A 56,488-nucleotide genomic window follows, 5' to 3' on the forward strand; every position below is an offset into this window, starting at 1 on the left:
CGGCACCGGCGGAACCACGCCCCCGGGCGGCAACCAGTTCCTGCATGGCGTGGCCAGCGGCGACCCCCTGGCCGATGCGGTGCTGCTCTGGACGCGGATCAGCCCCGCCGGCAATGCCGCGGTCAGCGTCGATTACGTCGTGGCCACCGACCCGGCCCTGGCCAATGTGGTCAAGCGCGGCAACGCCAGCACCGATGCCAGCCGCGACTACACCGTCAAGGTCGATGTCGGCGGGCTGCAGCCGGGCACCAGCTATTACTACCGGTTTTCCGCGCCCGGCGGCCAGTCGCCGGTCGGCCGCACCAGGACCCTGCCGGCCGGCGATACCGGCAACCTGCGCATTGCCGTGACCAGTTGCGCCAGCCTGGCCCACGGCTTTTTCAATGCCTACCGTCGCGTCGCCGAGCGCGCCGACCTGGACCTGGTGGTGCACCTGGGCGACTACATCTATGAATACGGCAACGGCCAGTACGGCAGCCTGCGATCCTACGAGCCTGCCACCGAAGCCATCACGCTGGCGGATTACCGGGCCAGGCATGCCCAGTACAAGCGCGACGCCGACCTGCAGGAAGTGCATCGCCAGCATCCGATGGTGGCGATCTGGGACGACCACGAGGTGGCCAACGACGCCTGGGCCGGCGGCGCGCAAAACCATACCGAAGGCGTGGAAGGCAGCTGGAGCGCGCGCGTGGTCGCCGCGCTGCAGGCCTACTATGAATGGATGCCGGTGCGGGTGGTCGACCCGGCCAACCTGCGGAAGAACAACCGCAGCTTCGCGCTGGGCAAGCTGGCCGACCTGATCATGCTGGAAGAGCGCTTCAACGCCCGCTCCCAGCAGGCGCAGCCGACCGGCGACATCAACATCAGCGCCATCCTTGGCGCGGGTCCCTTCAGCCAGACCGGCGCCTTCGCCGATCCGGCGCGCCAGATGCTGGGTACGGAAGAGGAGGGCTGGCTGGCCGAGCGCCTGCGCGGCTCGGGAGCCACATGGAAGCTGGTCGGGCAGGGCGTGATGTTTGCGCAGCTCAAAGCCAGGCCCGGCGTGCTGCCCGATGGCGGCACCTTCCTCAACCCCGACCAGTGGGACGGCTACCAGCCGGCGCGCGACCGCGTCTTCGATATCCTGAAGGGCAGCGCCGGCGCGCCTGCGGTCGGCAATGTGGTGATCCTCACCGGCGACATCCACAGCGCCTGGGCAGCCGACCTGACGCAGGACCCCAACAACAGCGACGTCGCCCAGGGCGGCTACGACGCCGGCACCGGCGCCGGCTCGCATGGCGTGGAGCTGATCGCCACCTCGGTCACCTCGCCGGCGGTCGATGACGAGCGCGGCGCCATCGCCGCAGCGGTGAAGCTGGTCAACCCGCATGTCAAGTATGTCGAGCTCGACAAGCGCGGCTACATGCTGCTCGACATCAATGCCAGCCGCGTGGTGGCGGAATGGTGGTACGTCGACACCATCGCCGGCCGCAGCGCCAACCAGACCTTCGGCCGCGCAGTGCAGGTGGTTGCCGGGGCCAACCACGTCAGCGACGGCGTACAGACCGCGCCACGGCCCAACCCGCCGGCGCCGGCGCCCTGAGGTGGCCGCGGCCCCGTATTGCCGCAAGGGATGGCCATAAAAACAATGCACGCCCGCCGTGCATTGGTAAAATGCCCGTTCGCCTTTTCACCCGTCCCGACATCCCCATGCGAACCGATACTTCCCAGGCAATCTATCGCAGCGACTATGCCGCGCCGAACTACCGTGTAGAAACCGTCGAACTGGGCTTCGACCTCGATCCCAAGCTGACCCGGGTCGCGGCGCGCCTGACCATGACCCGCAATCCGGAAGGCCGCAGCAACGACATCGTGCTGCATGGCGACACGCTGGAACTGGTGGCGCTGCGCATGAACGGCAAGCTGCTGAACCGGCGCGCCTATCGCTTGAACGGCGGCGAACTGGTGATCCCCGGCGCGCCGGACAATGTCACGCTGGAAATCGAGACCGCGCTGCATCCCGATGCCAATACCTCGCTGATGGGCCTGTACGTGTCCAACGGCAATTTCTTCACCCAGTGCGAGGCCGAAGGCTTCCGCAAGATCACCTACTTCCCCGACCGGCCGGACGTGATGGCGCGCTACACCGTGATGCTGCGCGCCGACAGGCAGAAGTATCCGGTGCTGCTGTCCAACGGCAACCTGATCGAGCAAGGCGACCTGGGCGACGGCCGCCACTACGCGCTGTGGGAAGACCCGTTCATGAAGCCGTCCTACCTGTTCGCGCTGGTGGCCGGCAACCTGGTCTGCCAGGAGGAACGCTACACCCTGCAGTCGGGCCGCGAGGTGCTGCTGCAGGTCTGGGTAGAGGAGGGCAACCTCGACAAGACGCAGCATGCGATGGACTCGCTGAAGAACAGCATACGCTGGGACGAGGAGCGTTTCGGCCTGGAGCTGGACCTGGACCGCTTCATGATCGTCGCCGTCGGCGACTTCAACATGGGCGCGATGGAGAACAAGGGCCTGAACATCTTCAACACCAAGTATGTGCTGGCCAATTCCCGCATCGCCACCGACGCCGATTACGCCAACATCGAAGCCGTGGTCGGCCATGAGTACTTCCACAACTGGACCGGCAACCGCGTCACCTGCCGCGACTGGTTCCAGCTGTCGCTGAAGGAAGGCCTGACCGTGTTCCGCGACCAGGAATTTTCCGCCGACATGGTGGGCACCGAGAGCGGCCGCGCGGTCAAGCGCATCGACGACGTGCGGGTGCTGCGCCAGGCCCAGTTCCCGGAAGACGCCGGCCCGATGGCGCACCCGGTGCGGCCCGACAGCTATGTCGAGATCAGCAACTTTTACACCGTCACCATCTACGAGAAGGGCAGCGAGGTGGTGCGCATGTACCAGACCCTGCTGGGCCGCGACGGCTTCAGGAAGGGCATGGACCTGTACTTCCAGCGCCATGACGGCCAAGCCGTCACCTGCGACGACTTCCGCGCCGCGATGGCCGATGCCAACGGCCGCAATCTCGATCAGTTCGAGCGCTGGTACAGCCAGGCCGGCACGCCGCGCGTGACCGTCAAGACCCGCTACGACGAAGAGAACCGCACCTACGACATCACGCTGAGCCAGTCCTGTCCGCCCACGCCCGGCCAGAAGACCAAGCTGCCGTTCCATATCCCGGTCAAGGTTGGCCTGCTGGATGCGGTCGGCGCCGACCTGCCGTTGACGGCCGAAGGCGAGAATGTGGCCGACGCGCCCACCACCCGCGTGCTGGAACTGACTGAAGAAAGCCAGACCTTCCGCTTCGTCGGCGTGCCGGAAAAGCCGGTGCCTTCGCTGCTGCGCGACTTTTCCGCACCGGTGGTGCTGGAGTATGAATACACCGACGAGGAACTGGCCTTCCTGATGGCCAACGACAGCGACCCCTTCAACCGCTGGGAAGCCGGCCAGCGCCTGGCCACCCGCCGGCTGCTGACCCTGACCCGCATGGTGCAGAACCAGGAGCCGATGCGCGAATCCACCGCCAACCTGGAAACCTATGCGGCGGCGTTGCACAAGACCCTGGCCGACAGCACGCTGGACCCGGCCTTCCGCGAACTGGTGCTGACCCTGCCCAGCGAAGGCGTGCTGGCCGAGCAGATGGAAGTGATCGACCCGCAGGCCATCCACACCGCCCGCCAGTTCATGCGCCGGCTGCTGGCGCGCACCCTGCGCAACGAGCTGGTGCAGCTGCACCAGCTGAACCAGACGCCCGGCGACTACAGCCCGGATGCACTGTCGGCCGGCAAGCGCGGCCTGAAGAACGTTGCGTTGCAATACCTGGCCGAACTGGACGATACCGACAGCCACGCTCTTGCCCAGTCCCAGTACGACCAGGCCGGCAATATGACCGACCGCATCGCCGCCCTGGCCGCCTTGCAGAACAGCAGCGCGCCCGGCAGGAAGGATGCGCTGGAGCGCTTCTACAGCGAATTCGAGGATGAGCCGCTGGTGATCGACAAGTGGTTCTCGCTGCAGGCCATGGCGCCCGCCGCCGACGTCAATGCGGTGCGCGCGCTGATGAAGCATCCGGCCTTCAGCCTGAAGAACCCGAACCGGGCGCGCAGCCTGATCTTCAGCTTCTGCAACGGCAACCCGGCGCAGTTCCATGCCGTCGACGGCAGCGGCTACCTGTTCTGGTCCGAGCAGGTGATTGCCTTGAACACCCTGAATCCGCAGGTCGCCGCCCGCCTGGCGCGCACGCTGGACCGCTGGCGCAAGTACGCGCCGGCGCTGCAGGAGCAGATGCAGGAAGCATTGCAGCGGGTTGCCGCCACGCCGCGCCTGTCCAAGGACGTCTTCGAGGTGGTCAGCAAGGCGCTCGCCGCCGATGAATGATCAACAGCCAATGATCAACGATTAACGATTAACGCCGTCAAGAAAGCCAATATGAAACGTATCAGCCTGACCCAGCACCTGATTGAAGAGCAGCGCCTGCACAACACCATTCCCGCCGAGCTGCGGCTTCTGATCGAAGTCGTCGCGCGCGCCTGCAAGACCATCAGCCACGCGGTGGGCAAGGGCGCACTGGGCGAGGTGCTGGGCACCAGCGAAGCCGAAAGCGAGAACGTGCAGGGCGAGATCCAGAAGAAGCTGGACATCATTTCCAACGACATCCTGCTGCAGGCCAATGAATGGGGCGGCCACCTGGCGGCGATGGCTTCCGAGGAAATGGAAACCATCCACCCGATTCCCAACCGCTATCCGATGGGCGAGTACCTGCTGCTGTTCGATCCGCTCGATGGCTCGTCCAACATCGACGTCAACGTCTCGATCGGCACCATCTTCTCGGTGCTGAAGGCGCCGCACGGCATGACGGTGCCGACCGAAGCCGCCTTCCTGCAGCCCGGCAGCCAGCAGGTCGCCGCCGGCTACGCGGTGTATGGCCCGCAAACGGTGCTGGTGCTCACCACCGGCAACGGCGTGCAGTCCTTCACGCTGGACCGCGAGATGGGTTCCTGGGTGATGACGCAGAAAGAGGCGAAGATTCCGGAAGATACGAAGGAATATGCGATCAATTCCTCCAATGCCCGCCACTGGTATGCGCCGGTCAAGCGCTACGTCGACGAAATGCAGGCTGGCAAGACCGGTCCGCGCGCCAAGGACTTCAACATGCGCTGGATCGCCTCGATGGTGGCCGACGTGCACCGCATCCTGACCCGCGGCGGCATCTTCATGTACCCCGCCGACGCCCGCGACCCGGACAAGCCGGGCAAGCTGCGTCTGATGTACGAAGCCAACCCGATGGCCTTCATCGTCGAGCAGGCCGGCGGCGCCGCCACCGACGGCAAGCAGCGCATCCTGGACATCCAGCCCGAGAAGCTGCACCAGCGCGTGCCTGTTTTCCTGGGCTCGAAGAACGAGGTGGACCTGGTAACGTCCTACCACCGTGACGCCTGATCCGCGCCGATCAAGATTGATGTGGCAAGTTGCGCGGATTTCTTGATAGAATACGCGTCTTCGCTGATGTAGCTCAGTCGGTAGAGCAACTGATTCGTAATCAGTAGGTCGGACGTTCGATTCGTCTCATCAGCACCAGTAATCAAGTACAAAGGCCACCCTTGCGGTGGCCTTTGTACTTTTGAAAGTTGTTTGTGCTATCGATTCATTTGTTTCAGCTACCAAAGCAACGCCTAGGAGCCTGCGCGGCAGAAGGATCGACGCCATTCTTCGGGCATTTTTGGAGGGGCCTTCACCCCCTGGGAGGGGTCGAGAAAATCAATTGTGGCGCGTTCTGAGGGATCGAAAATTTCGCCCCGATCTACATTCCTTCTGCCGCGCGGGCTCCTGGAATCGGAGTTCATCTTTGAAAGCTTGATATCTTCGAATACGCTATCAAGCGCTACGTGATCACGAACGGGGAACGCCCCTGTTCAGGCGCCATACCACTTCCCAAGTCACGGTGTCGATGACTTCATTCACGTCTTGTATTCGTCTTTCAGCGAAGGATTGCGCTTCTCGCAGATCGTCGAATGTGCCGGCCATACTGAGAGGATCGTCTGCATTTTCGCCGTGCATGTACTGCCGAATGATATAGCGACGCATAATTATTATTCCGTCTGGTTTACATGGGACTGAGCTGCCTGGGCACTTGCGGTGGCTTCAAGTTCTTCGCATTTACCCATTGCTGCACGATAGCCTTTTGAAAACAAGTCACGTTCATGTTCCAAGTTTTGGATGGGCATTCGTTGCTCATCAATTATTTCTCTGAGCGCCGCAAGGGACGCCTCAAGATTGCGGACGGTTTCTTCTTTATGCACTTCGTATGTCTCCGTTTATTTTTGCGCGGAATTATACGCATGTGCAACATCCGGGAATTGCGTGAACGCGGACGGCGAATAAAAAAAGCCCGCGCGCGGCGGGCTTCATGACTAGGTGTGGCAGTGTTACTTCTTGGCTGCCTTGCGGCGCGATGCTGCAAAGCCCAGCAGGCCGAGACCGAGCAATGCGACGGTGGTTGGCTCAGGGACTGCATTTCCATTTCCACCCTCACTCGGCAGTGCGAGCAGAGTCAGCCTTGCAGTTTGTGTCAGCGATTCCTGCTGGTTAAACGACAGGTCAGTCATGTCGATCCTAAACTTGCCGCCCGCGCCAAAGTCTACGGTCGAGGGAGCCCAGTCGATCTTGTAATCGACCGCGTCAGGATTAAAAATGCACAGGAAGCAATCATTTACAGGTCCGGTATAGGCAATGACGCCGCTTGTCGTAACAGTCAGAGGCGTGCTGGTTGCAAATGGATTAGTGAAATTGAAGGTGGCAGTGATTCCCAGACTTCCAGTCTCGCTTTGGGAAATATTATCTTCGCGCAAGGTAATGAGGCCGAAATTGAAAAGGCTGGTCTGCTGATTGACTGTAGTCAGATTGAAGACTTTGCTGGTATTCCAATAACCGGCTGTGCTGAATGTGACGTCCAAGTCATTGTTGCCAGTTCCATAACCGTTTTCCGCGGCGAATGAACCGCCTGTGATGGTAAAGGTAATGGCGTTGGCTGCCGGTGCTGCGAACATACATCCTGCGACTGCGGTTGCTGCTAAAGCTTTGATCATCTTTTTCACGTTGGCTCCCTTGATTGAAAATGCTACAAAAGTTGTTAATGCAGCAATCATGCCAGGGAAAAATATTTCCTATAAAACAACTAGTTGGCTTTAGGTAATCAACCGGAAACTTTGCTTTTGTAAATATTTCCGACAGGTACTTATGTGCTATGCGGGAATAATCACTTGACGGACATCCGGCGAATCTGAGGAGAAAGCGGGTGTTGCCGCCGTTGTTAAGGGCGGTTGAAGTAGGGGATTAGCCTTGTTTTGACCTGGAAATTGCTGAGTCGTTGGATGCTTTGAGAAGCGCTTGTATTTCTTTACACTCTTTCATCGCTTTTGCGTACCCAGCCGCCAGCAAGTCTCTCTCATGTCACATGACGCCGATGAAAGCACGCTGCTCGTTGATTATTTCTTTGAGCGCTGCAAGGAAGGTTTCAAGCTTGCGGAACGTTTCTTCGTTATGCAATTCGTATGCCTCCGCTCATTTCTATGTGGAATTATGTCCGTGTTTAGCATCAGGAGATTGCGTGAATACGGACGGCGAAAAAAAAGCCCGCATGCCGCGGGCTTCATGACCAAGGAACGGTTTTTACTTCTTCGCTGCCTCGCGGCGGGATGTTGCAAGGGCGAGTAGGCCCAGACCGAACAAGACTGCCGCGCCAGGCTCTGGAACGGCGGATCCGGTTGCCACCGGCGTAATATCGAGGCCCCAGCTTTTTAAGGTGCCGGTGTCTTGGCTCTGAACGTCACTGACGCGCAGTGTCCAAGTTCCGAATGCATCGATACCGTTGAATATGGAAAGCGCCTGTTCTGGCCTAAAGGTGTTGTTAAACGGGGCTGACCCTTGGGAGATAGACTGAGTTGCCGAATCATCGAATACGACGTTCTGGAAGTTATTGCCGCTTCCGCCGCGACGATTCGACAAGATAACCGAAGTGCCAGTCGGAGCAAAAATGCTAATGACCAAGTCTTGGTCGTAAGTGTGGTTAAGGTTGCTCAGAAGAACGTTAAGATCTTGAATGATGAAATGGGACGACACCGCTAAGGTCGAATTGATCGTGCAGAGATCGCAGATCGGAGTGCTCGTGTTGTTCATGATGACGGTTGCCGACACAGGCGCGGTCATGATGGATGCGGCAGCGAATGCGAAAGCGGCGAAAATCGATTTAATGTTCATACGAGCCCTGGAGTTTTTTGATCGTATATTCTCTATAGCAACTGTTATGCCATGGAAAATATTTACGTTAAATCAACTAGTTGCACTTTGGTAATTCGCTCTGAGGGTCTGAGTGTAAATATTGTCGACAGGAAAAGAAGTCAATTCGTCCAACTGGGTAATGACATCCTCCATCGCTTCGACAGGACGTGCCAGCTACGTACTCCACAAAGGGAGGGCTATCGAACCGTAAGCCTGACCAGCTGCTGCGCTCGTCTCATCAGCACCAGGGATGAAAGGGAGTTGGCTTGAAGCCAGCCCCCTTTCCCATTTCTGGCGATGCCTCGGGTAGCGACCATGCTGGCGCCAGGCGCAGCCCCGCATGCCATTGAAGATCCGGACAAAGCCTATATACTCGGCCATTCCGGCCAGCCCGCATCAGCAGACTTCACAGTGAACAAGCCCCGCATTCCCCTGAATGACGATTGTTCTTCCCTGAACCAGGGGAAGTCGCGGCTGCGCGTCCGTGCCAGCGGTCTTCTTGCGCATCGCCTGGCTACGTCCGCCGTGCCGTTTCCGCGCATCGGCAAGGCATCCTTGTCCGTCCGGGATCTTGCCTGCCTTTCCTGGGCTCGGTGAGCGCCGGACAACCTTCCCGGTTTTTCCAGCCTCCCGAGCCTGCCCCGACGCAACAGCCAACTGCCGTACCGCAGCCGAGAGATAGCCCGTCGCGCATTTCCGGCAAACGGCATCCGACTGGTCTGGTTCGCCCCGCGCCCACGGCGTCCGGCGCGTGCCGCCGGTCAGTCCCTTCAATAAATTGTCAGGCATAAGGCCTGTCAGGAGTTCCAATCATGAAACCATCCATCGTCGTGTCCTCGACCGACCTCGAACGGATCGAGGCCCTGCTCGATGCCCTGCCGCCCGATTCGTCTGCCGCGCAGTCCCTGCGCGAAGAGCTCGACCGGGCTGACGTCCTGGCGCCGCAGGACATGCCGCCGTCCGTTGTGACGATGCGCTCGACAGTGCGCTTCCAGATCGACGCGTCGCCGGAAATGTTCTGCCTGACCCTGTCCTATCCCAGGGAAATGCCGGACGTGCCGGACGGCATTTCCATCCTCACGCCGGTTGGCACCGCGCTGCTGGGCCTGTCGGTCGGCGACAGCATAGAGTGGCCAGGGCCGGACGGGCGCCGGGTGCAGGTCAGGATCGTCGAGGTGCTCTACCAGCCGGAGCGGGCCGGGGACTTTTCCCGCTGAAAGCCTGGCCGCTCGATGGAAGGCGCCTCAGGCCAGGCCGCGTTCCCTGCGCGGCATGGCCTGCGCCCCAACGCCTCCCAGCCGGCGTTCCCGCAGCATGTCCGCCGCCACCATGACGCCGCCCAGCAGGCCGGCGAACACGGTCCAGATCACGTAGCGATAGTCCGCCGCCGTCGCCAGGAAAAACAGCGACGCCATGTTGGCGATGCCGCTCACGGCCACCGTGGCGGCCAGCAGGTTTTCATCCCGGCTGCCGCGTGCGCCACGGAAGCGCTGCCAGGCCAGCGCCAGCGTGGCGACGCATAGCAGCAGATAAATCCAGGGCTTGTAGAAAGGGGTGGCCGCAAGGCGGTCGAAGGCGCGGAAATAGCTGCCGGCGCGCTGTTGGCTGATGTGGTTGAAACGGAAGCCAAACTCGTTGCCATCGATGCCCGGATGATACGGGTAATAAATCTTCGGCACGCCAATTCCCAGCATGGTCAGGAACAGGTGGCTGCGGTGCTTCAGGTAGATGCCGGGATTGGCCGCCACCACTTTCAGCCAGTCGGGCAGCAGTCGGCCCTGAAACTCTTGCGGCGGGAAAGGCCAGACTACCGCCCAGTAGGGGTAATTGGTGTCCGGCACGCGGACCCGCGCCAGGTCCTGCAGCAGCTCCCCGGTGCCCACGCGCGGAATGTAAGGCGGTATCACGTCCTCGCCGCGCGCCAGCGAGATCTCGGCCAGGTCCCATACCAGCAGGGTGCCCAGTCCATTGCTCTTCTCGGCGTTGGCATTGAGCGCGGCAATGCCCTGAAAGTAAGCCAGGCTCAGCGCCGCCACCGCAAGCAGGGCCACACCCGTCTTTTTCAGCGCCGGCAGGCGCGAGCGCGACACCGCCGCGTAAGCCAGAAAGCCCATCAGGAACACGCCGGGAATGAAGCCGTTGATCCTGACGGCGATCGCATAGAACAGCGCCAGCGCAGCCAGCAGCAGCCAGCCCCAATGCCGGTAGCGCAGGTAGCCCAGCAGGGCCGCGCAGGCCAGCGCCAGCATGCACATCATGCCGACGTCTTTCCAGATGTGCAGCGAGGTAATCACCAGGGGCGGGCAAAAGCCGATGATTAGCAGCAAGGCGATGCGCCAGGCCAGGCGGCGCGCCGCCAGCAGCGCAAACAGCGCGACCGTCAGCCAGTAGAGCAGCTGGTGAAACAGCAGCATGGTGCCGGTGTTGGCGCTGACGCTGTCGAAGAAGCGCCACAACATCACCATGATGACAGGATGCGCATCGTTGAGCGCGGCCAGGCCCTTTGCCTGCCGGTACTGGTACAGGGTGTCGAAGGACATGAAGCCCGGTGAAAATTCGTAGGCCAGGGCCAGCGCGCAAACCAGGGCGGTCAGGCAGACCAGCCCGGCGCTGATGGCATTGCCGCGTGGCCGCGCTGCTTCTTGAAAGTGTGCATCCATAGGTCGGTGAGGGTGGAAGAGCTTGCCTGCCAGCGACTATCGGCGCCGGCCGGGCAGGTCAGTTGGCGAAATAACGGTAGATCAGTTCCTGCGGCAGCACGATGGACAGCATCAGCAGATAGAGATAGAGCAGCGACAGGCCGATGCTCCTTCGCTTGCCCGACACCAGCGTGGCCTGGCCCTTGAGCGCATACGCAAGCAGGATGCACGGCACCAGGAAATACCTGCCCTGGACGCCTTCGATCAGTGCGGCCGGATGCTTGCTCCATGTCACCAGCAACAGGAAGAACACCATCAGCATCGAGACGCCGGCGCATGCCGTCAGGCAGAGGCGCACCCGCCAGTCCTGGCGCAGCGTGGACCATTGCACCGACAGCGCGGCCATCGCGGCGCAGAACAGCAGGGACAGGTTATAGAACCAGTCCTGGAATTGCAGGTCGAGCCAGCCCAGCTTGCCAATGAAGGTCTGTTGATAGAATTGCCTGGTCTCGCTATCCGTCAGGGTAGCCCATAGCACGGAAGGGAAGGCCAGCGGCTTGCTGAGGTAATAGCCGACGATTTCGCCCAGGGAAACGCTGCGCGCCACCCGCAGGTCTATCGTGTAGCGCATGGCGATGAACAGCCATGCCAGCGCCGCCAACGTCAGCCCGGCGCACAAGGCGAGGTCAAGCGTGCGCTTGCGGAAGAAATAGATCACAAGCGGCAGCGCCAGGAGCGGCAACAGGTGCGTGCGGCTATTTACCAGCAGCAGCAGCGCTATCCCCAGCAGCCACGACATCCACTTCGGATAGGCCATGCTGCGGTCGCAGGCGCGCATGAAGAGCGACAGGCACAGGATCGCCAGCGCAGTCGTGGTGCCGTCCAATGTGGCTGACACCATCTGGAACACCGTCATCGGCAGCGCCAGCAGGGCCAGCGTGAGGAAATTGGTCGGGTAAATCCGGGCGGCGAAAAACAGCAGGCCCAGCGTGGCGCTGAGCGCCAGCAGCCGCGCCAGGCGGTAGGACAGGTCGACCGACAGATCGAGCGCCTGCCCGATCAGCAGGCCCGCGGCCTGGGGCAGGTAGACCAGCGGGAAGTAATAGCCAGTGCCGGGAGCGATCGAAAAGTTGGTCGTGTGCTGCCAGCGCGACTGCCTGGCATGCTCTATCGTCCCGCGCGCCACCGTGTGCTTTTCCTCGAATGGCAGATGGGTGAAGCCATCCATGTACTGCAGCAGGCCGTTGTCGATATAGCCGCCCGAACTGGTGTTGGGCGGGCTGACCAGGGTCAACTGCCCCTGCGACAGCAGATAGGCGCGCTTGACATGGTCGAATTCGTCCGGCGACTGGAACGGCGGAATGATGGACGAGAGCATGGTGCCGATGAAGATCAGGCAGGCGATCAGCTGCGTTCTTCGGTTCAGAAGACGAATGCTCCTTGTTCGGATGGAATGGAATGTGGCGATATGTGTATTCATGTTGTCGTTGTGAAGCGCGATGGCAGGCATGGCTTGCCAGGCCATCGCTACCGGCCCGCAGTTGGCGGCGATGGAGCGCCTTTATCGGCGCAGGTCCGCGCCGGCCTTCGTACGGCAATGCCTGTTCGCCATGCTCCAGGCGCAGGACAGCCGGCGCGGCTCCGATGTCCGGAGAACTTGTGCGGCGTCAGGAAGCCTGTTGCCTTGCCAGGCAAACATGGCAGTCTGACAAGGTGCGCCTGTTTTAGTTGCCGCCTCGCGCATTGAAGGAGATTGCGCTCAACAGTTCGGCGATTGGCTGCGCCTGGCGCAGGCCGCAGTGGTAGCCGAATCGATCTACCAGTCCAGCGACAGCAGCCGCTGCGCCATGCGCGGCCAGCACAGGCGGCGGATCTCGTCGCGGTCAGCCCAGCGGAATCCGTCCACTTCGGGGGTGTCCTTGCCGGTAATGTGATGCGGGAAATGGCTGGTGCAGCAGAGATGGTCAAGGCAGTCGAGCGTCTCGGGCGCGTGGACTTTGTAGAGATGCAGCCGCTTGTCGGGCCGGTAGTCAAAGCTGCCAAGATCCTCGAAGGCCTCGCTGTCGAAGGCCAGGCCCGCTTCCTCGGCCAGCTCGCGCATGGCCGCCTGCAGCGTGGATTCGCCAGGGTCCTGCATGCCCTTGGGAATATCCCAGTTGCGGGTGCCGGTGACATGGCAAAGCAGGATCTGGCCACGCTGATTGATCACCAGCGTGCCGCAGGAAGTCGACAGGGCTTTGTTGGAAAGTGACTTGAAAGGCATGGCGTCGGGGACGAAGGGAATGTGATTGGCCAGCCGCCACTATAGGCATATAACGGGTCATTCGCATCCCGTGCCACTTGCACTGATGGCGTTTGTGCTTCGGAACGCATTACTGCGACTGTGACTGGCCAGCACTGCTGAGCGTTGCTTTCCTGATAGCGGCGAGTTCCTTGAAGGTATTGCCATACATGTTGATAATCACCTGATCCGCTAGATCTGTTCCCGGCGATGGACTGCCCATCAGCGCTTCAAATTGCGTTTCCAGGGTTTCCTGATGTTTTTGTAGGGATTCCAACGCGCTTTTTGCAGAAACCCTTTTCTCAGCCACGCCTGTTTTTATGTCCAATATTTCCTGTGGGAGTTGGAGGATGAACTCGGGAACGCCTTGCGCCAGTTCAATGACTACCTTGGCCTGGGCTGTTCTGGCTTGCGCGTTCTTGTCCCAATTGAGAAAGGAGGATATTTCCGACTGTATTGTCTGAAATATATTTGCCTTTTCCGTTAACGGGGGTTGGGCGATTTGCAGCAGTCTTTCATGCGTCGAAAGTTGAAAGGCAAACAGTAATTGCTCAACTTTCTTTCCGTTACATGGAACGATGTCGCCATCCACGGTTTTGCAGGCGATCCTGTATTCGTGGGCATTCATTTTTCGCATCAATGCTTCCCGGGTGGCGGTGCATTCCTTCTGGCAGGAGCGCAGGATCCATACGATTTCACTGCGAAAGCCATCGCGGAGCAAACCGTCAGGCATCGTGCTTATCAAGCCTGCGTGGGTGTGTTGGAGACGGTGATACAAAAAATGCAGGCCGAGTTCAGAAAAGTTTTCCAAAGCATTTTCTGTCAAGCCTAACGGATTGTTATCTGTAGGGGCAGGCAGGTTGAATAAATTGTCCGCTTCCTTATATTTCCGATCGCGGTGCGCGTCGAATGCCTGCGCCGCTGTACTTCTTTTCTTGGGCAGCGATGCAAGACGTTCTTGGTAGGAGAAGCGAAATGTGTCCCTGAGAATGGTGGAGGGATCAAGATCGCCGGTGAATGACATGCCGCTGTCAAGCAGGGCCTGGTATTTTGTATTTGATCTATCGGACATGGCGGCCTCCACAGCGTCGCGGTTAATAACCGCATGCCTGGCAAGATATTCCATCAGGGTTGGCATTTGATTATGGAAGAGGTAGCCGAGCATTTCGTCCATGATGTACGCTTTTGTTTCTGGTGTGGTGTGCGCAACCAGTTTGTGCAAAGTTTCTATGTCTTCACTGCTGGCCAATAGATGAAAAGTACGTTTGGCCTCGTACGATTGGCATAAGAGCGCATCATTCGCTGGCTTGGCCCCCTGATTTAATAATTGTTTTAAAAGTTCAACGTCTCCTTTGAGGAAGGCGTCAGAAACCGCCACATCGATAGATCGAGACTCTTTTCTTTCCGTACCTAGTTCGCTTTCAGCAAGCTTACCGGCTGTCAAACCGGTTGAGCGAGCGCTTGCGGCCTTCCTGTCTTCAGGGGAAATGTTGCTGCCATTCGGTACGGGCGAAGAATCCAGTTCTGCGGAAGTTTTCTCTTTTGCGCCTTGATGAGGTCTGGTTGCACCCGATGCAGTGTCGTCACCGCGTGACGTGGAAAGCAACGAATGTGGCGAGTTAGGGTCGGCGTCTGACGACACCACATATTGTGGAGCCGTCCTGACGTGTGGCTTTTCAAGATGCGGTTCCACTTTGTCAGAGTCATGCAGCAGGGTTTGCTGAGTTGTTTGCCTGTCATGTAACTGCGGGGTATCAGATTTGGTGTGGGGAAGCTGTTCTTCAACATCCGTATCCGTCCGAATTGCCGATTCATGATGCACGGCCTTGTTCTGCATGGGGTCCAAAATAGCCTCCTTCAAAAAACCATTGTTCGTTGCGTCGGCAAATGCGAGTGCTGTGCTAGCTATTAACTATGTAGACAGTTCCGCCATTTTGTTGCTTTTGTGGCATTTTTTTGGGGAATGAAGGCTGGTTGCTTTTCGTTTAAAAATATTTGCAGCTTCTTAATGCACTGGGATTTTTCTCTTATGCAAGGATTTTTGCGTCGACGGCATTGCTTGCTGTGAAAACCTTTGTTAGAATCCCGGCTCCTGACGACGAAGAGCAGTAACCGAGTCGCAGAAACGGTCATTGATGATGGCCATGCCGTCAAAGCCTGACAAACCGTTTTAAAAAGACGGTGCATTACCAAGCGGCTGTAGCTCAGCTGGATAGAGTACTTGGCTACGAACCAAGGGGTCGTGGGTTCGATTCCTGCCAGCCGCACCAATTTAAGGGTCAGATCGCAAGATCTGGCCCTTTTTCTTTTGTGCTTTCCTTCCCCTCCCACCACGCATTCCCAACGATGACCGTGTTGGAGGTGCCTCAATAGAGGATGTGCGCTGTCGTACTGATACTCTGCCGTGGCCGATTTAAGATGGCGGTTTCCAACACATCTTGCGGCACAGTGCCTTGAGCAAGCTCGCGGGCCATGTGTCGCCATCATCATGGCCTACCGTTCCCGCTGCCTGCGCCTGTTCCAGGCCATTTCATTCGCCGCCGGCCTCGCCGCCGCAACCCTGACCCATGCCGCCGACGGCGCCGAAGCGCTGCGCCAGAAGTATGCGGAACTCAAGCCCCGGCTTGCCAGCAACCAGTTCGGCCAGCCGCTGTACATCGAATCCACCGAGAATCCGAAGCAGTTGAAGGGCGAAGCCTACGCGCTGCTCGACTATCCGCTGGAAAAGGTGGCAGCCGCGCTGAAGACGCGCGAGCAGTGGTGCGACGTGCTGATCCTGCATCTCAACACCAAGTACTGCCGCGCGGCCGACGTCGATGGCGGGCCGGGCCTGACGGTCTATATCGGCAAGAAGGACCCGCAGCCGCTGGACCAGGCCTACCGCGTCGACTTCGGCTACAAGGCCGAGAGCGCGCCCGATTACCTCGATGTCAGGATGTCGGCCGACAAGGGGCCGGTGGGCACCAGCGACTATCGCATCCTGGTCGAGGCCGGCGCGGTCGACAGCCGCAAGACGCTGCTGCACCTGACCTATTCCTATTCCTACGGCATGGCCGGCAAGCTGGGCATGCAGGGCTACCTGGCGACCGTCGGCGCCAACAAGGTCGGCTTCACCGTCACCGGCGACGAAGGCGGCAAGCCAGCCTATATCGGCGGCGTGCGCGGCGTGGTGGAACGCAACACCATGCGCTATTACCTGGCGATCGATTCCTATCTGAAGGAAGTGGATGCGCCAAAGAGCGAGCAGTTCGAGCGGCGGCTGAAGGACTGGTTCAGCGCGACCGAGCGTTATGCGCGCCAGTTGCGCGAGGTCGAGCGGGAAGAGTACATGGACATGAAGCGCGCCGAATATCAGCGGCAGCGGGAAGCGCGTTGAACGCGTGAAGCGGGAGGAAGAACTGCGCGGCGCAGTGCGCCGCGCATGGACTGCTCAGCAAGCCTGGCTCAGATCTTTACCTTGGCGATGATTTCCTTCAGGGCCGGTGCGGCCTTGAAGCGGGCGTTCTTGGACGCCTTGATCTTGAGCTTTTCGCCGGTGGCCGGGTTGCGGCCGGTGCGGGCTGCACGCTTGGTGACGCTGAAGGTTCCCAGGCCAGGAATCGAGCAGCGGCCTTCCTTCTTCAGGTCGGTGTGGATGATGCCAATCACGGTGTCGAGCACGCGGTTTGCTTCCACCTTGGTCAGGGTGTGGGTCTGCGCAATGTGATCGATCATTTCTGATTTTTTCATGGTACTTGCCTGTGAGATAGAGGGGCTTGAATTTTAGCGGAATAACAAGCGCAAACAGTAGCTGTCAGCCCGCTTTTCTTGCAAATAAAACGCCGGATGTGCCTATCTGGCCGCATGAAAGCCGGATCGGGCCCGAAAATGCCGCGGCCGCCGGCCTGATCCACGCCAACAGCGCTTTATCGATGCCCATGAAGCGGGCGATAGTGTCTATACTGCTTCCATCCGATTCGTCATGCGCCGGTCGAACGCAGCTGTCTTCCGGCGCGCAGCACACCGCAGGCAAAGCCATTTTCCGCATGACCAACCCAGCGAAAGGATGAACGATGAAGACCGTTTCCCAGATACTGCATGCCAAGGGCGGGACCGAAGTCCATACCATCAGTCCCGGCGAGACCGTGCTGGAAGCGATCCGCCGCATGGCCGAACATGGCATCGGCGCGCTGGTGGTGATGGAAGGCGGCGCCATCGTCGGCATGGTCAGCGAGCGCGACTATGCGCGCAAGGTCATCCTGATGGGCCGCAATTCCGACCAGACTGCGGTGCGCGAGATCATGAGTCCCACGGTGCTGTATGTGCGGCCGCAGCAGAGCAATGAAGACTGCATGGCGCTGATGGCAAACAGCCGGGTGCGCCACCTGCCGGTGATGGAGGGCGGCCGGCTGATCGGCCTGATCTCAATGGGCGACCTGGTCAAGGACATCATCTCGGACCAGCAGTTCACCATCGAGCAGCTGGAACACTACATCAGCGGCCAGCATGCCTGAGGTGACGCATGGCCACGGGACCCATTGCGCGGTCCGATGGCGTTCTTGCGGCCACGCCGGTCACGCGCTACCGCAACATCGGCATTTCCGCCCATATTGACGCCGGCAAGACCACGCTGACTGAGCGCATCCTGTTCTATGCCGGCATCAGCCACCGCATCGGCGAGGTCGACGAAGGTTCGGCCACGATGGACTGGATGGAGCAGGAACAGGAGCGCGGCATCACCATCACCGCCGCCGCCACCACCTGCTACTGGACAGGCATGGACGGCGGCCGGCCGGCGCACCGCATCAATATCATCGACACGCCCGGCCACGTGGATTTCACGGTGGAGGTCGAGCGCTCGATGCGGGTGCTCGACGGCGTCTGCATGCTGTATGACGCTGTCAGCGGGGTGCAGCCGCAGTCTGAAACCGTGTGGCGCCAGGCCGCCCGGTACCGGGTGCCGCGGATTGCCTTCGTCAACAAGATGGACCGTCCAGGCGCCGATTTCTTCCGGGTGCGCCAGCAGATCATCGAGCGGCTCAAGGGCACGCCGGTGCCGCTGCAGCTGCCGCTGGAGGAAGGCCCCGGCTTCAACGGCGTGATCGACCTGCTGGCCATGCGCGCCATCGTCTGGGATGAGGAGGGGCAGGGGCAACGCTTCCATCTGGCCGATATCCCGGCGCACCTGCTGGAAGGCGCTGCGCAGTGGCGCGCCGCACTGGTGGAAGCGGCGGTCGAGGATGACGACGCGCTGCTGCAGCAATACCTCGACGGCGCCGATATCTCCGTCGATGAACTAAAGCAGGCGCTGCGCCGCCGCACCATCGCCGGCGAGATCATGCCCATGCTGTGCGGCAGCGCCCACCGCAACCGTGGCGTGCAGCCGCTGCTCGATGCCGTGATCGACTATCTGCCGGCGCCGTCGGACCTGCCGCCGGTGGTCGGCATCGACGGCGAGGGCAGGCCGGTCGAACGCGCGCCCGACAGCAAGGCGCCGTTCGCCGCGCTGGCCTTCAAGATCATGACCGACCCGTTCGCCGGCCAGCTGGTCTACTTCCGTGTGTATTCCGGCACGCTGCATGCCGGCGACACGGTATGGAACACGCTGCGCGGCAAGCGCGAGCGTATCGGCCGCCTGCTGCAGATGCATGCGAACCACCGCACCGAGATCAGCGAAGTCCATGCCGGCGACATTGCCGCAGCGGTCGGCCTGAAGACCGTGTCGACCGGCGACACCCTGTGCGACCCGGACCACCCGCTGATGCTGGAGCAGATCGCCTTCCCGGAGCCGGTGATTGCGCAGGCGGTGGAGCCGCGCACCCAGGCCGACCATGACCGCATGGCGCATGCGCTGGAGCGGCTGGCGCAGGAAGACCCGTCGTTTCATGTGCGCATCGATCCCGAGTCGGGCCAGACCGTGATCTCCGGCATGGGCGAGCTGCACCTGGAAATCCTGGTGGAGCGCATGCGCCGCGAATTCAGCGTCGATGCCCAGGTCGGCGCGCCGCAGGTGGCTTACCGCGAAACCGTGCGCGGCGTCTGCGAGGCCAGCGAGGGCAAGTTCATCCGCCAGTCAGGCGGCCACGGGCAGTACGGCCATGTGGTGCTGAAAATCGAGCCGCTGCCGGCCGGCGCCGGCTTCGCCTTCGTCGATGCGGTCAGGGGCGGCGCCATTCCGCGCGAATTCATTCCCGCGGTGGAAAAGGGCGTGCGCGACGCAATGGCCGGCGGCGTGCTGGCCGGCTACCCGCTGACGGATTTGAAGGTCACGCTGACCGGCGGCTCCTGGCATGAGGTCGACGCCAGCGAAAACGCCTACCGGGTGGCGGCCGCGATGGCGCTGCGCGACGGCTGCAGGAAGGCCGGCGTGGTGCTGCTCGAACCCGTGATGGCGGTCGGCGTGGAGACGCCGGACGAGCATACCGGCGACGTGCTGGGCGACCTTGCAAGCCGGCGCGGCCAGGTGCGCGGCATGGACGAGATCGCCGGCGGCCGGCTGCTGCGGGCCGAGGTGCCCCTGGCGGAGATGTTCGGCTACGCCACCACGCTGCGCTCGCTGACGCAGGGCAGGGCCGGCTTCAGCATGGAGTTCCTGCGCTATGCAAGGCTGCCCGCCAGTCTGGCGCAGGCGGTGGCTGGCGGCAGGCAGGCTCGCTAAACCTCCCCGGCAGCGGGCAGGGCGCCGCTTGCTCTCTGCACAGATTGCGCCGACTCAATCTTTCCGGCGTGTTTGTTTCCTATGATGCTCCTGCCGCCATTGCGGCCATAACGATACGAAAAGGAGCAGGAGACATGCGCTTCAACATCAGGAAACGCCAGGCCGCACCCGTCACCATCGCGGTGCTGGCGGCATTCGGGCTCGCCGCCTGCGGCGGCAGCGACAATAACGACGACAACGCCAATCTGCCGCCCACCCAGGCCGCCATGACCTGCGCCCAGCTGGCCGGCATGACGATACCGGCTTCCAGCATTGGCCTGGCCACCACCGGCGCCACGGTGACCAGCGCAACCGTGGTCCCGGCAGCCGGCAGCGGCGCCAGCGCGGTCGGCGAATACTGCCGGGTGCTGGGCGACATCAATCCGGTGGATGCGAGCGCGCCCAAGATCAAGTTCCAGGTGAACCTGCCGGAAAACTGGAACCGCAAGGCCATGATGTTCGGCGGCGGCGGCTATAACGGCACCATCGCCACGGGTATAGCCAATGTGCCGGCCGGCCCGACCGACAGGCAGGTGCCGCTCGGACGCGGCTATGCCACCTTCGGCAGCGATTCCGGCCACCAGGCCAATGCCAACGGCAGCCGCGACGGCACCTTCGGCGCCAACGACGAGGCGCTGCGCAACTTCGCCGGCGACGCCATCAAGAAAACCCGCGACACCGCCATGGCCATCATCAAGTCGCGCTATGCGGAAACGGTGCAGAAGACCTATTTCGCCGGCGGCTCCACAGGCGGGCGCGAAGCGCTGCTGGCGGTGCAGAACTGGCCATCCGACTTCGACGGCGCCATCGTGCTGTACCCGGCCTGGAATGCAGCCAGCCTGGACCTGCAGTTCGGCCGCATCACCCGCCAGCTGGCCTTGCCGAATGCCTATCCGAACCGCGCCAAGCGGCGCGTGCTGTATGACGCCGCCGTCGCCGCCTGCGACGGCCTGGACGGCGCGCGCGACGGCGTGATCAGCAATGTGGTCGCCTGCAATGCCAGCTTCAATCCCGCGACCGCCACCGTCGACGCCTCGCCGGGCGGTCAGCCGGTGCGCTGCGCCAACGGCGCCGACACCGGCGACACCTGCCTGTCGGACGTGCAGATCGCTTCCTTCAACGTGATCAACACGCCGCTGCAGCTGAACTATGCGCTGGCCAGCGGCGAGCGCAATTATCCCGGCTTCAATACCTGGGGCACCGACTTCGGCAATCCCGGCAACGATCCGCTGCAGCCCACGGTGCTGACGCTGTCGATGGGCACCGAGCAGCCGGCCAACCCGATGCCGGCGGTGACCGCCACCAGCATGCCGCCGTATGGCAGCACGTTCTGGGACCAGTGGGTGAAGTATTTCGTCACCCGCAACCCCAACTTCAACTCGCTGCAGCTGGACCCGCAGAATCCCACCATCTGGCAGAACCGGATCGTGGAGCTGACCGGCATCCAGGACGCGAACAAGACCGACCTGTCGGCCTTCCAGTCGCGCGGCGGCAAGATCCTGATGGCGCATGGCTCGCACGACGCGCTGGTCAGCACCCGCGCCACCGAGCAGTACTTCAGCCGCATCCGCAATACCATGGGCACGGCCGCGGTGACCGGCTTCATGCGCTATTACGAGATCCCCGGCTATGGCCATTCCACCAGCACGGTGTTCAATGCCGCATGGGACTCGGTGACGACGCTGGAGAACTGGGTGGAGAAAGGCATTGCGCCGCCAGCCCAGGTGGTGGCCGACCGCACCGGCGTGCCCGGCCGCACCCGGCCGCTGTGCGAGTATCCGACCTTCCCGCGCTACAACCTGACGGGAGACATCAACGCGGCGGCCAGCTTCACCTGCGCGGCGCAATAGGCGGATAAAAACGCGCAAGGGCCGGGCGGGACGCAAGCCACATCGCGTCCCGCCCAGCCCTTTGTTTTGTCTGCGTCCCGCGTTACTTGGCCGCGAAGCAGTACAGCAGGCCGGCGCCGCCGGTGCCGCGCAGCGCTTCCTGGCTGCAGCCGCGGCTCGGATGCGAGGAATTCCATGACAGCGCCGGCGGCTCGGTGTTCAAGCCCATCCGGTCGTGGTGGCCCACCATCGCGGCCCCTTCGCCGCTGCTGGTCCAGTTACTGCAGGTCATGTCCTTTTCGCCGCCGAAGGCGCGGCCATCGGGCTGCGAACCGGTGAGGATGTCATGGAGGTTAGGCTGATCGGTGCGGCCGTTGACCTTGTCGCCCTTCTCCGTCAGCGCGGTTTCCTTGTTCAGATTGTTGGTCCCGTGCAGGGTTTCCACGTCCTTCGCGATCACGACGCCCTTGGCGTTCTGCCACGGGCCGCGGCCGATGCGGTCGCGCGCATTGACCGCCGCGCCCATGCCGTTGGCGCTCGTGCTCAGATAGGCGCGCCAGGTATGGTCGCCCGCGCCTGCCTTGGCGGCCAGGGTCTGGCAGATCTGGTCGGCGCCGGCCAGGCCGCCCAGGTTGGCGCCCTTGCCGCTGCCGGCGCTGGTCACGAAGAAGGTCATCGGGCTGCCCGCCTGCGCGGAGGCATTGCCGCCCGGCGCATAACGGCTGCCGGCGCAGCCGGCGGCGGCAGCGGCAAGGGCAAGGCAGAGGGCAAGGCGGGCATGGCGATTGCGGGTAAGACGCATGAGGTGTCTCCTGGTGTATGCGGCGGTGGAAGGGCAGACGTTAACCATGTTGACGAAATGAATGGTAAGTCAGGCGCGCCGCCGTCACAACATCCAAACGAAGGCCAAGCGCAACGTCCTGCGCGCTTGCTCGATTCGGCAGCATGCGCGCGCCCGCGTTGACACCCCATGCGGCAGCCTCTAAGGTCGCGGGGGTAGCGCGGCATGGGCCTTGCTCACGGGATCGGCGCAACGCAAGGAGAACACGGCATGCGGCTTGGATGGGTTGTTGGTCATGGCATTGGCGCCGGATAGGACGGGCGTGGCCGGCATCGAAGCGACGGCCGATGCATGGCGCGGTCTGCTCTACCTTGCCGCCATCGTCATCTTCCTGCTTGCCACGGTGGCGCACCTGCCGGCGCTGCTGCCGGCGGCGGCGCTGCTGGCGCTGCTGTCTATCCTTGCGTCCCTGCCATCCTGCGGACCGATTGCCCGCGTCCTGGCGCTGCTGTTCCTGGGCGGCGGCTACCTGATGCTGTGGCGCAGCGGCCGGCCCTGGTCCGATTATCTGCTGGCCCATGGCAGCATGCTCTACCTGATGGCGCTGTTCTCGGTGCTGCCGCTGCTGTCGATCCCGGTGCAGCTCGGGCGCTACGGCCATTCGATCGAGGCGGTGCTGCGCGCCCGCATCGCCGGGCTGTTCCAGCTCAACTGCGTGGTCACGGTGCTGGCATTCCTGTGCGGCTCCTTCATGAGCCTGGCGGCGGTGCCCATCATGATGACCAGCATCTCGCCCGTGACAGGCAGCTATCCGCTGCGCGATCCGGTGCGCTTTGCCACGGTCTCCACCGTGTTCGGCTATGTGCTGCCTATCCTGTGGACGCCGGTGTCGGGCGTGGTCGGCGTGGTGCTGTACAGCCTGAAGCTGGAATGGACCGCGCTGCTGCCCCTGCTGATGGCCATGTCGCTGGCCGGCCTGCTGCTGAACTGGATGCTGTTCTGGCTGTTCGAGCTGCGCGGCCAGCCGGCCGCCATCGAGGCGCCGGCGCAGCCGGCGGCCGACCTGCCGCAACTGCGGCCGGCCCTGCGCCATCTCGGGCAGATGCTGCTGGCCATCGTGCTGATGGTGGCCGCCATCGGGGTGCTGGACCATCTGCTGCGCATCGGCATGCTCACCGTGGTGACGCTGCTGGCGATTCCGTTCGCATTGGCCTGGAGCATGGCGCTGGGCAGGGGCCGCGACTTCCTGCGCGCGGCAAGGGTGCAGATGGCGTCGCGCCTGCCGCGGATGGCGGACCAGTTCGCCATCTTCCTGGCGGCGGGCTTCTTTGTCAGCGCCATGCATCTTTCCGGCGTCGATCATGCGGTCAACCAGGCTTTCCTGGCGCTGCACAATACGCTGGGCACCCGGCTGTTCCTGATTTCCATGCCCTTTATGGCGCTGGCCGTTGCCATGCTTGGCGTGCATCCGCTGGTGGCGATCGCGCTCCTGGGCGAGTCCCTGAAGCCCGAAGTGCTGGGCATCGATGTCAACCTGCTCGCGGTGACCCTGATCGGCAGCTCGGTGCTGACCTATATGCTGGGTCCATTCAGCGGCACGCTGGGCCTGATGCAGTCGCTGACCCGGATTTCGAGTTACAGGCTGGCCTGGTGGAACCTGCCGTACGCCATCGGCTATGTGTTGCTGCTGGCAACAGTGATCCTGCTGTACCGGCCATGATGCATGGTCTGTCAGGCAAGTGTGTTGTGAACAGGCAAGCGCACCTGAGCCCGAAGCAACGGGCTTGTCCATGCCGCGGGTTGTATAAGCCCGTCGCGCCCATACCTGCGTGTTAAAGCAAGCGGAGCCAATGATGAATCGACAGCATAACGACGAGCAGAACCAAGTCCGGAAACAGAGCAGGGAGGAGGCGCTGGAGCAGGAGCTGCAGCAACTCGCCTACCGCATGGCGCAGGCGCTGGCCGAGCTGGACTGCCCCGATTGTTGCGGCCCGGTGCATGCCTTCATCGAGCATGGCTGCGATGTCTATCGCGAGGAATGGGAGTGGGCCTGCTTCGTGCAGGTGGTGCACCGAAGGCGCGGCGGCAGCGGCGGTAGCGGCGGCGCCTGAAACGGCAGGACATGCTTGTTGCGGCGACGTTGTCCCGGCTGGCGCAACATCCCCGCAATGATGTGATATCCGCACACGCCGCGTGAGCTGGCTCAGCCCGGGCGCTGGTTGATGCCGCCGGCAGTCTGCCTGCGGCTAGCATCGGGCCTCCCATCATCAGGAGGAGCCATCCATGCAAGCCACCATCCATTCCATGCAACGTATTGGCCGCCCCGCGTGCCGCGCACCGGCGCAGAGCCGCAAGGCCATGCTTCCTTCGCCGCGGACCAGCGTTGCGCTGGGGCCGCATCCTGTCGTGCGGCGCTGTTACAGCCTGGACTTCAGCAGCGGCCCGGACAGGCCCGGCGGCGCGTGCAACACGGTTACTACCGCCAGTGCAGGCAATACGGACAATACGGGCAACACCGCCGGCATGGCCGGCGCGTCCGTCCGCACCGGTCCCCGTCCGCGCGCCAGCGACCTGATGCCGCACCAGATTCAGCAGCTGCTGATGGTTTCCAAGGGCATGGCGTGCCGCGTTGGCCAGCCCGTTGCCGACATCCAGGCGCAGTTGCTGATGCAGGCAAGCCATGACGAACCCGTTGCCGGTCCGGCAAGCCTTGCGCCGGGCAAGCCCGGCAGCGCACGCTTTGCCGATGTGGTCTCGCTCTACGATCCCGATGAGGAGCACAGGCAGGAAAAGCTCTGGCTTACCCGGTTTTTCGTGCAGGGGCGCGAGGCGGTCCATGCCCGCAACATGGCGCTGAACTACACCCTGATTTCCGACCGGCCGTGGCGCCTCGTGCTGGGCGGCCCTGATCTGGGCGTGATCAGCCAGGAGCGCATCCGCTGCGCCGAGATTGCCTTCCCCGGCAAGTGCCTGGTGCAGCTGAGCCTGGCCAAAGGCATGCTGCACGGGTTCGACGGCGAGCTGGCGGGCACATGCGCAGGCCTTGCCAGACAGCGTTACTGGGGATGGTTCGGCCATGAGAACCGGCGTTGCGACGAGCCCGGCGAACACGGCTGGGATGCCAACCTGCTGGCCACGATCGAGCCAGTCCGGATCGCGGTGATTGGCGATCGCGCCGTCGCCTGGAGCACGCTCAGCCAATGGCAGCGGACGGTGCCTCTCGAAAAGACCGCGGAAGCCGCGGCCTGGGAACTCGCGCGCATGTCGATGCCGTTTTAGAGCGCTTGCACCTCCGCGGCATTAAATGCCGGTTGGATAGGTTTCCGGCAGTTCGTCATGCACCATGTCGGCGGGCGCATCGAGCGGCTTGACGGCGCGGGTCGTGTCGAAATGGACGATGGCGTCGAACTGCCGGCCGAGCTCGCTCTGGAAGTAATGGCTGACCCGTTCCGACTCCGGCAGATAGACCACGCCGATCGCGCGTTCCAGCCGCTGGCCTAGCTGCTTCTGCAGTTCGGCATTGCCGCGCAGCGGCAGCAGGAAATCATGGCCGGTGCGGTGCATCAGGTTTTCGTGGCTGTCCTCGCGCGACGGCCTCACGTTCTTCAACTGCGCCGGGCTGTCCCATTCCGATGCCGCCGTCACCGTGCCGGCATGGGTGGTGTAGCCCAGCAGGAAAGCATGCTGCTCGCCATGGCGCTGGCGCACCAGCTGGCCCAGGTTGACTTCGCCATGCCAGCCCATCTCGGTGCAGCGGGCGTCGCCGATATGGGAGTTGTGCGCCCACACCACCAGCTTCGCATTGTCGCCACGGCGCCGCGCCAGATGCTCGCGCAGCGCATCCAGGGTGTCGGCCATATGGGTGTCGCGCACGTTCCAGGAGGCATTGCGGCCCTCGAACATCGCGCGGTAATACGCTTCCGCATTCTGCGCCACGCGGGCGTTCTGGTGCGCATAGAAGGCTTCATCGAAGCCGGAGACGCCATCGATGCCGGCATACTTTTCGAGGTTGGCCGTCATGCCCATCAGCTGGCGCATCACTTCGGCCTCGCAATCCTTCTTCATGCCGAAGGTGGTGGCATAGCCGTAGCGCTGCGGGTCCTCGGCCAGGTGATCGAAGCAGCTGTAGCGTTCGCGCGCGCGCCGCGCCGCTTCCGGATCGACCCGGTTCAGGTACTCCACCACCGATGACATCGAGCGGCGCAGGCTGTACAGGTCCAGGCCGTAGAAGCCGACCTGCTGCCGTTCGTCGGCGATGCCGCGGTTAAACTCGCGCAGCCACGCCACCAGGTCCAGCACATCATGGTTGCGCCACATCCAGCGCGGGAAGCGTTCATAGTCGCCCAGCGCCTGTTGGGCGCTGGCATCGTTGCCGCGGCCCTGCGCATAGCGGCTTACCCGCAAGGCGTCCGGCCAGTCGCATTCGACGGCGATGCCGGCGAAATTCCTTTCGCGCAGCAGGCGCTGGCTGATTTCCATGCGGGAGCGATAGAACTCATGGGTGCCGTGGGTGGCTTCGCCCAGCAGCACGATGTCGGCGTCGCCGATGGCATCGAGGATGGCATCGGTGTCGGTCACGCCGTGCAGCGGCACGGCGGCGGCCTTGATGGCCTTGATCACGGTGCGGTCGAACATGGCCTGTTCTCCTGTGAGCTTGATGGCCATGTGACTGCGGCGCGCGGGGGAAGTGCCGTGATTGCGCCAGGCAGGTTTGATGCGGACGAAAAAAAAGCCGGCCCGTGAGGGCCGGCTTTTCAGCTTGCTGACTGCTTACCTGCCGTCGCGGTCCAGGTCGCCCGGGATCGCGCGCTCGACGCGATGCCATGCTGCACGGCTGGCATGCTTGGCCTGGTCCCAGCTCAGGCGGGAGGCGCCGCGCACGTTGTCCCACTCGCCGCGCAGTTGCGGCTCGGCCGTATCGAAGTCGCTGTTGTAGCGGCTGCGGCTGTTGTAGCCCAGGCTGTATGCCGGCGCGTAGTCCTCGTAGGAATAGCCCGAGGCATAGTACGGCTCGCGGTCATAGGAATTGCGCCAGTAGGCATCTTCCTCGGCCGGATTGACCATCGCGCCGGCGCCGTGGCCCACTGCGCCGCCAGCCAGTGCGCCGATCGCTGCGCCTGCCGCCATGCCTACCGGGCCGCCGGCTGCGCCAACCGCCGCGCCAGCCATTGCGCCGCCGCCTGCGCCCACGCCGGTGGAGAGGTTATGCTCGCCGCGGTCATCCTGCGGCTTGGAGTTCACCACTTCGCCTGCGCCCTTGCCAGCCATGCCGCCGGCCACCGCGCCAACCGCAGCGCCTGCAGCCATGCCGATCGGGCCGCCGGCCGCGCCGACTGCCGCGCCTGCCATCGCACCGCCGCCGGCACCCACGCCCTTGGCCATGTTGTGGTCGCCCAGGTCATCGCCGGTTTTCGGATTCACGACTTCAGCCGCGCCCTTGCCGGCCAGGCCGCCCGATACAGCGCCGATGGCTGCGCCTGCGGCCATGCCAACCGGACCCGCGGGGGAGCCCATTGCCGCACCAGCCAGCGCGCCGCCGGTGGCGCCCAGGCCCGTACCGACCACATGCTCGCCGCTGCTTTCACGCCATTTCTGTTCGAGATGCATTGCGTCCTCGTCCGAGCGTGCATTCACGCCCATCAGGATGCCGCCGCGGCGGATGCCTTCCTCGTAGTGCTTCACGCGTTCCTCGGGGATGCCGGAGCCGATCAGCGCGCCCAGCAGGCCGCCGGTCACGCCGCCGGCGCCAGCGCCAGCCAGTGCCGCCGCCAGCGGGCCGGCAATCACCAGGCCCAGGCCCGGCAGGGCGATCGTGGTGCCCACTGCCGCAACAGCCGCTGCAATCGCGCCCAGCGCGCCGCCGATGCCTGCGCCGATGCCGGCGCCTTCCGCTGCCTTGCTGCCCAGTTCAGTTTCAATCGACTGGTCGCCTGCGAAATAGCGATTGCGGGTCTCGTCGGACATCACCAGGTTGACGTCATCCTTGGTGTAACCGCGCTCCGACACTGCGCTATAGGCACGCTCCGCGCTTTCGCGGTCGTTGAAGAGGCCGGTCACCATGCGTGGATTCTTGTTCTCATATGTATCAGCCATGTCGATCTCCTTGTTTGAATGAAGGATTGCAGTTTAGACAATATGGTTGAGCAGGTATGTCGGCGCGTAGCGCGTATCGATGTAGGACAAAGGGAGAAGTTTTTTAGCGGCGCGCCGGTGGAACCTGCATGGGATTTGACCGTGATGGATAGCCGCGGTTCGGGTCAAACCTGGATGGAGGCAAAGCGCAAAGGACTGCCTGGGCTTCCTGGATGTCGAGTCAATGGCAGTCCTGGCTTGCCGTGGTCAGGGAACGTCTATACAGCCCGATGTGCAAGCGGGCATGCAGTGGCGCCGACTCTTGCCATTGGGTGCCCGCACGTGCACAGGAAAAGTCGTGGATGAAGAGAAGTAAGGCTGTTGCTCGGCTCGCGGTTGGAAGCGCCGTAATGAAGTATAAAAATACCTGCGCATCATGTCTGTGGCGCCATAACGCGGTACGCCTGGATGGGACATGTTTCGCCTGTTCCGTCTCGCTTTCTAAAGGTGCAGACCTTCGGTATGGATATGAACATTGCCATATTCAATATCACCGTTTGGCCTGAAAGTTATGGCGCATTCGACCTTGACCGAGCCGGGTTTGCGTAGTGGGACGAAACGCGCATTGTGCTCAGGAGAAATGCGAAGTTGGTCTGGTCGGCATTCCCCCTTGTAAGCCAGCATAATCCCACCGTCCGCCATCTTTTTCAGATCGTAAGTACTGTTGAGATTGGCCTTGAAAAACAATGGCGATCCATTGGGTGAGGTTATTGGCGTATTCGACGATTTAAGAATGGCTGCGTTTAGAAAGATCGGTAACGTCTGCGAAGTGAGGTAGCTGACTACAGTGACGAGATTCGCCCCGTTCGCGAAATGAGTCTGGTCGCCAGGTCCGACGAAATTGGCAAATTGCTCAAGCGTTTTGCAAGTTGTTATTCGGCCGTCAGGGCTTTCCAAACGGTAGGCGCCAGACTTTGCCATGCGTTCGAAATCATTCACGAATATTGATGCGAATTGCGTATTGCTCGGGTCTTTCAAAAGCTCACCTTTTCTGGCCTTGTCCGCAAGATGCTTCGGTGTTGGAAGATTCTTCGTGGCAGTAGGCATGGACAAATATTTGCCCGGAAGAAGAACGGCGTCCCCCACGTGAATCGCGTGGCGAGGCCTGTACACAGGTGGACTGCATGCATCAACAAGCTTGCTTTGAAATAATTTGTCAAGAGCCTCGGGCTTAAGCTGCGACGTATTCTCGAGAAACAGGGCATCACAATTACCGCCAGGCTTTACCTGGCTCTGCAAAAAGAACAGGGCGTCAACCATGTTGTTTTCCGTCAAACGCGCTGATATCACCTGATAGAGCGCCTGCCTGGTTTGCGCGATATCTTTGGCGCGCGTGGAACTGCTGGCTTTTTCTTCCCGAACGCCAAGCCGGATGCTGCCGTTGGACTTCCGATCTTTGTCTTCAACGACGATGTCTTTTCCCCGCGCCGATTCCAGGAAATTTTCGAGATTGCCAAGTGACGTTTTGCTGGTGATATAGATTCTGGGAGAGTCCATTGCGGTTTCCTTGAAGGTGATCCGGTTCGGTAACGCTTTTCTGAAAATGGGATCTCGTTTAGAAAGTGCTTTTATTAGCTATTTGTTCGTTAAAAGACATTTATTAAGATATGGAACGCCCGGCGACACGCTGTTCCGTTCGATTGTGGCCTGCCACTCTGCGCAAACAAGCAACTCGCAAGGACAGCACTACCCCGCGCCTGCCCTACAATCCTTCCATTCCAACATCGCGCCGCTTTAGGCGCCCAAACGCATGCCGCAGATCTATCCTTCCGGCTGGCGCGAGCTGGCCGTCACCGGCGCCGCCGCCCGTGAAATCGAAACCCTGAACCTGTTCGCGGCGCGCCTGCCGGATGCGCTGACGGTCTACCATGGCGTGCACTGGACCAAGATCGAGAACGGCTTTTCGGTCTATGGCGAAATCGACTTCATCATCGTCGCGCCCAACGGCCGCATGCTGCTGATCGAGCAGAAGGCCGGCTTCCTGTCGGAAACGCCTGAGGGACTGGTGAAGAACTATCCCGGCCGCACGGAGCATGTGCGCCAGCAGATGCTGCAGATGGTGGAAGGCCTGGCGGCGCGCTTCAACAAGACCGGTGGCGACAAGCTGGAAGTGGATTACCTGCTGTACTTTCCCGACTACAAGGTGAAGAACCCGGCGCTGGCCGGCATCGAGCCGTCGCGCGTGGTCGATGCGGGCAACCGGACCCGGCTGGTCGAACTGATCACCGCCTTGCTGCCGGTGACGGCCGAGACGCCGCAGCACGGCCGGGTGCGCAAGTTCCTGGGCGACGTGCTGCAGCTGACGCCGGATGCCAGCGCCATGGTCGGCCGCGCCGAGGAACTGGTAACAAGGTTGTCGCAGGGCCTGGCGATGTGGGCGCGGCAGCTGGAGTTCTCGCCGTTCCGGCTGCGCGTGGTCGGCACCGCCGGCAGCGGCAAGACGCAACTGGCGCTGGCCGAGTTCCAGGCCGCTGTGGAAGCGGGGCTGAAACCGCTATATGTCTGCTACAACCGGCCGCTGGCCGACCGCGTGCAGGACCTGGTGCCGGCCGGCGGCCGGGTCGGCACCTTCCACATGCTGTGCGATACCTTTGCCCGCGAGTCGGGCGCAACGCCAGACTACAGCGCGCCCGGCGCCTGGGCCGAGATGGAAAAGGCCTTCGACAGCGCGCCCATCCCGCCATCGTGGATGCACGATGTGCTGATCATCGACGAAGGCCAGGACTTCGCCGAACCATGGCGCGACGCCATGCTGCGCCTGTTGCGGCCGGAAGGCCGGGCGCTGTGGCTGGAAGATCCGCTGCAGAACCTGTACGGCCGCTCGCCGGTGCCGCTGCCGGGCTGGGTCACGCTGCATTCGCAGTCGAATTACCGCAGCCCGCGCCAGATCGTCGACCTGCTGACCGCCATCGTGCCCGATACCGAGCGTATCCAGGCGGCCAGCCCGTTCCTGGGGGTCGAGGTGGACTGGCTGGTCTATCCCGACAACGATGCCGTCACCATGGCCGAAGCGGCCAAGCAGGCCATCACCCGCTGCCTGGCGGCCAACTTCGCCCGCAGCGACATTGCGCTGCTGTCGTTCCAGGGACGCGCCCATTCGGCGCTGCTGCAGGCCGACCGGCTCGGGCAGCATACCCTGCGCTCCTTTACCGGCGGCTATGACCTGCTGGGCAATCCGGTCTACCGCGACGGCCAGCTGCTGGCCGAGTCGGTGTACCGCTTCAAGGGCCAGTCGGCGCCGGCGGTGATCCTTGCCGAGATCGACTTCGAGGCGCTGGACGACCGCGCGGTGCGCAAGCTCTTCGTCGGCATGACGCGCGCCCGGCTGAAGCTGGTGCTGGTCATCAGCGAACGCGCGGCGGCCCTGCTGCGGGCGCGGCTGCATGCCGGCTGAAGCTGTCCGGCCGGCTTGATATGGGTCAATTTTTCGCTGGCGGATAGGGGTTAAGGTGCGCCGATCCGGTACGACGGATCAAGGAGCATCCAATGAACGACATCACATCCCCGCCGCTGCAGCAGGCCCTGGCCGCGCCGCCCGAAGTGCCCGCCCACGAGCAGCCCGAACGCAAGGCCAGCGCCTGGCTGGGCGCGCCCGCGCATGCCGAGGCAGCGCCGGCGGCCAGCGATATCGACCACATGCTGCATGCGTGGATCGCACGGTTTACCGGCACCATCTCGCCGGCCTCGCTGGCCATGGCGTTTTTCGACTGGGTGGTGCATTTGCAGATCTCGCCGTCCAAGCAGCAGGAATTGCTGACCGAGGCCGGCAGCCGCTTCGCCCGGCTGGGGCTGTATGCCCTCTGCTGCGCGCAGTTCGGCAGGCCGCCCTGTGCGCCGGTGTCGCCGCTGCCGCAGGACCGGCGCTTCGACGATCCTGCCTGGCAGCACTGGCCCTTCAACGTGATCTCGCAGAGCTTCCTGCTGAACCAGCAGTGGTGGCATCGCGCCACCTTCGGCGTGCGCGGCGTGGCCGCCCATCATGAGGATGTGGTCACCTTCACCATGCGCCAGCTGCTGGACATGGCGGCGCCGTCCAATTTCATCGCCACCAATCCGGTGCTGCTGCGGCACACCATGCAGACCGGCGGCGCCAACGTGCTGCAGGGCGCGGCGCAGTTCTGGCTCGATGCCATGCATCACCTGAGCGGCCAGCGGCCGCCGGCCAGCGATTTATACCGGCCCGGCATGAATGTGGCGGTCAGCAAGGGCAGGGTGGTGCTGCGCAACCGCCTGATGGAACTGATCCAGTACGAACCCACCACGCCCAAGGTGCATGCGCTGCCGCTTTTGATCGTGCCGGCCTGGATCATGAAGTACTACATCCTCGACCTGTCGCCGGAAAATTCCCTGGTGCGCTACCTGGTCGGCCAGGGCCATACGGTGTTCATGATTTCCTGGAAAAACCCGGGTCGCAAGGAGCGCAACCTGGGCATGGATGATTACCGGCGGCTGGGCGTGATGGCCGCGCTCGGCGCCATCAATGCCATCACCGGCCAGGAGAAGGTGAATGCAGTCGGCTACTGCCTGGGCGGCACGTTGCTGTCCATCGCGGCGGCGGCGATGGCGCGCGATCAGGACGACAGGCTGGCCAGCATCAGCCTGTTCGCCTCGCAGGTCGATTTCAAGGAGCCGGGCGAGCTGTCGCTGTTCATCGACGAAAGCCAGGTGGCGATGCTGGAAGCGGCGATGTGGCAGCAGGGCTACCTGGACACCACCCAGATGGCCGGCGCGTTCCAGCTGCTGCGCTCCAACGACCTGATCTGGTCGCGCCTGGTGAACCAGTACCTGCTGAACCAGCCGGACGTCCAGAACGACCTGATGGCCTGGAATGCCGACGCCACCCGCATGCCGTACCGCATGCATACCGAATACCTGCGCCACCTGTTCCTGGAAAACGACCTGGCCGAAGGCCGCTACCTGATAGACAACCGGCCGATCGCCCTGACCGACATCCGGGCGCCGATCTTTTCGGTAGGCACGCTAACTGACCATGTCGCGCCATGGCGCTCGGCCTTCAAGATCCATCTGCTGACCGATACCGAAGTCACCTTCCTGCTGACCAACGGCGGCCACAATGCTGGCGTGGTGTCGCCGCCCGGCAAGGCCAACCGCCACTACCGCATCGCCACGCGCGAGCACCGCGCTGCCTATGTCGACCCGGAAACATGGATGAATTCGGTGCCCGAGCAGCAGGGCTCTTGGTGGCCGGCCTGGGAATACTGGCTGGCCAGGCATGCCGGCGAGATGGTCGCGCCGCCGGCCATGGGCCAGGCGCTGGGCGATGCGCCCGGCAGGTATGTGATGGAAAGCTAGCGCAGCACCATCACCGGCACTGTGCTGTGGGCCAGCACCTTCTGCGCCTGACTGCCGAAGAAGAAGCGGCCCAGCGGGTCGCCGCCATGCATGCCGATGAAGATCGCGTCGCAGTTCAGGCGCTGCGCTGCGTCGAGTATCTCGCGGTGGGGTTCATAGGAGGTGACAGCCAGGCCGTCGCCGGCCAGGCCGGCATCGCGGATCAGGCGCTGCGCCTGTCCTATGCGGCCGCGCGCATGCGCCAGCGCATGCGCATTGAACGCCTCGGAAAGCGGCGCCAGGCTTTCCGGATAGGGCTCCGCGACCGCCAGCGCAATCACCTTCGCCTGCAGGGGGCGCGCAAACGCGATCGCCGCCGCCAGCGCCTTGTCCGACAGCGGCGAGCCGTCGAGCGGCACCAGCACAGTCTGGAAGCGGGGCGCGCCGGCGCTCATGGCTACATGGTGGGACGAGGCGGCGCATCGGGCCGCTGTTCCAGCTGTTCCTGGCAGGCGATGCAACGGCGCGCGGTGGGTTGCGCTTCCAGTCGCGGGGCGCCGATGTTGCGGTCGCAATCCTCGCAGGTGCCGTAGGTGCCATCGTCGATCCGCGCCAGCGCGGCGTCGATTTCCTGCAGTTCGGCGGCATGCCGCTGCGCCATCGAGATCGTCGTGTCGGTTTCCAGGTCGGCTTCCGAGCGGTCGCCGGCGTCGCTGGGTATTTTCTCCAGCGACAGGTCGTCGGGGTCGCTGGTGCGCTGGATCTCGTCCTGCACCGTGCCCAGCGCAGCAGCGCGGTCCTGCTGCAACTGCGCCTGCAGCTTGCCGATCTGTTCCTTCGTCAGTGCTTCCATGCTTGCTCCGTCTAGTGTTTGCATTACTGTAGCCAGCACGGTTGCCAAGCCGGTTGACTTCAATCAAGCAGGCCAGGCTGCTTCGCGCCTGTCAGCGACCCGGTTTCGAACCACGTAAGCCATGCGGCCGGCTGCGGAACTTTTCCACTGTTCCATTCTCTAGCTTGTCGCCATTAAAAAAACGTCAACATAAGAAACCATGAAAAATGCTGTGATCAAGGCCGTCCTGGCGCTTGAAATGCTTGTCCCTGCCATCTACGCGCATGCCGATGAAGTGAAGGATCTGGAGGAGGACCTGTCACTGAGCATCGAGGATGCCACGCCCAGCCAGCCCGGTTCGGTGCAGTTCAACGGCATTGCCCGCTACCAGCGGATGCGGCCGTCGGAGCCGGGCGGCGGCCGCAACGAACTGCAGCTGACGCCGCGCATGCAGTTCGGCGTGGCCCGCAACTTCCAGATGTCGGTGGCCGCGCCTTACCGCGTGGGCAATGCCGACGACACCAGCCAGGGCGAGTTCAGGATCGACGGCCTGTACCGGTTCAATACCGAAAGCGGCAACCTGCCGGCGTTTGCCGTCAATGTCGGCATCGAGCGTCCCTATGGGGCCGAAAGCGGCGGCACCGAGGTAATGGTCAAGGGCATCATGACGAAGTCGCTCGGCGTGGTGCAGGATGAAAACCGTCCGGCCCAGCTGCACCTGAACGTGATGGCGCGCCACAACCTGCGGCCCGATGTGACCGAACGCCGCGACCGCTATCTGGCCGGCGCGGCATTGAGCAAGCAGTTGAACCAGCGCTGGCTGCTGGCCGGCAGCCTGTTCCGGGAGCAGCAGCGCGAGCGCGATGCCGCGTACAACATGGGCGAGATCGGTACGCGCTGGAAGCTGTCGGAAAAGCTGATGCTGTCCGGCTCGGTGGGCCATGGCTTCAACCATGGCGCGCCGCCGCTGCGGCTGGTGGTGGGCTTCCAGCGCTCGCTGGATTAAAGACGGGCCGACGGGCCGTCAGTCCAGATAGTCCAGCATCTCCGGGCCGAACACTTCACGGTGCAGCCTGGCCGCCGGCACGCCGGAAGTCAGCAGGTTCTTCCACTGCGCCCGCATGAAGCCGATCGGGCCGCACAGGTAGACCTCGGCTTCCTGCCGCGGCCAGTCGGGCAGCGCTTCCACCCGCATGAAGCCCGGCTCGGCCTGGTCGCCGGCTGCCATGTGCTCATAGAAGGTTGCCACCTTCAGTTGCGGCATCGCGGCCTGGGCCGCCTTGATATCTTCCTGGTGCGGATGATGGCGGGCGTCGCGCGCGGCATGTCCGAACACGACCTGGCGCTCCGGATGGACCTGCGCGATGCGCTTCAACACCGAAATCATCGGCGTGATGCCGACGCCGGCCGACAGCAGCACGATGGGGCGGTCCGACTCGGTATCCGGCGTGAATTCGCCGAACGGATGGGTTACCCGCAGGATGGTGCCCGGCTGCACGTTGTCATGCAGCCAGTTCGACACTTCGCCCTGCGGCGTTTCATGGCCGGCCGGCTCGCGCTTGACCGAGATGCGCAGATAGTCCGCGTCCGGCGCGTCCGACAGGCTGTACTGGCGCAGCTGCACGTGGCCATCGGGGAAGCTGACCGACACGCTGATGTACTGGCCCGGCTTGAAGTCGAAGGCGGCTTCGCCGTCCATCGGCGTCAAGGTGAAGGAGCGCACGTTCTCGCTCTGCTGGCGCACTTCGGCTACCCGCATGTCGCGCAACTGGCCCGGCTGCACGCCGGCCTTGGCATACAGGTGCCGCTCGGTGTCGATCAGCAGGTCGGCCAGTTCGCCGTAGGCTTCGGCCCAGGCATTGATCAGCGGCTCGGTGGCGGCGTCGCCCAGCACTTCCTTGATCGCGCCCAGCAGATGCTGGCCGACGATGGGATAGTGCTCGGCCCGTATGCCCACCGATGCATGCTTGTGCACGATCCGATTGACCACCGGCCCCAGCGCCGCTGCGTTGTCGATGTTGGCGGCATAGGCAAACACGGCGGCGGCCAGGGATTGCTGCTGCGCGCCGCTGGCCTGGTTGCCCATGTTGAACAGGTTCTTCAGTTCGGGATGGGCGGCGAACATGTTGCCGTAGAAGCGGCGGGTGATCGTCACGCCATGCTCGCGCAGGACCGGGACGCTGGCATCGATGTAGGGGCGGGAAGCGGGTGTAACCATCATGACTCCTGATATGTTGCATAAAAAATGCATATTTAAGGACAAAAAAAAGCGGCCTAGCCTGCGGCCGCCGCGGAGAGGGAAGAGGCGGTGAAGCTGCGATGCATCCGGATGATCTGCTCGCCGGTGTTGCCGGTGACCAGGTCAGCCAAGCTGTACCGGTTCATCGCTTCGTAGAAGGCGTCCATGCCGGCCCGCAGCGCGTCGCGCAGCAGGCAGTCGGCGCTCAGGCGGCAGGACAGGGCCTCGCAATTGACCAGTTCCGGATCGCCTTCGAGTTCGCGCAGCACCACGCCGATGCGCAGGCTGGCCGGCTCGACCACGAGGCTGATGCCGCCATTGCGGCCGCGCAGCGCCTGCACCCAGCCTGCTTTCGCCAAGTGGCCCACCACCTTCACCAGATGGTTCTGCGGTATGTCGAACTGGCTGGCGACCTCGGCCACCGTCACCGTGGTGCGGCTCGCGTCAGTACGCGACAGGTAGATCAGGACGCGTAGTCCGATATCGGAAAAACGGGTGAGGCGCATGAGGTGACTGCTGCTCCATGGCATGAACGGCCGCCATTCTAACAAATATGCATAAAATATGCATATTTAATTCAGGCATCGCCGATGATCTTCACGATGCGTCCGCTGCCGCCGCAGTTGGCGCAGGCAGACTGGCCTTGCCGTCCGCTGCCCTGGCACTCGGGGCAGATGTCCTCGGCGGTCTGGGGCGCGCCGGGTTCGGATTCATCCCCCGGATTGCGCTGTGCTGTCGGCGCCGTCAGGCCCTTGCTGTTGCTGGAGTCCATCGATGCTCTCCCGAAATGAATAAGGGTTTGACAAGCTGTTGATGCAGGATGTTCCGGAGCACGGAACGGCAATACGGCTTTGCCGGCATAATCGTGCTCCGTTCCTTGCCGTCCCACCACGATTCCAGGAGAGTTTGCGATGCCGTTGTCCCGACTGCTGCGTTCATGCCTGTTTACCCTGGCGAGCCTGCTGGCCAGCGCCGGCCATGCCGCCGCGCCCATGGTGAAAACCCAGGCGCCCGGTTTTTACCGCATGATGCTGGGCGATTTCGAGATCACCGCCTTGTCGGACGGCACCGTGGCGCTGCCGGTGGATCAGTTGCTGACCAATACCAACCCGGCCCGCGTCGACCGCGCACTGGCCCGTTCCGGCCTGTCCAGCCCGCTGGAAACCTCGGTCAATGCCTACCTGATCAATACCGGTGAAAAGCTGGTGCTCATCGACGCCGGCGCCGCCGCGCTGTTCGGCCCGACTCTGGGCAGGCTGGCCGCCAACCTGAAGGCGGCCGGTTACCAGCCCGAGCAGGTCGATGAAATCTATCTGACCCATCTGCATGCCGACCATGTGGGCGGCCTCACCAGCGACGGCCGCATGGCCTTTCCCAATGCCGTCGTACGCGGCGACGGCGCCGATGCCGACTACTGGTTGAACGACACCAACCTGTCGCGCGCGAAGAAGGAGGACAGGCCGGCGTTCGAAGCCGCGAAGGCGTCGCTGCAGCCGTATATCGAAGCGCATCGCTTCCGTCCGTTTCGCGGCGCAACGCCGCTGGCGGCGGGCATCAGCGCCTTGCCGCGCTACGGGCATACGCCCGGCCATGCGACCTACCTGGTGCAAAGCCGCGGCCAGAGCCTGGTGCTATGGGGCGACCTGATCCATGTGGCTGCGATGCAGTTCGACTATCCCGCGGTGACCATCTCCTTCGATACCAATGCCCGCGCCGCCGCCATTCAGCGCAAGCGCGCCTTTGCCGATGCCGCGACCGGCAACTATCTGGTCGCCGGCGCCCACCTTTCCTTTCCCGGCATCGGCCGGGTGCGCGCCAGCGGCCGCGGCTATGTCTGGCTGCCGGTCAATTACACGGTGCCCAGATAAGTGAATGGTCGCCAATGGCCGCGGTCTGAACGTCGATGAACCCTTCGCCTTCCACGCTGCCGCCGTGCCCGCTGTGCGGCCGTCCCATGGTGCCCGGCCCTTCGCTCAACGAGCATCACATGGTGCCGAAGAGCCACCGCGGCCGCGACACCGTGACCATGCATCGCATCTGCCACAGCAAGATCCATTCGGTGTTTTCCGAGCGTGAACTGGCCACGTATTACCACACCATCGAACGTTTGCTGGAGCGTGAGGAGATACGCAAATTCGTCGGCTGGGTGAGGAAAAAAGACCCCGAATACTTCGACCGCAACCGCAAGCCGTCGCATCGGCGCTAAAACATCGAATAAATCGAACTATATTTTCGATTTGAAGGATACGCTGCTGTATTTTTGTGCAGCGTTCTGCCAATATTGCACTCCCTTTTCAACCTCCTTTTTCCCTGATCGCCGCATCATGGCCTCCAACAAAGCACACCACGCCACAGGCTGGGCGGCGGGACTGATGGCAGCGGCAGTCGTGGCGCATTCCGGCGCCGGCGGCGACTACCATCTGGGCACCCTGATGGCCCTGTGCATGGGCGTCTGCGGCGGCACCGCGCCGGACTGGATGGAGGTGGCCTGGTGGACCCGCAAGAGGCGCCTCTGGATCGCGCACCGCACCCTGACCCATTGGGGCGTGGGCTGGCTGGCCCTGCTGTACTGGTCCTATCACGCGCTCGGCGAGCATGTGATGGCGGTGCCCGCATTCGGCTTTGCCGCCGGCGGCCTGATGCATCTGCTGGCCGACTGGCCCAATCCGCTCGGCGTGCCATGGATCGCCACCCGCCATTCCCTGAAGCTGTGGAACAGCGGACGCTGCGACATCATCATCGTCGGCCTGGCCTGGCTGGCGGCCTTCATGGTCGGCGACCATGTCTGGTTCGATGACATCCACACCCTCCATGCGATCAATTTCGTCAAGACCCTGCCTATCCACGCCTGGCTGATCCGCGCCGGCTATCCTGCCTTGTCCTGAAAGCGCCGCACCCGGGCCGCGCGCCTTATTCGCGGCCCGATCATCCTTTTGATCCGGACAATGTCGGGCGTTGGATAAAATGCGCCCAACAATAAGCTATCGAGAAAAGGATGCTGCGCACCCATGTCCCATGACATTCCCCTGATTACCACCATCGTCGCCGGCCTGGTCCTGGCCTTCTTCTTCGGCAGCATTGCCCACCGCCTGAAGATGCCGCCGCTGGTCGGCTATCTGCTGGCCGGCATTGCAATCGGTCCTTTCACGCCGGGCTTCGTCGGCGATGTCGACCTGGCGCAGCAGCTGGCGGAAATCGGCGTGATCCTGCTGATGTTTGGCGTCGGCCTGCATTTCTCGCTGAAGGACCTGCTGGCGGTGAAGGGCATTGCCATTCCCGGCGCGCTGGCGCAGATCGTCCTGGCCACGCTGATGGGCATGGGCATGGGCTGGCTGGTCGGATGGCCGCTGGGGCAGGGGCTGCTGTTCGGCCTGGCGCTGTCGGTGGCCAGCACCGTCGTGCTGCTGACGGCGCTGCAGGAACGGCGGCTGGTGGAAACCCGGCGCGGCCAGATCGCGATCGGCTGGCTGATCGTCGAGGACATTGCCATGGTGCTGGCGCTGGTGCTGATCCCGGCGCTGTCGGGCATCCTCGGCGGCAGCGGCGAATCGCTGTCGACCAATGCGCTGCTGTGGACATTGGCTGCCACGCTGGGCAAGGTGATCGCCTTCATCGCTGCGATGCTGCTGATCGGGCGGCGACTGATACCGTGGACGCTGGAGCGGGTCGCCGCCAGCGGATCGCGTGAACTGTTCCGCCTGGCGGTGCTGGCCATCGCCCTCGGCTTTGCGCTTGGCGCGGCCTATGTGTTCGGCGTGTCCTTCGCGCTTGGCGCCTTCTTCGCCGGCATGATCCTCGGCGAGTCCGACCTGAGCCATCGCGCCGCCGAAGAATCGCTGCCCTTGCGCGATGCATTCGCGGTGCTGTTCTTCGTCTCGGTCGGCATGCTGTTCGACCCGTCCATCGTGGTGCGCGAGCCGCTGCTGGTGCTGGCGACCGTGGCCATCATCGTGGTCGGCAAGTCGCTGGCGGCGCTGGCCATCGTGCGCGCCTTTGGGCATCCCGCCAGCACCGCGCTGACCATTGCCGCCAGCCTGGCCCAGATCGGCGAGTTCTCCTTCATCCTGGCCACGCTGGGCGTGTCGCTGGGCCTGTTGTCGCAGACCGGCCGCGACCTGATCCTGGGCGGCGCCATCATTTCCATCCTGCTCAATCCGCTGCTGTTCGTGGTGCTGGACCGCCTGCGCAGCCGCAAGGGCAGCCCGCACGAGCAGGCGCACGCGGCCGATCCGGCCGGCCCGGCCCTGCCGGAGATGACGGGACATGCGGTGCTGGTGGGCTTCGGCCGGGTCGGACACCTGGTTGCGCTGGCGCTGACCGAGCGCAACCAGCCCTTTGTCGTGATCGAGGATGACCTGTCCGTGGTGCAGGCGCTGCGCCTCGACGGCGTGCCGGCGCTGTATGGCAACGCGGTCGCGCCGGGCATGATGGAACTGGCGCAGGTGGCCGGCGCGCGCTGGCTGCTGCTGGCCATTCCGGATGCGCTGGAAGCGGGGCATGTGATCGCCCAGGCAAGGAAGCAGAATCCGGGCATCGACATCATTGCCCGCGCCCATTCCAACGTCGAGCGGCTGCACCTGGAAAAGCAGGGCGCCAACCAGACCATCATGGGCGAACGTGAAATCGCCGCCGGCATGGCGGGCTGCGTGCTGGGCGAAGCGCTGTCTGAAACAGGGGGCTAGACGCCGTCTTCAGTCGCGCAGGGCAGGGCGCTGCGATGCAAGCGCCTACGCCATGTTCAGGTCCACATTGCCGGCAAACAGCTCCGCCACCCATTCGACGAACGCGCGCACCGTGGCCGATAGATGCCGGCTTTGCGGATACACCACGTGCAGCGGCACCGGCGCGGTGTCCCAGTCGCCCAGCACCCGCTGCAGGCGGCCGCTGCGCAGATGCTCGTTGACCAGGAATGACGGCACCCGCATCACGCCCAGGCCGGCCAGGCCGGCCATCATCAGCGCCTCCGAGCTGTTGACGGCGAAGCGGCCGCCATGCGTCTTGCGCAGGCGCACGCCGTCCCGCTCGAAATCCCAGGCCAGCACCTGCTTGCTCGTCGACAGGATGTAGTTGATGCATTGGTGCTGGGTCAGCTCATCCGGATGGGTCGGCCTGCCATGCGTATCCAGGTAGGCCGGCGTGGCGCAGGTGACGAAGTGCAGCACGCCGACGCGGCGTGCGATCAGGCTGGAGTCGGGCAGGTCGCCGCCGCGCACCGCGCAGTCCACGCCTTCCTCGATCAGGTGGATCGGACGGTCGCCGCATCCCATCTCCATCGTGATGTCCGGATAGCGCCGGTAAAAGTCGGGCAGCGCCGGAATGATCAGGCGCTGCCCGATGCCGCTCGGCACTTCCACCCGCAGCCGGCCGCTCGGGCTGGCATGGGTGCGTGAAAGGGTGTCCTCGGTGTCGCGGATGTCGGCCAGAATGCGCAGGCAATGCTCGTAATAGGCCGCGCCATCCGCCGTCACATTGACTTGGCGGGTAGTGCGGTTGAGCAGCTTGACCGACAGCGTATTCTCCAGCGCCTGGATCAGGGTCGACACGGTCGCCTTGGGCATGTGCAACTGTTCGGCGGCGCGGGTGAAACCGCCTGCATCGACCACATGTACGAACACTTCCATCGCCTGCAACTTGTCCATGCCTGTCCGCTGCTTTCTCCGATTGTTCACAAACGTGAACAGTCAATTCCAATTGTTAGTCTTTATCCGATGATAAATCAGTCCTATAGTTTGTGCTATGCAGCAAATTAGTCTGCCTCCGGAGTGCTTTCATGATGTCCAAACACGAACCCATCGCCGCCCTGTTCGCCATTGTTGTGCTGCTTGCCAGCCTGGTGCTGGCGGCCGCGCTGACCGACAACATGCATGGCAGCCAGCAGGTCCAGGCGGAATACGCCGGTTTCGATGCGCTCGCCCAGCAGCTCTTCGGTGGCGTCAAGAACGTTCCGGCAAAATGACGGAAAAGCAACAATTGCAGTGCAGCAAAATAGCGATAAAGGAATTACAGGCACAGGGATCGCTGGGAAAGCTGCCGGCCCGTCTGTACCGCCCGGCAAACGCCGAAAAGCCTGCGCCGGGCCTGATCGTCTTCTTCCATCAGGGCGGATTCGTCGGCGGCAGCCTGGACGAGTGTGACGAATTCGTCCGGGCGCTGGCCCTGCGCGCCGGACTGCCGGTGCTGGCGTCGAGCTACACGCTGGCCTGCCAGCAGCCGTTTCCCGCCGCGGTCGAGGATGCCTACGCCGTGCTGCGCTGGGTGGCGCGCCGGCCGAATTCCTTGGGCTGGAATGGCGAACGCCTGCTGTGCGCCGGCATCGAGGCAGGCGGCAACCTGGCTGCCGCATCCGCGCTGATGGCGCGCGACCGCGGCGAGCCGGCACTGGCCGGACAGATCCTGATCATGCCCATGCTCGACCCGGGCCTCACCACCTGCTCGATGCGCGCCATGAACAGGAACCCGGACGTGGCCGGCGTGGCCGATGCCTGCGCCGCCGCCTACCGCGGCTATCTGCCGCGGGTGGCCGATCGCCTGCATCCGTACGCGTCGCCGCTGCAGTCGAGCCGGCTCAAGGGGCTGCCGCCGGCGCTGATCCTGTCGGCTGAGGAAGATCCCCTGTGCGACGAAGCCGAGCAATATGGCGCGCGCCTGATCGCCGCCGGCACCCGCACCCTGGTGCGCCGGCTGCCGCCGCTGCCGCTGCAAGACGGCGCCGCCCGCTGCAACTGCGCCCGCGAACAGACGGCGCTGGAAGAAATCGCCGCCTTCATTGGCGCGCTGCGCATACCCGGCATTGGCGACTGAGCCGCAGCGCCCAACCAACCATCACCGATTCCAGAAAGGAGACAGGCCATGGCCGTCTTTTCCATCCTCGACCTCTCACCCATCGTCAAAGGCGGCGACGCCGCCGTCGCGCTCGACAATACCCGCGACCTGGCCCAGCATGCCGAGCGCTGGGGCTACCACCGGTTCTGGGTCGCCGAGCATCACAACATGAGCGGCATCGCCAGCGCCGCCACCGCGCTGGTGATCCAGCATATCGCCGCCGGCACCAGCACGATCCGGGTCGGCGCCGGCGGCATCATGCTGCCCAACCATGCGCCGCTGATCATCGCCGAGCAGTTCGGCACCCTGGCGGCGCTGTACCCCGGCCGCATCGACCTCGGCCTGGGCCGCGCGCCCGGCACCGACCAGCGCACCGCCCGCGCCCTGCGGCGCAACATGGGCGACAGCGGCGAGTCCTTCCCGCAGGACGTGCTCGAATTGCAGTCGTATTTCCGGCCGGTGCAGCCGGGCCAGGCGGTGCGCGCCGTGCCCGGCGCCGGCCTGGAGGTGCCGCTCTGGCTGCTGGGCTCCAGCCTGTTCAGCGCCCAGCTGGCGGCCGAACTGGGCCTGCCGTTCGCCTTCGCATCCCATTTCGCCCCGGCCTACATGCAGTCGGCGATCGACATCTACCGCAGCCGCTTCAAGCCTTCGGCCCAGTTGCAGAAGCCGTATGTCGCAGTGGGCGTGAACCTGTTCGCCGCCGACGACGACGCCACTGCGCGGCGCCTGTTCACCTCGCTGCAGCAGCAGTTCCTGAATCTGGTGCGCGGCGTGCCGGGACAGCTCAGCCCGCCGGTCGACAGCATGGACGGCCTCTGGTCGCCGGACGAGAAAAGCCATATCGACCGTTCGCTGTCCTGTGCGGCGGTGGGCTCGCCGCAAACCGTGGCGGCGCAACTGCGCGCCATCGAGGAGAGCACTGGCGCCGACGAGCTGATGCTGACCGCCTTGATGTACGACCATGCGGCCCGCCTGCATTCCTTCGAGATTGCTTCCCGGCTACGGACGGCATGATGCAATGCGGCGTGATCGGTTAGTATTGACGGTTTCGCCGAATTCCCGTTAATCACTCAGTCAAGCGCCATGCAACTCCAACCAGATACCAGCGCGGCCAGCAACACGCCCGAAACGCTGGAATACGTCACTTCCTGCGAACTGCCGATGCCGTGGGCCACTTTCACGCTGCATGCATTCGTCGAGTCGAAATCCGGCAAGGAGCATCTGGCGCTGACCCTGGGCGACGTGGCCGACGGCAAGCCTGTGCTGGGCCGCATCCATTCCGAATGCCTGACCGGCGATGCATTGTTCTCGCAGCGCTGCGACTGCGGCGCCCAGCTCGAGAGCGCGCTGCGCAGCATTGCCGCCGAAGGCCGCGGCGTGGTGCTCTATATGCGCCAGGAAGGGCGCGGCATTGGCCTGATCAACAAGGTCCGCGCCTACCGCCTGCAGGACGCCGGCGCCGACACCGTCGAAGCCAACCATGAACTGGGCTTCCAGGCCGACCAGCGCAGCTATACCCATTGCAAGCCGATGCTGGAAAAGCTGGGCATCGTCAGCCTGCGCCTGATGACCAACAACCCGCGCAAGATCGACGCCGTCACCCAGTACGGCGTGGCGGTGGCGGAAAGGGTGTCGCTGATCGTCAACCGCAACCCGTTCAACCGGCGCTACCTGCAGACCAAGGCCTCCAAGCTCGGCCACCTGATCCCCGACGAGGATGTCTGAGCGCATGAACGCCCTGAAGCATGAACTGTCCATGACGGTGCTGATGACGCCCGACATGGCCAATTTTTCCGGCAACGTGCATGGCGGCGCAATCCTGAAGTATCTCGACAGCGTGGCCTATGCCTGCGCCAGCCGCTATTCAGGCAGCTACGTGGTCACCTTGTCGGTGGACCGGGTGGTGTTCCGCCAGCCCATCCACGTCGGCGAACTCGTGACCTTCCTGGCCTCGGTGAACTACACCGGCAGCACCTCGATGGAAATCGGCATCAAGGTGGTGACCGAGAACATCCAGAAAGGGCTGGTGCGGCATACCAACAGCTGCTATTTCACGATGGTGGCGGTGGATGAAGACCGCAATCCGGTCAAGGTGCCGCCGCTGCAGGCCGACACCGAGGATCAGAAACGGCGCTTCGTCGAAGCCGAGAAGCGCCGGGAATACCGCAAGTCGCAGGGAAATTGATCCCGCAGCGCAGCGTTGCTCAGGTCACCGCGCGCACCAGCTGCAGCGACGGCGACACCAGTTCCTGCAGCCGGTCGGTGCGGTTGCGCTCGATCGCTTCCAGCACCAGCTCATTGATGCCGCCCACCACCGCCATCGCCATGTCAGGCTGCAGCGGCGGCTTATTGCGGCGCGCCCGCGCCGGCACATTGATCACCTGCAGCATGAAGTCGGCCAGCGCCTGATTGACCCGGCGCCGCGCCGCCAGTCCTTCCTCTCCCAGCCCCAGTATCTCGATGAACAGCGTACGCAGCAGCACCGGGTTCTGCCCCAGGCAGCTGAAGTAGGCTGAAATCGCGCGCTCGACCTGGGTTTCCCAGTCATGCGCCGGATCGATGGCGGTGCGCAGCACGTCCAGCGCATTGCTGCTGGCCGCCGAATACAGCGCGATCAGGCACTGTGCCTTGGTCTTGAAATGCTCGTAGAACGTGCGGCGCGACACGCCTGCGGCAGCCACGATGTCGGCGATGGTGGTGTCGGCATAACCCTTTTCCGCGACCGCCTGCCCCATGCCTTCCAGCAAACGCCTGCGATGGTTGTTGGCTTCCTCCGCGATGACTGGTTTTTCTTGTTTCATAAGCTGGTCCATGCTGCTGGTACTTGACAGTACCAATGTTTGAGAACATCATTGCCGGCACATTACGCATCGGCAGACAAAGCCGTTATTGCATCCCTTTTCAACTGAATCTGCCATGACCGATCTCGTTGTCCGCCGTCTTCTGATTGACCTGGAAGCCCCGTTCGCCCGCCACTGGTGCGGCGGCGACGCCTTCCGCACGGCCTTCTTCAATGCGCTGTCCATGAGCTTTCCCATCGGTGAACAGTTCTTCATCGATTCCGTGCGCAACGGCTACAAGGCGCTGCCTGCCGAAGAGCAGCCGAAGTATAAGGCGGAAGTGCAGGGATTCGTAGGCCAGGAAGCAACCCATCGTCGCATTCATTCCCTGTTCAATGCGCACCTGGAGCAGCAAGGCCTGGTCAATGCATGGGGGCCGCGCGCCCAGCGCCGCCTGAAGCTGATGGAAGGCGTGCATCCTCTGCACTGGCTGGCCATTACCGCGGCCAATGAGCATTTCACCGCGATCTTTGCCGAGTGGATGTTGAAGAACGGCGATCTGCTGGACGACGCCGAGCCGCGCCTGAAGACCATGTGGCTGTGGCACAGCGCCGAAGAGTCGGAGCACAAGAGCACCGCCTTCGACCTGTATCAGGCGCTAGGCGGCAACCACGAATGGCGCATCCGCTGGTTCCGCCGCATCACCTTCATTTTCCTTGACGACACCTTGCGCCAGACCATCAACAATCTGCGCCGGGACGGCACGCTGTGGAAGTGGGGCACCTGGAAGAGCGGCATCGGTTATCTGTTCGGCCGTCGCGGCCTGCTGCGCGAAAGCTACGCTCCATGGCGCGACTATCTGCGCCGCGATTTCCATCCCAGCCAGCAGGAAAGCGATCTGTCGCGCCGCTGGCTGGCTGACAACGCCAGCGCCTATACCGCCGTCGGCGCTTGATAGCGGCGCCGGATCAAGCTTGCTGCCCGCGGCAGCAAGGCACGCCGGCCGGCCCCTGTAAAATGGTCCGCTCGTTACGGAGCGAGCGCTGACAGAATGGAAATTGCGATAGTACTGGGCCTGGTCCTTCTCAACGGACTGTTTGCCATGTCCGAAATCGCCTTGATGACTGCCCGCAAGGCACGGCTGCAAAAGCTGTCGGAGGCTGGCGACAACGGCGCCCAGGCTGCGATCCAGTTGGGAGACGACCCCAACAAGTTTCTGTCCACGATACAGATCGGTATCACCTCGATCAGCATCCTGAACGGCATCGTCGGCGAAGCGACCCTGGCCGGGCCGGTGCGCATGTGGCTGCAGGCACAGGGCATGGAAATGCCCTACGCCGGTTATGTCGCCACTGGCCTGGTCGTGGTCATGATCACCTATTTCTCCATCGTTCTGGGCGAACTCGTGCCCAAGCGGCTGGGCCAGATTTCGCCCGAACCCATCGCCCGCCGCGTTTCCCGCCCGATGAGCTGGCTCGCAGCCGCCGCCAAGCCTTTCGTGCGGCTGCTTTCTGTCTCTACCGAGGGCGCGTTGCGACTGATGGGCGTGCGCGACGCCGGCCGCCAGGCAATGACCGAGGAGGAACTGCATCTGATGCTCGATGAAGGCACCCAGTCCGGCATCATCGAGCGCCAGGAACACCAGATGGTGCGCAACATCTTCCGTCTCGATGACCGCCAGGTGTCTTCCTTCATGATTCCGCGCAGCGATGTCGAATACTTCGACATCAACCGCAGCCTGGAAGAAAACCTGCAGCGTTTCGGGCAAAGCAGCCATAGCCGCTTCCCCGTGCTGCGCGGCGGCTGGGACGACATCGTCGGCGTTGCCTGCGCCCGTGAAATGCTGGCCCAGACGCTGCGCGGCCAGCAGCCCAGCCTGCTCGACAACCTGCAGCCGCCGGTCTATGTGCCTGAAATACTCACGGGGCTGGACCTGCTGGAACAGTTCCGGAACTCGGCCGTGCAATTTGCGTTCGTGGTGGACGAGTACGGCGAGGTGCAGGGCATCATCACGCCGCAGGACATCATGGAAGTCATTGCCGGCGAATTCAAGACCCAGCATGCCGAAGACGCCTGGGCGGTGCAGCGCGAAGACGGCTCGTGGCTGCTCGACGGCCTGATTCCCATCCCGGAATTGAAAGACCTGCTCGACCTGAGCCGTGTGCCCGAGGAAGGGCGCAGTCATTACCACACCCTGAGCGGCATGGTCATGCAGTTGCTGGGCAAGCTGCCCCAGACCGGCGATCACTGCGACTGGGAAGGCTGGCGCTTCGAGATTGTCGACCTTGATGGCATGCGCATCGACAAGGTGCTTGCGATCCGCCAGGCGCAGGACGCGTCTGCCGCCGCAATGTAAATGACCTGGTGATCTAGGTCAGGCAGTAATTCACCGGGCTCAGCGGCGGCGGCACGTCGGCATCACCGAGGGCCGACCGCAGGTTGATCTCGATGGTCCTGCATAATGCATCGAGCGGCAGATCATTCTCGGACATGCCAAACGGCTCCTCGATCTCATCGCCCAGCGCATCCAGTCCGAAGAAGGTATAGGCCACGATCGCCACCACGAACGGCGTCATGAACTCCAGCGTGTCCACCAGGCCGAACGGCAGCAGGAAGCAGTAGAGATAGGCGGTGCGATGCAGCAGCAGGGTGTAGGAAAACGGAATAGGCGTGTTCTTGATGCGATCACAGGCAACCGCCCGCGCTGTCATTGAAGAAAGCGTGTTGTCGATCGTCGCTGCCAGGCAAGCTTCCGTCCAGCCCTGCTGCAGGCATTCCTGTAGATCCCTTCCCATGCGCAGCATCAGGAATGCCGGCAAGTTTTCCTGGGCCGATGCCATATTCCATTCGCTCGACGCCAAGAACGGTTTCAGCGTCCCGGTATCCGTCAGTCTTCTCAGCCGCATGCGCAAGGCATGGCTGTAGGCGATTGCCCTGTAGATCATCCGCGTACGCACGTCGTCCAGGCGTACAGTGGCTTCATCCGCCACGCCGGTACCCGCACGGATCAGCCCGAGGCATTGTCGACACAGATTCTGGGTATCGCCAACCAGGCCGCCCCACAGCTTGCGGCCCTCCCAATAGCGGTCATAGGCAGCGTTATTCCGAAAACCGAGAAAAATGGCGAGCGGCAAGCCAATCAGGGTGAACGGTATCGCCGTCAGTGTAATCTTGCGGTCGAATACCGTGCCATGCGCAGCGGTAATCAGCACGGCGAATGCAATGTTAAACAGCAGCACTGCCTGTATGCGTTTGAGCACCGAACCGCGCAAGGCGAAAAACAATCTCAGGCCCGAAGGGCGGTCACGCAGAATCATTGGCACTTCCTTCCAGTTTGTTGCTTGTCGTCGTCCAGCCGGGCCGTGCGCTGGTACCTGCAACCATCCTAAAGAATTTTGCGCGCCACCCCTTGCATTCCAAAACCGGGCTTTGCTATAGTTCGCCTCCCGCTGCAGAACAGCGCGGCGGGGGCGGAAAAAGGCAGCATGCTGGTCCGGTTTTTTTGAAGCGAAGCGAAAAAAAACTGTTGACGCGAAACAGCAAATGCCACATAATCTCGCCTCTCTGCTGCTGACGAACACAACGCTTCGCAGCAGCCGGCAAGTCCCTCGGGGCGGCTGGCAGCAGACTGAATTGCCTGGTTCTTTAATAACCAACAACCGATAAGTGTGGGCACTTGATGAAGTGCGCCGGCGGCAACGCCGGATGCTCAAATTATTAAGCAAGTGCTCACAACAAAGAAGTAGAACGATTCGCAAGAATCGATCTGTCAGTATTTTGAGTGAGCGACGGTTCTTCGGAACCTGCCAGCAATGGCACAAAACAGAGATTGAACTGAAGAGTTTGATCCTGGCTCAGATTGAACGCTGGCGGCATGCCTTACACATGCAAGTCGAACGGCAGCACGGACTTCGGTCTGGTGGCGAGTGGCGAACGGGTGAGTAATATATCGGAACGTGCCCTGGAGTGGGGGATAACTAGTCGAAAGATTAGCTAATACCGCATACGATCTATGGATGAAAGTGGGGGATCGCAAGACCTCATGCTCGTGGAGCGGCCGATATCTGATTAGCTAGTTGGTGGGGTAAAAGCCTACCAAGGCATCGATCAGTAGCTGGTCTGAGAGGACGACCAGCCACACTGGGACTGAGACACGGCCCAGACTCCTACGGGAGGCAGCAGTGGGGAATTTTGGACAATGGGGGCAACCCTGATCCAGCAATGCCGCGTGAGTGAAGAAGGCCTTCGGGTTGTAAAGCTCTTTTGTCAGGGAAGAAACGGTTCTGGCTAATATCCGGAGCTAATGACGGTACCTGAAGAATAAGCACCGGCTAACTACGTGCCAGCAGCCGCGGTAATACGTAGGGTGCGAGCGTTAATCGGAATTACTGGGCGTAAAGCGTGCGCAGGCGGTTGTGCAAGACAGATGTGAAATCCCCGGGCTCAACCTGGGAATTGCATTTGTGACTGTACGGCTAGAGTGTGTCAGAGGGGGGTAGAATTCCACGTGTAGCAGTGAAATGCGTAGAGATGTGGAGGAATACCGATGGCGAAGGCAGCCCCCTGGGATAACACTGACGCTCATGCACGAAAGCGTGGGGAGCAAACAGGATTAGATACCCTGGTAGTCCACGCCCTAAACGATGTCAACTAGTTGTCGGGTCTTAATTGACTTGGTAACGCAGCTAACGCGTGAAGTTGACCGCCTGGGGAGTACGGTCGCAAGATTAAAACTCAAAGGAATTGACGGGGACCCGCACAAGCGGTGGATGATGTGGATTAATTCGATGCAACGCGAAAAACCTTACCTACCCTTGACATGGCAGGAATCCTTGAGAGATCAGGGAGTGCTCGAAAGAGAACCTGCACACAGGTGCTGCATGGCTGTCGTCAGCTCGTGTCGTGAGATGTTGGGTTAAGTCCCGCAACGAGCGCAACCCTTGTCATTAGTTGCTACGAAAGGGCACTCTAATGAGACTGCCGGTGACAAACCGGAGGAAGGTGGGGATGACGTCAAGTCCTCATGGCCCTTATGGGTAGGGCTTCACACGTCATACAATGGTACATACAGAGGGCCGCCAACCCGCGAGGGGGAGCTAATCCCAGAAAGTGTATCGTAGTCCGGATTGGAGTCTGCAACTCGACTCCATGAAGTTGGAATCGCTAGTAATCGCGGATCAGCATGTCGCGGTGAATACGTTCCCGGGTCTTGTACACACCGCCCGTCACACCATGGGAGCGGGTTTTACCAGAAGTAGGTAGCTTAACCGCAAGGAGGGCGCTTACCACGGTAGGATTCGTGACTGGGGTGAAGTCGTAACAAGGTAGCCGTATCGGAAGGTGCGGCTGGATCACCTCCTTTCTAGAGATATGCACGCAGTTGGGTGTCCACACTTATCGGTTGTAGGCAAAATGAAGAACAGTCAAAACACACCGTCAGGTCATGAAGTGATCGGTACATGCGGCAGTCGTGCAGCGTGTGCGAGGGTCTGTAGCTCAGCTGGTTAGAGCACCGTGTTGATAACGCGGGGGTCGTTGGTTCGAGCCCAACCAGACCCACCAGTTAAGCAGCAGTAAAGAAGTCATGGCAAGTCCCATGGGGGTTTAGCTCAGCTGGGAGAGCACCTGCTTTGCAAGCAGGGGGTCGTCGGTTCGATCCCGTCAACCTCCACCATTCTCTGACCATGACGGCAGCAAGGTACAAACGTAAGTCAGTGCGGGCCAAAGAGCTAGGCATGCGATTTAGGTTTGATCATTGCGATCAAGAAGGCTGTATTCGTTCTTTAACAAAGTGGAAGAAGTAGTAAAGATCAATGTAATTCGCAATGCGCGTTAATCTGGCGGTAAGCAGATTAGCAAACATTGCTGGGTTGTGATTGTATCGAAACAAACATGCATCAAATGAAACACAGCGCTTGCCTATGACGTCTTTGGAGGCAACTCCAGAGGTCAACGTTATAGGGACAAGTGACTAAGTGCACATGGTGGATGCCTTGGCGATTACAGGCGATGAAGGACGCAGTAGCTTGCGATAAGCTGCGGGGAGCTGGCAAACAAGCTTTGATCCGCAGATGTCCGAATGGGGAAACCCGGCCTTTTAGGTCATCGCATACTGAATACATAGGTATGCGAAGCGAACGCGGCGAACTGAAACATCTAAGTAGCTGCAGGAAAAGAAATCAACCGAGATTCCCAAAGTAGTGGCGAGCGAAATGGGATCAGCCTGCAAGATTTAGCAGTCGTGATAGTGGAATGCTCTGGAAAGTGCGGCCGTAGCGGGTGATAGCCCCGTACACGAAATCATGGTTGTGGAACTAGGCTTGCGACAAGTAGGGCGGGACACGTGAAATCCTGTCTGAACATGGGGGGACCATCCTCCAAGGCTAAATACTCGTAATCGACCGATAGTGAACCAGTACCGTGAGGGAAAGGCGAAAAGAACCCCGGAAGGGGAGTGAAATAGATCCTGAAACCGTGTGCATACAAACAGTCGGAGCGGACTTGTTCCGTGACGGCGTACCTTTTGTATAATGGGTCAGCGACTTACATTCAGTGGCGAGGTTAACCGCATAGGGAAGCCGTAGAGAAATCGAGTCCGAACAGGGCGACAGTCGCTGGGTGTAGACCCGAAACCAAGTGATCTACTCATGGCCAGGATGAAGGTGCCGTAACAGGTACTGGAGGTCCGAACCCACTAATGTTGAAAAATTAGGGGATGAGCTGTGGGTAGGGGTGAAAGGCTAAACAAACTTGGAAATAGCTGGTTCTCTCCGAAAACTATTTAGGTAGTGCCTCAAGTATCACCATCGGGGGTAGAGCACTGTTATGGCTAGGGGGTCATCGCGACTTACCAACCCATTGCAAACTCCGAATACCGATGAGTGCGAGCTTGGGAGACAGACGTCGGGTGCTAACGTCCGGCGTCAAGAGGGAAACAACCCAGACCGCCAGCTAAGGTCCCAAAGATTGGCTAAGTGGAAAACGAAGTGGGAAGGCTAAAACAGTCAGGAGGTTGGCTTAGAAGCAGCCACCCTTTAAAGAAAGCGTAATAGCTCACTGATCGAGTCGTCCTGCGCGGAAGATGTAACGGGGCTAAGCCAGTCACCGAAGCTGCGGATATGTACGTAATTTATTACTGTGCATATGGTAGGAGAGCGTTCTGTAAGCCTGCGAAGGTGTCTTGTAAAGGATGCTGGAGGTATCAGAAGTGCGAATGCTGACATGAGTAGCGATAATGGGGGTGAAAAGCCCCCACGCCGTAAGCCCAAGGTTTCCTGTTCAACGTTCATCGGAGCAGGGTGAGTCGGCCCCTAAGGCGAGGCAGAGATGCGTAGCTGATGGGAAGCAGGTTAATATTCCTGCACCGTCGTGTGATGCGATGGGGGGACGGATCGCGAATGGTTGTCCGGGTGTTGGATGTCCCGGTTCTTGACTTGTAGAAGGTCCTTAGGCAAATCCGGGGACGTAATTCAAGGGGTCGAGACCAGCGGCTTTATGCTGCGAAGCAATCGGAAGTGGTTCCAAGAAAAGCCTCTAAGCTTCAGTCACACGAGACCGTACCGCAAACCGACACAGGTGGGCGAGATGAGTATTCTAAGGCGCTTGAGAGAACTCGGGAGAAGGAACTCGGCAAATTGGTACCGTAACTTCGGGATAAGGTACGCCCTGGTAGCTTGACTGGCCTGCGCCAGAAGGGTGACGGGGTTGCAATAAACTGGTGGCTGCGACTGTTTAATAAAAACACAGCACTCTGCAAACACGAAAGTGGACGTATAGGGTGTGACGCCTGCCCGGTGCTGGAAGATTAAATGATGGGGTGCAAGCTCTTGATTGAAGTCCCAGTAAACGGCGGCCGTAACTATAACGGTCCTAAGGTAGCGAAATTCCTTGTCGGGTAAGTTCCGACCTGCACGAATGGCGTAACGATGGCCACACTGTCTCCTCCCGAGACTCAGCGAAGTTGAAATGTTTGTGATGATGCAATCTACCCGCGGCTAGACGGAAAGACCCCATGAACCTTTACTGTAGCTTTGCATTGGACTTTGAACCAATCTGTGTAGGATAGGTGGGAGGCGATGAAACCGTGACGCCAGTTGCGGTGGAGCCAACCTTGAAATACCACCCTGGTTTGTTTGAGGTTCTAACCTTGGTCCGTTATCCGGATCGGGGACAGTGCATGGTAGGCAGTTTGACTGGGGCGGTCTCCTCCCAAAGTGTAACGGAGGAGTTCGAAGGTACGCTAGGTACGGTCGGACATCGTGCTCATAGTGCAATGGCATAAGCGTGCTTAACTGCGAGACTGACAAGTCGAGCAGGTACGAAAGTAGGACATAGTGATCCGGTGGTTCTGTATGGAAGGGCCATCGCTCAACGGATAAAAGGTACTCTGGGGATAACAGGCTGATTCCTCCCAAGAGTTCATATCGACGGGGGAGTTTGGCACCTCGATGTCGGCTCATCACATCCTGGGGCTGTAGCCGGTCCCAAGGGTATGGCTGTTCGCCATTTAAAGTGGTACGTGAGCTGGGTTTAAAACGTCGTGAGACAGTTTGGTCCCTATCTGCCGTGGGCGTTGGAAGTTTGAAGGGGGCTGCTCCTAGTACGAGAGGACCGGAGTGGACGAACCTCTGGTGTACCGGTTGTCACGCCAGTGGCATTGCCGGGTAGCTAAGTTCGGAAGAGATAACCGCTGAAAGCATCTAAGCGGGAAACTCGCCTTGAGATGAGACTTCCCGGGAGCTTGACTCCCCTAAAGGGTCGTTCGAGACCAGGACGTTGATAGGCTGGGTGTGGAAGCGCAGTAATGCGTTAAGCTAACCAGTACTAATTGCCCGTGCGGCTTGTCCCTATAACCTTGATGGTGCATAGCGGCGCTGTGTGGTGCGTGACGTTCGATACTCACAACCTGCAAGACAAGACATTGATCGTTGCATTGCCCCTGCCAAGTGCGGGAGCAATGTGGCTGCTTCTTCCCTTTGGGTTGGATGTGGCGTGTGCCAGGCGAGAAGCCGGCAGCGCGACAGACAACCGACAAGTCATGCCTGATGACCATAGCGAGTTGGTACCACCCCTTCCCATCCCGAACAGGACCGTGAAACGACTTTGCGCCGATGATAGTGCTGCAACCAGTGTGAAAGTAGGTCATCGTCAGGCTGTTATTAGAAAACCCCCGACGCCAATAGGCGCCGGGGGTTTTTGCTTTGGGGTGCACATGTAATCATGTTGAGCGCTGTAGTGACGTGTGGGCCGAAATTCGTAGTTCGTCGGCCGCTAGACAGGCCGTATGAAAAAGCGATGTGCTTTGACTTCCTTTCCTTGTGCGTTTTACGTTTTCTGACTTCCGATGACCACTCTGCCACCTCCTCGAATGTCTGTTCGCTGTCTGCCCCCAAAATATTGCTAGCGTAAACAGCTAAGTTGTAAACGTTGCGTGATTTCATTTATTTCGGCAATGAATCCAGTTCCTTATGGAAATATGTTTAAATATTGTATTTGGAAATATTTAATCCTGGTTTCGTGAATGCTTAAGCAAATTGAAACTCGTCAGTTGCGAGTAGGGATGTATCTGCAGGAATTGATCGGGTCATGGCTGAATAATCCGTTCTGGCGCACGTCGCGGCTATTAACTCATCAACAGGAAATCAACGACATTCTTGCCAGTCATATCAAGTTCGCGGTCATTGATACATCAAGGGGAAGCGATGTCGCAGCTAGCCTAAACCAGGCAGTACAGCCCGAAGTTGGTACCAAGCCAGAGGCTCAGGCAATTCAGCCCGAAATTAACATCAAGCCGGAAGCCACACGTAACGCACCGACAAATGAAAAGGTGCAGATTGCTATTCCGATCGAGGCTGAATTCCAGCGTGCCGCGCAGATCTGCGCCCGCTCCAAGTCTGCAGTAATGTCAATGTTCAGCGAAATCA

At 61.8% G+C, this 56,488-nt stretch carries 47 protein-coding genes, 4 tRNA genes and 3 rRNA genes (2 of these 54 running past the window's edge); 33 read left to right on the top strand and 21 right to left on the bottom strand.

Annotated features, from left to right (window positions below; translation table 11 throughout):
* The 4 genes from ABC383_RS17020 to ABC383_RS17035 form a co-directional block, all read left to right on the top strand.
* Positions 1 to 1,582, top strand: partial view of an alkaline phosphatase D family protein gene (locus tag ABC383_RS17020; RefSeq protein ID WP_413015320.1) — the 3' portion only. The gene continues 140 nt to the left of window position 1, outside the view; 1,582 of the gene's 1,722 nt are visible here — the last part of the coding sequence; its start codon lies off the left edge, out of view; its stop codon occupies positions 1,580 to 1,582.
* 107 nt (positions 1,583 to 1,689) lie between these two features.
* Entirely contained in the window at positions 1,690 to 4,362 is a 2,673-nt protein-coding gene (gene pepN, locus ABC383_RS17025) for an aminopeptidase N (protein WP_413015321.1), read from the top strand.
* Between the two features lie 51 nt (positions 4,363 to 4,413).
* The gene (locus ABC383_RS17030) at positions 4,414 to 5,424 is read left to right on the top strand and encodes a class 1 fructose-bisphosphatase (protein WP_413015323.1); all 1,011 of its coding nucleotides are present in this window, start codon (positions 4,414 to 4,416) and stop codon (positions 5,422 to 5,424) included.
* A gap of 62 nt (positions 5,425 to 5,486) precedes the next feature.
* Positions 5,487 to 5,562 (top strand) — tRNA-Thr (locus ABC383_RS17035).
* A gap of 312 nt (positions 5,563 to 5,874) precedes the next feature.
* Here the strand turns inward: ABC383_RS17035 and ABC383_RS17040 are convergent.
* The 4 genes from ABC383_RS17040 to ABC383_RS17055 form a co-directional block, all read right to left on the bottom strand.
* A complete protein-coding gene (locus ABC383_RS17040) occupies positions 5,875 to 6,069 on the bottom strand; it encodes a hypothetical protein (RefSeq protein ID WP_413015325.1) in 195 nt (64 codons plus the stop codon).
* 5 nt (positions 6,070 to 6,074) lie between these two features.
* Positions 6,075 to 6,284 carry a hypothetical protein gene (locus ABC383_RS17045; protein ID WP_413015327.1) on the bottom strand — a complete coding sequence of 70 codons (210 nt, stop codon included), beginning with the start codon at positions 6,282 to 6,284 and terminating at the stop codon, positions 6,075 to 6,077.
* A gap of 126 nt (positions 6,285 to 6,410) precedes the next feature.
* The gene (locus ABC383_RS17050; protein WP_413015328.1) at positions 6,411 to 7,130 is read right to left on the bottom strand and encodes a PEP-CTERM sorting domain-containing protein; all 720 of its coding nucleotides are present in this window, start codon (positions 7,128 to 7,130) and stop codon (positions 6,411 to 6,413) included.
* Between the two features lie 523 nt (positions 7,131 to 7,653).
* Complete coding sequence (locus tag ABC383_RS17055) at positions 7,654 to 8,241, bottom strand: proprotein convertase P-domain-containing protein (RefSeq protein ID WP_413015330.1); 588 nt, start codon at positions 8,239 to 8,241, stop codon at positions 7,654 to 7,656.
* An 833-nt stretch (positions 8,242 to 9,074) separates the two neighbouring features.
* Between ABC383_RS17055 and rnk the strand changes: the two genes are divergently transcribed.
* Positions 9,075 to 9,479, top strand: a complete 405-nt coding sequence (rnk, locus tag ABC383_RS17060; protein WP_413015332.1) for a nucleoside diphosphate kinase regulator — start codon at positions 9,075 to 9,077, stop codon at positions 9,477 to 9,479.
* 27 nt (positions 9,480 to 9,506) lie between these two features.
* Here the strand turns inward: rnk and ABC383_RS17065 are convergent, their stop codons facing one another.
* The 4 genes from ABC383_RS17065 to ABC383_RS17080 form a co-directional block, all read right to left on the bottom strand.
* Positions 9,507 to 10,922, bottom strand: a complete 1,416-nt coding sequence (locus ABC383_RS17065) for a hypothetical protein (protein WP_413015334.1) — start codon at positions 10,920 to 10,922, stop codon at positions 9,507 to 9,509.
* A 58-nt stretch (positions 10,923 to 10,980) separates the two neighbouring features.
* Positions 10,981 to 12,381, bottom strand: a complete 1,401-nt coding sequence (locus tag ABC383_RS17070; protein WP_413015336.1) for a DUF2142 domain-containing protein — start codon at positions 12,379 to 12,381, stop codon at positions 10,981 to 10,983.
* A 336-nt stretch (positions 12,382 to 12,717) separates the two neighbouring features.
* Entirely contained in the window at positions 12,718 to 13,164 is a 447-nt protein-coding gene (locus tag ABC383_RS17075; RefSeq protein ID WP_413015338.1) for an NUDIX hydrolase, read from the bottom strand.
* Between the two features lie 109 nt (positions 13,165 to 13,273).
* A complete protein-coding gene (locus ABC383_RS17080; protein WP_413015340.1) occupies positions 13,274 to 15,028 on the bottom strand; it encodes a hypothetical protein in 1,755 nt (584 codons plus the stop codon).
* A 347-nt stretch (positions 15,029 to 15,375) separates the two neighbouring features.
* Between ABC383_RS17080 and ABC383_RS17085 the strand changes: the two genes are divergently transcribed.
* Together ABC383_RS17085 and ABC383_RS17090 are read left to right on the top strand one after the other, a co-directional pair.
* Positions 15,376 to 15,452: transfer RNA gene (locus ABC383_RS17085), tRNA-Arg, on the top strand.
* 218 nt (positions 15,453 to 15,670) lie between these two features.
* Positions 15,671 to 16,558: a hypothetical protein gene (locus ABC383_RS17090; RefSeq protein ID WP_413015342.1), complete on the top strand. Its 888-nt coding sequence runs from the start codon at positions 15,671 to 15,673 to the stop codon at positions 16,556 to 16,558.
* A gap of 68 nt (positions 16,559 to 16,626) precedes the next feature.
* On the opposite strand, the gene ABC383_RS17095 is transcribed toward ABC383_RS17090, so the two are convergent.
* Positions 16,627 to 16,929: an HU family DNA-binding protein gene (locus tag ABC383_RS17095; RefSeq protein WP_323744872.1), complete on the bottom strand. Its 303-nt coding sequence runs from the start codon at positions 16,927 to 16,929 to the stop codon at positions 16,627 to 16,629.
* 305 nt (positions 16,930 to 17,234) lie between these two features.
* Between ABC383_RS17095 and ABC383_RS17100 the strand changes: the two genes are divergently transcribed.
* The 3 genes from ABC383_RS17100 to ABC383_RS17110 all read left to right on the top strand — a co-directional run bounded on the left by ABC383_RS17100 (position 17,235) and on the right by ABC383_RS17110 (position 21,708).
* Positions 17,235 to 17,675, top strand: coding sequence for a CBS domain-containing protein (locus tag ABC383_RS17100; RefSeq protein WP_194714254.1), 441 nt, complete (start codon positions 17,235 to 17,237; stop codon positions 17,673 to 17,675).
* Positions 17,676 to 17,683: 8 nt separating this feature from the next.
* Entirely contained in the window at positions 17,684 to 19,819 is a 2,136-nt protein-coding gene (fusA, locus tag ABC383_RS17105) for an elongation factor G (protein WP_413015344.1), read from the top strand.
* 134 nt (positions 19,820 to 19,953) lie between these two features.
* On the top strand, positions 19,954 to 21,708 hold the full coding sequence (locus ABC383_RS17110) for a tannase/feruloyl esterase family alpha/beta hydrolase (protein WP_413015346.1): 1,755 nt from the start codon (positions 19,954 to 19,956) through the stop codon (positions 21,706 to 21,708).
* A gap of 82 nt (positions 21,709 to 21,790) precedes the next feature.
* On the opposite strand, the gene ABC383_RS17115 is transcribed toward ABC383_RS17110, so the two are convergent.
* Positions 21,791 to 22,489, bottom strand: a complete 699-nt coding sequence (locus ABC383_RS17115; protein WP_413015347.1) for a hypothetical protein — start codon at positions 22,487 to 22,489, stop codon at positions 21,791 to 21,793.
* A 274-nt stretch (positions 22,490 to 22,763) separates the two neighbouring features.
* On the opposite strand from ABC383_RS17115, the gene ABC383_RS17120 reads away from it, so the two are divergent.
* From ABC383_RS17120 to ABC383_RS17130, 3 genes are all read left to right on the top strand, one after another.
* Positions 22,764 to 24,188: a hypothetical protein gene (locus ABC383_RS17120; RefSeq protein WP_413015348.1), complete on the top strand. Its 1,425-nt coding sequence runs from the start codon at positions 22,764 to 22,766 to the stop codon at positions 24,186 to 24,188.
* Positions 24,189 to 24,321: 133 nt separating this feature from the next.
* A complete protein-coding gene (locus tag ABC383_RS17125) occupies positions 24,322 to 24,579 on the top strand; it encodes a hypothetical protein (protein ID WP_413015350.1) in 258 nt (85 codons plus the stop codon).
* Between the two features lie 172 nt (positions 24,580 to 24,751).
* Positions 24,752 to 25,747 carry a hypothetical protein gene (locus ABC383_RS17130; protein WP_413015352.1) on the top strand — a complete coding sequence of 332 codons (996 nt, stop codon included), beginning with the start codon at positions 24,752 to 24,754 and terminating at the stop codon, positions 25,745 to 25,747.
* 21 nt (positions 25,748 to 25,768) lie between these two features.
* Here ABC383_RS17130 and ABC383_RS17135 read toward each other — a convergent pair whose 3' ends face one another.
* From ABC383_RS17135 to ABC383_RS17145, 3 genes are all read right to left on the bottom strand, one after another.
* Positions 25,769 to 27,133 (bottom strand): erythromycin esterase family protein, encoded by a 1,365-nt coding sequence (locus ABC383_RS17135; RefSeq protein WP_413015354.1) that lies wholly within the window; start codon positions 27,131 to 27,133, stop codon positions 25,769 to 25,771.
* A gap of 105 nt (positions 27,134 to 27,238) precedes the next feature.
* Positions 27,239 to 28,561, bottom strand: coding sequence for a hypothetical protein (locus ABC383_RS17140; RefSeq protein WP_413015356.1), 1,323 nt, complete (start codon positions 28,559 to 28,561; stop codon positions 27,239 to 27,241).
* A gap of 480 nt (positions 28,562 to 29,041) precedes the next feature.
* Positions 29,042 to 30,097, bottom strand: coding sequence for a hypothetical protein (locus ABC383_RS17145; RefSeq protein ID WP_413015358.1), 1,056 nt, complete (start codon positions 30,095 to 30,097; stop codon positions 29,042 to 29,044).
* A gap of 253 nt (positions 30,098 to 30,350) precedes the next feature.
* Between ABC383_RS17145 and ABC383_RS17150 the strand changes: the two genes are divergently transcribed.
* A complete protein-coding gene (locus tag ABC383_RS17150; RefSeq protein WP_413015360.1) occupies positions 30,351 to 31,994 on the top strand; it encodes an ATP-binding domain-containing protein in 1,644 nt (547 codons plus the stop codon).
* Between the two features lie 92 nt (positions 31,995 to 32,086).
* Complete coding sequence (locus ABC383_RS17155) at positions 32,087 to 33,913, top strand: PHA/PHB synthase family protein (RefSeq protein ID WP_413015362.1); 1,827 nt, start codon at positions 32,087 to 32,089, stop codon at positions 33,911 to 33,913.
* Here ABC383_RS17155 and ABC383_RS17160 read toward each other — a convergent pair.
* Together ABC383_RS17160 and ABC383_RS17165 are read right to left on the bottom strand one after the other, a co-directional pair.
* Positions 33,910 to 34,347: a universal stress protein gene (locus ABC383_RS17160; RefSeq protein ID WP_413015364.1), complete on the bottom strand. Its 438-nt coding sequence runs from the start codon at positions 34,345 to 34,347 to the stop codon at positions 33,910 to 33,912. The genes ABC383_RS17155 and ABC383_RS17160 overlap by 4 nt on opposite strands.
* 2 nt (positions 34,348 to 34,349) lie before the next feature.
* Positions 34,350 to 34,745, bottom strand: coding sequence for a TraR/DksA family transcriptional regulator (locus tag ABC383_RS17165; protein ID WP_413015366.1), 396 nt, complete (start codon positions 34,743 to 34,745; stop codon positions 34,350 to 34,352).
* 199 nt (positions 34,746 to 34,944) lie between these two features.
* Here ABC383_RS17165 and ABC383_RS17170 point away from each other — a divergent pair, with 199 nt between their 5' ends.
* On the top strand, positions 34,945 to 35,730 hold the full coding sequence (locus ABC383_RS17170) for a hypothetical protein (RefSeq protein WP_413015368.1): 786 nt from the start codon (positions 34,945 to 34,947) through the stop codon (positions 35,728 to 35,730).
* Between the two features lie 18 nt (positions 35,731 to 35,748).
* Here ABC383_RS17170 and hmpA read toward each other — a convergent pair whose 3' ends face one another.
* From hmpA to ABC383_RS17185, 3 genes are all read right to left on the bottom strand, one after another.
* Positions 35,749 to 36,942 (bottom strand): NO-inducible flavohemoprotein, encoded by a 1,194-nt coding sequence (hmpA, locus tag ABC383_RS17175; protein WP_413016404.1) that lies wholly within the window; start codon positions 36,940 to 36,942, stop codon positions 35,749 to 35,751.
* Positions 36,943 to 36,998: 56 nt separating this feature from the next.
* Positions 36,999 to 37,469: an Rrf2 family transcriptional regulator gene (locus ABC383_RS17180; protein WP_413015370.1), complete on the bottom strand. Its 471-nt coding sequence runs from the start codon at positions 37,467 to 37,469 to the stop codon at positions 36,999 to 37,001.
* A 71-nt stretch (positions 37,470 to 37,540) separates the two neighbouring features.
* Positions 37,541 to 37,735 carry a hypothetical protein gene (locus tag ABC383_RS17185; protein WP_413015372.1) on the bottom strand — a complete coding sequence of 65 codons (195 nt, stop codon included), beginning with the start codon at positions 37,733 to 37,735 and terminating at the stop codon, positions 37,541 to 37,543.
* Between the two features lie 139 nt (positions 37,736 to 37,874).
* Between ABC383_RS17185 and ABC383_RS17190 the strand changes: the two genes are divergently transcribed.
* The 4 genes from ABC383_RS17190 (at position 37,875) to ybaL (ending at position 41,645) form a co-directional block, all read left to right on the top strand.
* On the top strand, positions 37,875 to 38,831 hold the full coding sequence (locus ABC383_RS17190) for an MBL fold metallo-hydrolase (protein ID WP_413015374.1): 957 nt from the start codon (positions 37,875 to 37,877) through the stop codon (positions 38,829 to 38,831).
* A gap of 35 nt (positions 38,832 to 38,866) precedes the next feature.
* On the top strand, positions 38,867 to 39,169 hold the full coding sequence (locus ABC383_RS17195) for an HNH endonuclease (protein WP_413015376.1): 303 nt from the start codon (positions 38,867 to 38,869) through the stop codon (positions 39,167 to 39,169).
* 118 nt (positions 39,170 to 39,287) lie between these two features.
* Positions 39,288 to 39,848: a metal-dependent hydrolase gene (locus ABC383_RS17200; RefSeq protein WP_194715646.1), complete on the top strand. Its 561-nt coding sequence runs from the start codon at positions 39,288 to 39,290 to the stop codon at positions 39,846 to 39,848.
* A gap of 123 nt (positions 39,849 to 39,971) precedes the next feature.
* A complete protein-coding gene (ybaL, locus tag ABC383_RS17205; protein ID WP_413015379.1) occupies positions 39,972 to 41,645 on the top strand; it encodes a YbaL family putative K(+) efflux transporter in 1,674 nt (557 codons plus the stop codon).
* A gap of 45 nt (positions 41,646 to 41,690) precedes the next feature.
* Here the strand turns inward: ybaL and ABC383_RS17210 are convergent, their stop codons facing one another.
* Entirely contained in the window at positions 41,691 to 42,602 is a 912-nt protein-coding gene (locus ABC383_RS17210; RefSeq protein ID WP_413015380.1) for a LysR family transcriptional regulator, read from the bottom strand.
* A 131-nt stretch (positions 42,603 to 42,733) separates the two neighbouring features.
* Here ABC383_RS17210 and ABC383_RS17215 point away from each other — a divergent pair, with 131 nt between their 5' ends.
* The 5 genes from ABC383_RS17215 (at position 42,734) to ABC383_RS17235 (ending at position 45,970) form a co-directional block, all read left to right on the top strand.
* Positions 42,734 to 42,919: a hypothetical protein gene (locus ABC383_RS17215; protein WP_413015382.1), complete on the top strand. Its 186-nt coding sequence runs from the start codon at positions 42,734 to 42,736 to the stop codon at positions 42,917 to 42,919.
* A gap of 14 nt (positions 42,920 to 42,933) precedes the next feature.
* Positions 42,934 to 43,764 (top strand): alpha/beta hydrolase, encoded by an 831-nt coding sequence (locus ABC383_RS17220; protein ID WP_413015384.1) that lies wholly within the window; start codon positions 42,934 to 42,936, stop codon positions 43,762 to 43,764.
* Positions 43,765 to 43,812: 48 nt separating this feature from the next.
* Positions 43,813 to 44,799, top strand: coding sequence for an LLM class flavin-dependent oxidoreductase (locus ABC383_RS17225; protein WP_413015386.1), 987 nt, complete (start codon positions 43,813 to 43,815; stop codon positions 44,797 to 44,799).
* A gap of 69 nt (positions 44,800 to 44,868) precedes the next feature.
* Complete coding sequence (ribA, locus tag ABC383_RS17230; RefSeq protein WP_413015388.1) at positions 44,869 to 45,510, top strand: GTP cyclohydrolase II; 642 nt, start codon at positions 44,869 to 44,871, stop codon at positions 45,508 to 45,510.
* Between the two features lie 4 nt (positions 45,511 to 45,514).
* Positions 45,515 to 45,970 (top strand): acyl-CoA thioesterase, encoded by a 456-nt coding sequence (locus tag ABC383_RS17235; protein WP_413015390.1) that lies wholly within the window; start codon positions 45,515 to 45,517, stop codon positions 45,968 to 45,970.
* A gap of 19 nt (positions 45,971 to 45,989) precedes the next feature.
* On the opposite strand, the gene ABC383_RS17240 is transcribed toward ABC383_RS17235, so the two are convergent.
* On the bottom strand, positions 45,990 to 46,586 hold the full coding sequence (locus tag ABC383_RS17240; RefSeq protein WP_413015392.1) for a TetR/AcrR family transcriptional regulator: 597 nt from the start codon (positions 46,584 to 46,586) through the stop codon (positions 45,990 to 45,992).
* Between the two features lie 115 nt (positions 46,587 to 46,701).
* On the opposite strand from ABC383_RS17240, the gene ABC383_RS17245 reads away from it, so the two are divergent.
* Positions 46,702 to 47,520, top strand: coding sequence for a metal-dependent hydrolase (locus tag ABC383_RS17245; protein WP_413015394.1), 819 nt, complete (start codon positions 46,702 to 46,704; stop codon positions 47,518 to 47,520).
* A 96-nt stretch (positions 47,521 to 47,616) separates the two neighbouring features.
* Positions 47,617 to 48,921 (top strand): hemolysin family protein, encoded by a 1,305-nt coding sequence (locus ABC383_RS17250; protein ID WP_413015396.1) that lies wholly within the window; start codon positions 47,617 to 47,619, stop codon positions 48,919 to 48,921.
* 13 nt (positions 48,922 to 48,934) lie between these two features.
* Here ABC383_RS17250 and ABC383_RS17255 read toward each other — a convergent pair whose 3' ends face one another.
* The gene (locus ABC383_RS17255) at positions 48,935 to 49,882 is read right to left on the bottom strand and encodes a bestrophin family protein (RefSeq protein ID WP_413016406.1); all 948 of its coding nucleotides are present in this window, start codon (positions 49,880 to 49,882) and stop codon (positions 48,935 to 48,937) included.
* Positions 49,883 to 50,396: 514 nt separating this feature from the next.
* Here ABC383_RS17255 and ABC383_RS17260 point away from each other — a divergent pair.
* The 6 genes from ABC383_RS17260 to ABC383_RS17285 form a co-directional block, all read left to right on the top strand.
* Positions 50,397 to 51,927, top strand: a 16S ribosomal RNA gene (locus ABC383_RS17260).
* A gap of 123 nt (positions 51,928 to 52,050) precedes the next feature.
* A tRNA-Ile gene (locus ABC383_RS17265) sits at positions 52,051 to 52,127 on the top strand.
* Between the two features lie 36 nt (positions 52,128 to 52,163).
* Positions 52,164 to 52,239: transfer RNA gene (locus tag ABC383_RS17270), tRNA-Ala, on the top strand.
* A gap of 287 nt (positions 52,240 to 52,526) precedes the next feature.
* Positions 52,527 to 55,413, top strand: a 23S ribosomal RNA gene (locus tag ABC383_RS17275).
* 192 nt (positions 55,414 to 55,605) lie between these two features.
* Positions 55,606 to 55,718 (top strand): 5S ribosomal RNA (gene rrf / locus ABC383_RS17280).
* The 16S, 23S and 5S rRNA genes sit together here with 2 tRNA genes alongside, the layout of an rRNA operon.
* 367 nt (positions 55,719 to 56,085) lie before the next feature.
* Positions 56,086 to 56,488, top strand: partial view of a cyclic di-GMP phosphodiesterase gene (locus ABC383_RS17285; RefSeq protein WP_413015398.1) — the 5' end (the start) only. 854 nt of this gene lie beyond the right edge of the window; the window shows 403 of its 1,257 coding nt (coding positions 1-403); the start codon lies at positions 56,086 to 56,088; the stop codon falls past the right edge of the window.

It is taken from the genome of Noviherbaspirillum phoenicis, assembly GCF_047237965.1.
GTDB lineage: Bacteria > Pseudomonadota > Gammaproteobacteria > Burkholderiales > Burkholderiaceae_D > Noviherbaspirillum_A.

What these genes read in the sequence shown, in the direction of transcription:
- pepN (WP_413015321.1), top strand. Translation starts at nt 1,690, where the DNA reads ATGCGAACCGATACTTCCCAGGCAATCTATCGCAGCGACTATGCCGCG.
- ABC383_RS17030 (WP_413015323.1), top strand. Translation starts at nt 4,414, where the DNA reads ATGAAACGTATCAGCCTGACCCAGCACCTGATTGAAGAGCAGCGCCTG.
- ABC383_RS17040 (WP_413015325.1), bottom strand. Translation starts at nt 6,069, where the DNA reads ATGCGTCGCTATATCATTCGGCAGTACATGCACGGCGAAAATGCAGAC.
- ABC383_RS17050 (WP_413015328.1), bottom strand. Translation starts at nt 7,130, where the DNA reads ATGATTGCTGCATTAACAACTTTTGTAGCATTTTCAATCAAGGGAGCC.
- ABC383_RS17055 (WP_413015330.1), bottom strand. Translation starts at nt 8,241, where the DNA reads ATGAACATTAAATCGATTTTCGCCGCTTTCGCATTCGCTGCCGCATCC.
- rnk (WP_413015332.1), top strand. Translation starts at nt 9,075, where the DNA reads ATGAAACCATCCATCGTCGTGTCCTCGACCGACCTCGAACGGATCGAG.
- ABC383_RS17065 (WP_413015334.1), bottom strand. Translation starts at nt 10,922, where the DNA reads ATGGATGCACACTTTCAAGAAGCAGCGCGGCCACGCGGCAATGCCATC.
- ABC383_RS17070 (WP_413015336.1), bottom strand. Translation starts at nt 12,381, where the DNA reads ATGAATACACATATCGCCACATTCCATTCCATCCGAACAAGGAGCATT.
- ABC383_RS17075 (WP_413015338.1), bottom strand. Translation starts at nt 13,164, where the DNA reads ATGCCTTTCAAGTCACTTTCCAACAAAGCCCTGTCGACTTCCTGCGGC.
- ABC383_RS17090 (WP_413015342.1), top strand. Translation starts at nt 15,671, where the DNA reads ATGGCCTACCGTTCCCGCTGCCTGCGCCTGTTCCAGGCCATTTCATTC.
- ABC383_RS17100 (WP_194714254.1), top strand. Translation starts at nt 17,235, where the DNA reads ATGAAGACCGTTTCCCAGATACTGCATGCCAAGGGCGGGACCGAAGTC.
- fusA (WP_413015344.1), top strand. Translation starts at nt 17,684, where the DNA reads ATGGCCACGGGACCCATTGCGCGGTCCGATGGCGTTCTTGCGGCCACG.
- ABC383_RS17110 (WP_413015346.1), top strand. Translation starts at nt 19,954, where the DNA reads ATGCGCTTCAACATCAGGAAACGCCAGGCCGCACCCGTCACCATCGCG.
- ABC383_RS17115 (WP_413015347.1), bottom strand. Translation starts at nt 22,489, where the DNA reads ATGCGTCTTACCCGCAATCGCCATGCCCGCCTTGCCCTCTGCCTTGCC.
- ABC383_RS17120 (WP_413015348.1), top strand. Translation starts at nt 22,764, where the DNA reads ATGGCATTGGCGCCGGATAGGACGGGCGTGGCCGGCATCGAAGCGACG.
- ABC383_RS17125 (WP_413015350.1), top strand. Translation starts at nt 24,322, where the DNA reads ATGAATCGACAGCATAACGACGAGCAGAACCAAGTCCGGAAACAGAGC.
- ABC383_RS17130 (WP_413015352.1), top strand. Translation starts at nt 24,752, where the DNA reads ATGCAAGCCACCATCCATTCCATGCAACGTATTGGCCGCCCCGCGTGC.
- ABC383_RS17135 (WP_413015354.1), bottom strand. Translation starts at nt 27,133, where the DNA reads ATGGCCATCAAGCTCACAGGAGAACAGGCCATGTTCGACCGCACCGTG.
- ABC383_RS17140 (WP_413015356.1), bottom strand. Translation starts at nt 28,561, where the DNA reads ATGGCTGATACATATGAGAACAAGAATCCACGCATGGTGACCGGCCTC.
- ABC383_RS17145 (WP_413015358.1), bottom strand. Translation starts at nt 30,097, where the DNA reads ATGGACTCTCCCAGAATCTATATCACCAGCAAAACGTCACTTGGCAAT.
- ABC383_RS17150 (WP_413015360.1), top strand. Translation starts at nt 30,351, where the DNA reads ATGCCGCAGATCTATCCTTCCGGCTGGCGCGAGCTGGCCGTCACCGGC.
- ABC383_RS17155 (WP_413015362.1), top strand. Translation starts at nt 32,087, where the DNA reads ATGAACGACATCACATCCCCGCCGCTGCAGCAGGCCCTGGCCGCGCCG.
- ABC383_RS17160 (WP_413015364.1), bottom strand. Translation starts at nt 34,347, where the DNA reads ATGAGCGCCGGCGCGCCCCGCTTCCAGACTGTGCTGGTGCCGCTCGAC.
- ABC383_RS17165 (WP_413015366.1), bottom strand. Translation starts at nt 34,745, where the DNA reads ATGGAAGCACTGACGAAGGAACAGATCGGCAAGCTGCAGGCGCAGTTG.
- ABC383_RS17170 (WP_413015368.1), top strand. Translation starts at nt 34,945, where the DNA reads ATGAAAAATGCTGTGATCAAGGCCGTCCTGGCGCTTGAAATGCTTGTC.
- hmpA (WP_413016404.1), bottom strand. Translation starts at nt 36,942, where the DNA reads ATGGTTACACCCGCTTCCCGCCCCTACATCGATGCCAGCGTCCCGGTC.
- ABC383_RS17180 (WP_413015370.1), bottom strand. Translation starts at nt 37,469, where the DNA reads ATGCGCCTCACCCGTTTTTCCGATATCGGACTACGCGTCCTGATCTAC.
- ABC383_RS17185 (WP_413015372.1), bottom strand. Translation starts at nt 37,735, where the DNA reads ATGGACTCCAGCAACAGCAAGGGCCTGACGGCGCCGACAGCACAGCGC.
- ABC383_RS17190 (WP_413015374.1), top strand. Translation starts at nt 37,875, where the DNA reads ATGCCGTTGTCCCGACTGCTGCGTTCATGCCTGTTTACCCTGGCGAGC.
- ABC383_RS17195 (WP_413015376.1), top strand. Translation starts at nt 38,867, where the DNA reads ATGAACCCTTCGCCTTCCACGCTGCCGCCGTGCCCGCTGTGCGGCCGT.
- ABC383_RS17200 (WP_194715646.1), top strand. Translation starts at nt 39,288, where the DNA reads ATGGCCTCCAACAAAGCACACCACGCCACAGGCTGGGCGGCGGGACTG.
- ybaL (WP_413015379.1), top strand. Translation starts at nt 39,972, where the DNA reads ATGTCCCATGACATTCCCCTGATTACCACCATCGTCGCCGGCCTGGTC.
- ABC383_RS17210 (WP_413015380.1), bottom strand. Translation starts at nt 42,602, where the DNA reads ATGGACAAGTTGCAGGCGATGGAAGTGTTCGTACATGTGGTCGATGCA.
- ABC383_RS17215 (WP_413015382.1), top strand. Translation starts at nt 42,734, where the DNA reads ATGATGTCCAAACACGAACCCATCGCCGCCCTGTTCGCCATTGTTGTG.
- ABC383_RS17225 (WP_413015386.1), top strand. Translation starts at nt 43,813, where the DNA reads ATGGCCGTCTTTTCCATCCTCGACCTCTCACCCATCGTCAAAGGCGGC.
- ribA (WP_413015388.1), top strand. Translation starts at nt 44,869, where the DNA reads ATGCAACTCCAACCAGATACCAGCGCGGCCAGCAACACGCCCGAAACG.
- ABC383_RS17235 (WP_413015390.1), top strand. Translation starts at nt 45,515, where the DNA reads ATGAACGCCCTGAAGCATGAACTGTCCATGACGGTGCTGATGACGCCC.
- ABC383_RS17240 (WP_413015392.1), bottom strand. Translation starts at nt 46,586, where the DNA reads ATGAAACAAGAAAAACCAGTCATCGCGGAGGAAGCCAACAACCATCGC.
- ABC383_RS17245 (WP_413015394.1), top strand. Translation starts at nt 46,702, where the DNA reads ATGACCGATCTCGTTGTCCGCCGTCTTCTGATTGACCTGGAAGCCCCG.
- ABC383_RS17250 (WP_413015396.1), top strand. Translation starts at nt 47,617, where the DNA reads ATGGAAATTGCGATAGTACTGGGCCTGGTCCTTCTCAACGGACTGTTT.
- ABC383_RS17255 (WP_413016406.1), bottom strand. Translation starts at nt 49,882, where the DNA reads ATGATTCTGCGTGACCGCCCTTCGGGCCTGAGATTGTTTTTCGCCTTG.